Origin of the sequence: Marinobacter piscis, from assembly GCF_007671655.1 — a bacterium.
Classification (GTDB): Bacteria; Pseudomonadota; Gammaproteobacteria; order Pseudomonadales; family Oleiphilaceae; genus Marinobacter; species Marinobacter piscensis.
Genome location: NZ_VCGX01000001.1, coordinates 229,126 through 286,796, shown reverse-complemented (window position 1 = coordinate 286,796; position 57,671 = coordinate 229,126). Strand labels below are relative to the sequence as shown.

The 57,671-nt window shown below is 55.1% G+C and carries 48 protein-coding genes, 1 other RNA gene and 1 pseudogene (1 of these 50 running past the window's edge); 16 read left to right on the top strand and 34 right to left on the bottom strand.

From position 1 onward, the window contains the following. From tatC to FFI95_RS01230, 6 genes are all read right to left on the bottom strand, one after another. Positions 1-465: the 5' portion of a twin-arginine translocase subunit TatC gene (tatC, locus tag FFI95_RS01255; RefSeq protein WP_144820532.1), read on the bottom strand. Its footprint begins 336 nt before the window's first position; the window shows 465 of its 801 coding nt (coding positions 1-465); it begins with the start codon at positions 463-465; its stop codon lies beyond the left edge, outside the window. Next, a complete protein-coding gene (gene tatB / locus FFI95_RS01250; RefSeq protein WP_144820531.1) occupies positions 462-878 on the bottom strand; it encodes a Sec-independent protein translocase protein TatB in 417 nt (138 codons plus the stop codon). Before tatB ends, tatC begins: the two co-directional genes overlap by 4 nt. 11 nt (positions 879-889) lie before the next feature. Next, complete coding sequence (gene tatA / locus FFI95_RS01245; protein ID WP_144820530.1) at positions 890-1,126, bottom strand: Sec-independent protein translocase subunit TatA; 237 nt, start codon at positions 1,124-1,126, stop codon at positions 890-892. Positions 1,127-1,223: 97 nt separating this feature from the next. Continuing rightward, positions 1,224-1,553, bottom strand: coding sequence for a phosphoribosyl-ATP diphosphatase (locus FFI95_RS01240; protein ID WP_144820529.1), 330 nt, complete (start codon positions 1,551-1,553; stop codon positions 1,224-1,226). 12 nt (positions 1,554-1,565) lie between these two features. Then, a complete protein-coding gene (hisI, locus tag FFI95_RS01235) occupies positions 1,566-1,982 on the bottom strand; it encodes a phosphoribosyl-AMP cyclohydrolase (RefSeq protein WP_144820528.1) in 417 nt (138 codons plus the stop codon). 19 nt (positions 1,983-2,001) lie between these two features. After that, positions 2,002-2,433 carry an acyl-CoA thioesterase gene (locus tag FFI95_RS01230; protein WP_144820527.1) on the bottom strand — a complete coding sequence of 144 codons (432 nt, stop codon included), beginning with the start codon at positions 2,431-2,433 and terminating at the stop codon, positions 2,002-2,004. 140 nt (positions 2,434-2,573) lie between these two features. On the opposite strand from FFI95_RS01230, the gene FFI95_RS01225 reads away from it, so the two are divergent. After that, a complete protein-coding gene (locus FFI95_RS01225; RefSeq protein WP_144820526.1) occupies positions 2,574-3,131 on the top strand; it encodes a GNAT family N-acetyltransferase in 558 nt (185 codons plus the stop codon). A gap of 37 nt (positions 3,132-3,168) precedes the next feature. Here FFI95_RS01225 and FFI95_RS01220 read toward each other — a convergent pair whose 3' ends face one another. From FFI95_RS01220 to ubiE, 4 genes are all read right to left on the bottom strand, one after another. Continuing rightward, positions 3,169-3,483, bottom strand: coding sequence for a high-potential iron-sulfur protein (locus FFI95_RS01220; RefSeq protein WP_144820525.1), 315 nt, complete (start codon positions 3,481-3,483; stop codon positions 3,169-3,171). 104 nt (positions 3,484-3,587) lie between these two features. After that, complete coding sequence (gene ubiB / locus FFI95_RS01215) at positions 3,588-5,231, bottom strand: ubiquinone biosynthesis regulatory protein kinase UbiB (RefSeq protein ID WP_144820524.1); 1,644 nt, start codon at positions 5,229-5,231, stop codon at positions 3,588-3,590. Then, positions 5,228-5,869: a ubiquinone biosynthesis accessory factor UbiJ gene (locus FFI95_RS01210; RefSeq protein ID WP_144820523.1), complete on the bottom strand. Its 642-nt coding sequence runs from the start codon at positions 5,867-5,869 to the stop codon at positions 5,228-5,230. The genes ubiB and FFI95_RS01210 overlap by 4 nt, the downstream gene beginning before the upstream one ends. Then, positions 5,869-6,651: a bifunctional demethylmenaquinone methyltransferase/2-methoxy-6-polyprenyl-1,4-benzoquinol methylase UbiE gene (ubiE, locus tag FFI95_RS01205; RefSeq protein ID WP_144820522.1), complete on the bottom strand. Its 783-nt coding sequence runs from the start codon at positions 6,649-6,651 to the stop codon at positions 5,869-5,871. Before ubiE ends, FFI95_RS01210 begins: the two co-directional genes overlap by 1 nt. Before the next feature lie 127 nt (positions 6,652-6,778). Between ubiE and FFI95_RS01200 the strand changes: the two genes are divergently transcribed. Continuing rightward, positions 6,779-7,057: a polyhydroxyalkanoic acid system family protein gene (locus tag FFI95_RS01200; protein ID WP_144820521.1), complete on the top strand. Its 279-nt coding sequence runs from the start codon at positions 6,779-6,781 to the stop codon at positions 7,055-7,057. Between the two features lie 12 nt (positions 7,058-7,069). Here the strand turns inward: FFI95_RS01200 and FFI95_RS01195 are convergent, their stop codons facing one another. Together FFI95_RS01195 and FFI95_RS01190 are read right to left on the bottom strand one after the other, a co-directional pair. Then, entirely contained in the window at positions 7,070-7,819 is a 750-nt protein-coding gene (locus tag FFI95_RS01195; protein ID WP_144820520.1) for a DUF8198 family protein, read from the bottom strand. Between the two features lie 76 nt (positions 7,820-7,895). Beyond that, positions 7,896-8,819: an alpha/beta hydrolase gene (locus FFI95_RS01190; protein ID WP_144820519.1), complete on the bottom strand. Its 924-nt coding sequence runs from the start codon at positions 8,817-8,819 to the stop codon at positions 7,896-7,898. Positions 8,820-9,027: 208 nt separating this feature from the next. On the opposite strand from FFI95_RS01190, the gene FFI95_RS01185 reads away from it, so the two are divergent. From FFI95_RS01185 to FFI95_RS01170, 4 genes are all read left to right on the top strand, one after another. Then, complete coding sequence (locus tag FFI95_RS01185) at positions 9,028-10,443, top strand: WS/DGAT domain-containing protein (RefSeq protein ID WP_144820518.1); 1,416 nt, start codon at positions 9,028-9,030, stop codon at positions 10,441-10,443. Between the two features lie 69 nt (positions 10,444-10,512). Continuing rightward, a complete protein-coding gene (gene exaC / locus FFI95_RS01180) occupies positions 10,513-12,033 on the top strand; it encodes an acetaldehyde dehydrogenase ExaC (protein ID WP_144820517.1) in 1,521 nt (506 codons plus the stop codon). 91 nt (positions 12,034-12,124) lie between these two features. Next, positions 12,125-13,528: a class II fumarate hydratase gene (locus tag FFI95_RS01175; RefSeq protein ID WP_144820516.1), complete on the top strand. Its 1,404-nt coding sequence runs from the start codon at positions 12,125-12,127 to the stop codon at positions 13,526-13,528. Between the two features lie 26 nt (positions 13,529-13,554). Beyond that, positions 13,555-14,037 carry a CDP-archaeol synthase gene (locus FFI95_RS01170; RefSeq protein WP_144820515.1) on the top strand — a complete coding sequence of 161 codons (483 nt, stop codon included), beginning with the start codon at positions 13,555-13,557 and terminating at the stop codon, positions 14,035-14,037. On the opposite strand, the gene FFI95_RS01165 is transcribed toward FFI95_RS01170, so the two are convergent. Next, complete coding sequence (locus tag FFI95_RS01165) at positions 14,031-15,008, bottom strand: metallophosphoesterase (RefSeq protein WP_144820514.1); 978 nt, start codon at positions 15,006-15,008, stop codon at positions 14,031-14,033. The two genes, FFI95_RS01170 and FFI95_RS01165, sit on opposite strands and share 7 nt — an antisense overlap. A 149-nt stretch (positions 15,009-15,157) precedes the next feature. Between FFI95_RS01165 and msrA the strand changes: the two genes are divergently transcribed. Beyond that, the gene (gene msrA, locus FFI95_RS01160; RefSeq protein ID WP_144820513.1) at positions 15,158-15,808 is read left to right on the top strand and encodes a peptide-methionine (S)-S-oxide reductase MsrA; all 651 of its coding nucleotides are present in this window, start codon (positions 15,158-15,160) and stop codon (positions 15,806-15,808) included. Positions 15,809-15,819: 11 nt separating this feature from the next. Further along, entirely contained in the window at positions 15,820-16,245 is a 426-nt protein-coding gene (gene msrB / locus FFI95_RS01155; RefSeq protein WP_144820512.1) for a peptide-methionine (R)-S-oxide reductase MsrB, read from the top strand. A gap of 26 nt (positions 16,246-16,271) precedes the next feature. Here the strand turns inward: msrB and FFI95_RS01150 are convergent, their stop codons facing one another. Next, complete coding sequence (locus FFI95_RS01150; protein ID WP_186311948.1) at positions 16,272-17,255, bottom strand: calcium/sodium antiporter; 984 nt, start codon at positions 17,253-17,255, stop codon at positions 16,272-16,274. 473 nt (positions 17,256-17,728) lie between these two features. On the opposite strand from FFI95_RS01150, the gene mqo reads away from it, so the two are divergent. The 3 genes from mqo to FFI95_RS01135 all read left to right on the top strand — a co-directional run bounded on the left by mqo (position 17,729) and on the right by FFI95_RS01135 (position 22,626). Continuing rightward, positions 17,729-19,210: a malate dehydrogenase (quinone) gene (gene mqo / locus FFI95_RS01145; RefSeq protein WP_144820511.1), complete on the top strand. Its 1,482-nt coding sequence runs from the start codon at positions 17,729-17,731 to the stop codon at positions 19,208-19,210. A gap of 102 nt (positions 19,211-19,312) precedes the next feature. After that, positions 19,313-20,545, top strand: a complete 1,233-nt coding sequence (locus FFI95_RS01140; RefSeq protein WP_144820510.1) for an ATP-grasp domain-containing protein — start codon at positions 19,313-19,315, stop codon at positions 20,543-20,545. Positions 20,546-20,598: 53 nt separating this feature from the next. Continuing rightward, on the top strand, positions 20,599-22,626 hold the full coding sequence (locus FFI95_RS01135; protein ID WP_144820509.1) for a hypothetical protein: 2,028 nt from the start codon (positions 20,599-20,601) through the stop codon (positions 22,624-22,626). Between the two features lie 14 nt (positions 22,627-22,640). Here FFI95_RS01135 and FFI95_RS01130 read toward each other — a convergent pair whose 3' ends face one another. The 6 genes from FFI95_RS01130 to FFI95_RS01105 form a co-directional block, all read right to left on the bottom strand. Continuing rightward, positions 22,641-23,528 (bottom strand): chemotaxis protein, encoded by an 888-nt coding sequence (locus FFI95_RS01130; RefSeq protein ID WP_144820508.1) that lies wholly within the window; start codon positions 23,526-23,528, stop codon positions 22,641-22,643. Between the two features lie 166 nt (positions 23,529-23,694). Then, positions 23,695-24,462 (bottom strand): DUF3726 domain-containing protein, encoded by a 768-nt coding sequence (locus FFI95_RS01125; protein WP_144820507.1) that lies wholly within the window; start codon positions 24,460-24,462, stop codon positions 23,695-23,697. Continuing rightward, positions 24,459-26,201 (bottom strand): hypothetical protein, encoded by a 1,743-nt coding sequence (locus tag FFI95_RS01120; protein WP_144820506.1) that lies wholly within the window; start codon positions 26,199-26,201, stop codon positions 24,459-24,461. Before FFI95_RS01120 ends, FFI95_RS01125 begins: the two co-directional genes overlap by 4 nt. A gap of 37 nt (positions 26,202-26,238) precedes the next feature. Further along, positions 26,239-27,798, bottom strand: a complete 1,560-nt coding sequence (locus FFI95_RS01115) for a BCCT family transporter (RefSeq protein WP_144820505.1) — start codon at positions 27,796-27,798, stop codon at positions 26,239-26,241. 68 nt (positions 27,799-27,866) lie between these two features. Further along, a complete protein-coding gene (locus FFI95_RS01110) occupies positions 27,867-28,844 on the bottom strand; it encodes a dipeptidase (protein ID WP_144820504.1) in 978 nt (325 codons plus the stop codon). A gap of 16 nt (positions 28,845-28,860) precedes the next feature. Then, positions 28,861-30,300, bottom strand: coding sequence for an aldehyde dehydrogenase family protein (locus FFI95_RS01105; RefSeq protein WP_144820503.1), 1,440 nt, complete (start codon positions 30,298-30,300; stop codon positions 28,861-28,863). Positions 30,301-30,405: 105 nt separating this feature from the next. Between FFI95_RS01105 and FFI95_RS01100 the strand changes: the two genes are divergently transcribed. Continuing rightward, the gene (locus FFI95_RS01100; protein WP_144820502.1) at positions 30,406-31,290 is read left to right on the top strand and encodes a LysR family transcriptional regulator; all 885 of its coding nucleotides are present in this window, start codon (positions 30,406-30,408) and stop codon (positions 31,288-31,290) included. A 64-nt stretch (positions 31,291-31,354) separates the two neighbouring features. On the opposite strand, the gene FFI95_RS01095 is transcribed toward FFI95_RS01100, so the two are convergent. The 12 genes and pseudogenes from FFI95_RS01095 to smpB all read right to left on the bottom strand — a co-directional run bounded on the left by FFI95_RS01095 (position 31,355) and on the right by smpB (position 52,368). Continuing rightward, positions 31,355-32,941, bottom strand: a complete 1,587-nt coding sequence (locus tag FFI95_RS01095) for a BCCT family transporter (protein WP_144820501.1) — start codon at positions 32,939-32,941, stop codon at positions 31,355-31,357. A 648-nt stretch (positions 32,942-33,589) separates the two neighbouring features. Continuing rightward, a complete protein-coding gene (locus FFI95_RS01090; RefSeq protein ID WP_144820500.1) occupies positions 33,590-36,745 on the bottom strand; it encodes a type I restriction endonuclease subunit R in 3,156 nt (1,051 codons plus the stop codon). Between the two features lie 22 nt (positions 36,746-36,767). Further along, complete coding sequence (locus FFI95_RS01085) at positions 36,768-38,633, bottom strand: putative DNA binding domain-containing protein (protein WP_246069319.1); 1,866 nt, start codon at positions 38,631-38,633, stop codon at positions 36,768-36,770. Further along, complete coding sequence (locus FFI95_RS15425; RefSeq protein ID WP_246069317.1) at positions 38,630-38,866, bottom strand: AlbA family DNA-binding domain-containing protein; 237 nt, start codon at positions 38,864-38,866, stop codon at positions 38,630-38,632. Before FFI95_RS15425 ends, FFI95_RS01085 begins: the two co-directional genes overlap by 4 nt. Positions 38,867-39,796: 930 nt before the next feature. After that, complete coding sequence (locus FFI95_RS15345) at positions 39,797-42,562, bottom strand: N-6 DNA methylase (RefSeq protein WP_186311947.1); 2,766 nt, start codon at positions 42,560-42,562, stop codon at positions 39,797-39,799. Between the two features lie 598 nt (positions 42,563-43,160). Continuing rightward, positions 43,161-46,316, bottom strand: coding sequence for a type I restriction endonuclease subunit R (locus FFI95_RS01075; protein ID WP_144820499.1), 3,156 nt, complete (start codon positions 46,314-46,316; stop codon positions 43,161-43,163). A gap of 11 nt (positions 46,317-46,327) precedes the next feature. Further along, positions 46,328-47,335 carry a virulence RhuM family protein/type II toxin-antitoxin system death-on-curing family toxin gene (locus FFI95_RS01070; RefSeq protein ID WP_144820498.1) on the bottom strand — a complete coding sequence of 336 codons (1,008 nt, stop codon included), beginning with the start codon at positions 47,333-47,335 and terminating at the stop codon, positions 46,328-46,330. Positions 47,336-47,549: 214 nt separating this feature from the next. Continuing rightward, entirely contained in the window at positions 47,550-48,257 is a 708-nt protein-coding gene (locus tag FFI95_RS01065) for a hypothetical protein (protein ID WP_246069315.1), read from the bottom strand. Then, positions 48,258-49,694, bottom strand: coding sequence for a restriction endonuclease subunit S (locus FFI95_RS15415; RefSeq protein WP_144820497.1), 1,437 nt, complete (start codon positions 49,692-49,694; stop codon positions 48,258-48,260). It abuts the gene before it with no gap. Continuing rightward, positions 49,684-51,399 (bottom strand): annotated as a pseudogene (locus FFI95_RS01055) (class I SAM-dependent DNA methyltransferase). The gene FFI95_RS15415 and the pseudogene FFI95_RS01055 overlap by 11 nt, the downstream one beginning before the upstream one ends. A gap of 64 nt (positions 51,400-51,463) precedes the next feature. After that, positions 51,464-51,828, bottom strand: a transfer-messenger RNA (tmRNA) gene (gene ssrA / locus FFI95_RS01050). Between the two features lie 60 nt (positions 51,829-51,888). After that, a complete protein-coding gene (gene smpB, locus FFI95_RS01045) occupies positions 51,889-52,368 on the bottom strand; it encodes an SsrA-binding protein SmpB (protein ID WP_144820496.1) in 480 nt (159 codons plus the stop codon). A 160-nt stretch (positions 52,369-52,528) separates the two neighbouring features. Here smpB and FFI95_RS01040 point away from each other — a divergent pair, with 160 nt between their 5' ends. The 3 genes from FFI95_RS01040 to FFI95_RS01030 are packed head-to-tail and all read left to right on the top strand — an operon-like array spanning position 52,529 to position 54,800. Continuing rightward, positions 52,529-54,028 carry a sodium-dependent transporter gene (locus tag FFI95_RS01040; protein ID WP_144820495.1) on the top strand — a complete coding sequence of 500 codons (1,500 nt, stop codon included), beginning with the start codon at positions 52,529-52,531 and terminating at the stop codon, positions 54,026-54,028. A gap of 47 nt (positions 54,029-54,075) precedes the next feature. Then, positions 54,076-54,519 carry a type II toxin-antitoxin system RatA family toxin gene (locus tag FFI95_RS01035; protein WP_144820494.1) on the top strand — a complete coding sequence of 148 codons (444 nt, stop codon included), beginning with the start codon at positions 54,076-54,078 and terminating at the stop codon, positions 54,517-54,519. Next, positions 54,519-54,800 (top strand): RnfH family protein, encoded by a 282-nt coding sequence (locus FFI95_RS01030; RefSeq protein ID WP_178974349.1) that lies wholly within the window; start codon positions 54,519-54,521, stop codon positions 54,798-54,800. The genes FFI95_RS01035 and FFI95_RS01030 overlap by 1 nt, the downstream gene beginning before the upstream one ends. A gap of 5 nt (positions 54,801-54,805) precedes the next feature. Here FFI95_RS01030 and FFI95_RS01025 read toward each other — a convergent pair whose 3' ends face one another. Further along, entirely contained in the window at positions 54,806-55,132 is a 327-nt protein-coding gene (locus tag FFI95_RS01025) for an outer membrane protein assembly factor BamE (protein ID WP_144820493.1), read from the bottom strand. 123 nt (positions 55,133-55,255) lie between these two features. Between FFI95_RS01025 and fur the strand changes: the two genes are divergently transcribed. Then, complete coding sequence (gene fur, locus FFI95_RS01020) at positions 55,256-55,666, top strand: ferric iron uptake transcriptional regulator (RefSeq protein ID WP_144820492.1); 411 nt, start codon at positions 55,256-55,258, stop codon at positions 55,664-55,666. A gap of 98 nt (positions 55,667-55,764) precedes the next feature. Here fur and recN read toward each other — a convergent pair whose 3' ends face one another. Next, on the bottom strand, positions 55,765-57,444 hold the full coding sequence (gene recN, locus FFI95_RS01015) for a DNA repair protein RecN (RefSeq protein WP_144820491.1): 1,680 nt from the start codon (positions 57,442-57,444) through the stop codon (positions 55,765-55,767). Positions 57,445-57,671: the final 227 nt, after the last annotated feature.

The following is a 57,671-nucleotide window of genomic DNA, read 5'->3' as shown; positions in this document are numbered from 1 at the left end:
GATTGCTGTAAAAAAGCCGAACACAAGTGGGAAAACCACAAAGTAGGCGAAAGCAGCACCCAGGTAAAACAGCACCACAGAGGTAAACAGCAGCGGAAAGGCCAGACGTTTCTCGTGGGTGTACAGCCCGGGTGCAACGAAGCTCCAGAGCTGATAGAGAATGATCGGAATGGCCGCGAACACCGATAAAAACAGAGCCAGTTTCAGCGGCGCGAAAAACGGTGAGGTTATATCGGTTGCGATCATGGTCTGGCCGACCGGCAGCAGGGTCCGGATAGGTTCTGCCAGCCAGAGATACAGCTCATTCGCAAAAGGGTAGATGACCGCAAAGCAGATCGCGACCGCTAACACCATTTTTAGCAGGCGGTTGCGAAGCTCCAACAGGTGTTCAACCAGGGGCATTTCTGGCTGTTCTGGATTTGCGTCATGATGATCCGGATTCTCACCCTCTGTTCGTGTGCTCATGAAGTTTTATCCGACGGATTTTGCGCCGTGTCTGGCTCATCAGGTTTGTTCCCGGCAGAGGGGGCAGCTGTATCGCTCGGGGTGTTCTGATCTTTCACCGCTTTCTGGCTACTGCCAGAGGAGGCGTCATCGGACCAGACCATATGCTCGTATTTCTTGGCCTCATCCAACGCTCCGCGTACGGTTTTCTTGACATCGTCCAGCCCCACATCACCGGCCTCACTCAGCTCTTTTCGAAGTTCTTCGGCTTTGAGTTGACGGTCCAGCTCCGAGGTGAACTGGGAGACCATGCGGCGGGCACCGCCAACCCAGCGCCCGGCAGCTCGCGCAGCTGTGGGAAGCCGTTCGGGGCCAAGCACCAGCAGAGCAATCACGCCGCAAATCAAAAGCTCAATAAAGCCGATATCAAACATTCTGCCGGGTCTCAGCTTTTAGTTTTTTCTCTGGGCTTCTCTTCGGCCGTTTTCTGAACCGGCTCTTCCTGCGTGTCTTCGAGGGATTCAGGGTCGTCGTCCGTCGGGTTTTCCTCGTCACTCATGGATTTTTTGAATCCGCGGATGGCGCCACCCAGGTCAGTCCCGATGTTGCGCAGTTTTTTCGTTCCGAACAGAAGAATGACAATGCCCAGTACAATAAGAAGTTGCCAAATGCTGATGCCCATTGGGGGACCCTCGTTTTGATGTTTTCGTAGTTTGACAGTATACGTTAACAGGGCCGGTTTTCGGAAACCCCCCGTTGTAGGTATTACTACCCTTGGCCTATTCGCTTCTGGAAGCCTTCTCATCAAGTCCGGAGAGGTCAAACCGGCTATCCAGCTCGTTCAGTACATCAGCAGAACTCAAGCCAAGCCTGGAAAGCATGACCATGCTGTGAAACCAGAGGTCGGCTGTTTCGCTGATCAATGCCTGGGTGTCCCCTGAATGCTCTGCATCCTTGGCAGCCAGCAGTGTCTCGGTGCACTCTTCGCCTACTTTTTCCAGGATTTTGTTCAGGCCCTTGGCGTGGAGACTGGCGACGTAGGATGTCTCCGGATCGGCGGCTTTTCTGGCTTCCAGAACACGGGTGAGGTTTTCCAGAATATCACTCAATGCACTCACTCCTCAGTTGCTGCCATAAATGGCTTCAGGGTCTTTGATGACTGGCTCGACACTGACCCACTGCTGATCCTGCAGTGACCGGTAAAAGCAGCTGTGGCGACCGGTATGACAGGCAATGCCGCCTTTCTGCTCAACTTTGAGAAGAATTACGTCTTCATCACAGTCAAGACGGATATCCTTGATGATCTGCTGATGCCCGGACGTTTCTCCCTTGCGCCAGAGCTTGCCCCGCGACCGCGACCAGTAAACCGCCTGGCCTTCTTCTGCCGTGAGGCGAAGTGATTCACGGTTCATCCAGGCCATCATCAGGATCTCCCCGGAGGCCGCGTCCTGGGCAATGGCTGGGACCAGGCCGTCAGCTGTCCACTGAATGGACTCAATCCAGTCAGGAGCATCCGGGTTAACAGGTGCGTTCTTCATTGCAGTGAATCCTGAAGCGTTAAGGTTGCAAAGGCGCCAGATTAGCGCGAACTGATTCAGACAGCGGCGATGGCCTTTGGGTGTTTTCGTCTATGCTGACAATGGCGGTTTCCGCGGTTGCGCAGCATACGCCATTCTGAAAAAGACTCTGATACAACTGTATGGAACTGTTGCCAACACGGGTGACCATGGTGCCGATGTCCACTGTTCCTGGCCAGTGAATCTCTGCTTTCAGCTGCAGGTTGAGGCTGGCAATCACAAACGACGTGCCGGGGGAGGTCAGTGGTGCTTCGGGATTGTAGATCAGCTCGACCCGGCCGGTTTCAATAAACGTTGCAAATACAGCGTTGTTAACATGGCCCTGGCGGTCAGTATCGGCGTAGCGTAATTTGTCGTGCGAGCGGGCGGGAAACTGTTCCAGTGTCCAGTCCCGGGTTGCATCCGTTGTCATAGGCGACTACCTCTTGAAGATGAGCTGGCTTCTCGCGTTCATGGTGGATAATACCTGATTTTCAGGTTTTTTTGTGCTTAGAGGAGGTAAGGTCTGTGAGAAAAGAGGCCTATGATGTTTGTCCGCTGCGGCGAGAGGATATGTCGGCAGCTGCCGTTATCTGTGCCAGGGCCATGAATGACAACCCCATACATATCAAGGTGTTCGGGGCGTCATCCGCGTTACGGGAACGGCGCCTCAGGCGGTTTTTTTCCGGGCTACTGGCCTATGTACAGCGCAAGGGCAAATTGTTGGGTGTTTTCTCTGACGGGCGTCTGGCGGGAGTGTTGGGCATGCTGCCTCCCGGGGACTGCAAGCCAACATTGCGGGATTTTCTGCAACTGATGCCGGCGTTGCTCACCTCAAATACTCCGGCAGGCACTGTACGCCTGGCTATCTGGCTCAGCATCTGGGCCAGGCTGGATCCATCGATACCACATTGGCACCTGGGGCCGCTGGCTGTGGACACTTCGCTGCAACAGCAGGGAATCGGAACACGGCTGATGGACTACGCAGTCAGCAGCACACCGGGGGAGAGTCTTTATCTGGAAACGGATGAGCTGGCCAACGTAAGGTTCTATGAAGGGTTCGGGTTTTCCGTTCTGGCAAGGCAGCCGGTGCTGTCAACACCAAGCTGGGTAATGATCCGGCAGGCCTGAGCCTGACCATAAGCGGTCAGGGCCAGGCCGGCGTGGGTCAGGCTTGCTTAACCCAGGACTGACACCAGCCGTTGGGCTCTACACTGTTCTGCGGGAACAGCTGACAGCCGTTATTGGCTTCCTGGAATAACTGGCAGTTGGCGCATGTCTCGCCTTCCGAGTACTGTGGATGATCGCTGGCTTCCTCGGCGTTTTTAACGTAGTTCAGAGCTTTGGCCTGAGGGTTGGAAAGCTCGAGGGGGGGGAGATCCTGAGCCAGGACTCGCTGGGAGAGAACACCAGCACCGAGGGGGAGAGCGGCAAGTCCGAGTAGACTGGTACGCATGAAGTCACGGCGATTCTGATTAGCCATGATGCCTCCATTTATCGAAAGTGAGTTGAGTTCAACACGTGTTAAACCACCCCGGAGTGTAAGTCAGAGGTGTTTACTAATGCTAGTTTGAAATATGAAAAGGATCAACGGCTGCCACGAATAATCAGGGCACCGGCGGCGGCCAGTGCGGCCCAGCTCCAGAGCGGCGCGCTTTCTGCCAGAGCCCGGGCTTCGGGCTGAGTGCCGGTGATGGCAACAGCAACCAGGGCGACAGCCATAATGCCCCGGCGCCAGCGTCGGTCTGCCTTGCGCTGTTGTTCCTGCAGCAGGGCCAGGGTGTCCTGGTTCTGCTTCTCTGTGGGGCCGGCACTGCGCAACTGCAGCAAGGCATCGTGAACCAGCTGGGGCATCTCTGGCGACTGCTCCAGCCATGAAGGCAGGTGCGTCTGCAAGGATTTAATCAGGCCGGATGGCCCGATTCGCTTGCGCATCCAGCTTTCCAGAAACGGCTGGGCTGTGGTCCACAGGTCGAGTTCGGGGTAGAGCTGACGGCCCAGGCCTTCCACGTTCAGCAGCGTCTTTTGCAGCAGGACCAGTTGTGGCTGCACCTCCATATCAAAGCGGCGGGCGGTCTGGAACAGTCGCAGCAGGAAGTGGCCGAAGGAGATATCCTTCAGCGGCTTTTCAAATATCGGCTCACACACAGTGCGGATGGCCGCTTCAAACTCGTTCACCCGGGTCTCAGGAGGCACCCAGCCAGACTGGATGTGCAGCTGCGCCACCTGCCGGTAATCGCGACGGAAAAATGCCAGCAGGTTGCGCGCCAGGTAGCTTTGGTCGTCTGGCGCCAGGGTGCCGACAATGCCGAAGTCTATGGCGATGTATCTGGGGTCGGCCGGGTTGCTGGCGTCTACAAAAATGTTGCCCGGGTGCATGTCTGCATGGAAAAAACTGTCGCGGAACACCTGTGTGAAAAAGATTTCCACGCCTTTTTCGGCCAGAACCTTGAGGTTAACGCCCGCAGCCTTCAGGGCCGGCACATCGGCAATGGGAATACCATGAATCCGTTCCATCACCATCACTGACTTACGGGTGTAATCCCAGTCGATGAAGGGGATATAGATCAGCTTCGAGTTTTCAAAGTTTCTGCGCAGCTGGCTGGCATTAGCCGCTTCCCGCTGCAGATCCAGCTCATCGTGAATGGTGGCGTCGTAGTCTGCGACTACATCGACGGGGTGCAGGCGTTTGCCTTCGGTCCAGTACTTCTCCAGCAACCGGGCCATCAGATACATCAGGGACAGGTCCTGGCGGATCACTTTTTCGATCCCCGGTCGCAGAACCTTGACGACAACCTCCTGACCATTCAATAGCGTTGCCGTATGGACCTGAGCCACGGAAGCGGAAGCCATAGGGGTGACACTGAACTCCCGGAACAGTTCGGAAACAGGGGCGCCAAGGGAGGTTTCGATAATATTGCGGGCAACGTCGCCTGGGAAGGGGGGCACCCGGTCCTGCAGGTCTTTCAGTGATGCTGCCATGTCATCCGGCAGCAGGTCGCGCCGAGTGGACAGAATCTGTCCGAATTTGACAAACACCGGGCCCAGCTCTTCCAGAGCCAGCCGTAGGCGGTCTCCCCGGTCGAGTTTGGGCTTGGGAAACAGGTGCCAGGGAGCCAACAGGAAAAACAGTTTCAGAGGGCCGGGGAGCTCTGCAATGGGTAAAAAAGTGTCCAGTCGGTAGCGGCAGAACACCCAGGAAATGCGAAACAGACGTTGCAGGCGGGTCACAGGGTCTCCGGTTTGTCAGTATTGCCGTGGTTCTCCAGATGGTCTATCCGGGCGCCAAGCCGCTCCACCTGTAAGTCGAGAGCGTCGATATCTTCAAATGTAGCTTCCAGCTCGCGACGACCAGGCAGGGCGCGGCTTTCTTCGTGTACATATTCTTCGATGTTGGCATTCAGGGCAGTGAACGCCTGGCGGCTCCAGCTCACCCAGTTGCGAATACGCTTACCGATGAAATGAGCCGGCACATCGCCAATGTGTGTTGCCATAGCGGCTTCCCAGTCCGGATTGAGCTGGTCCAGCGCCCGCTGAAACTGGTGTGCCAGGCCTGTGTCACCGGCCACGGTCAGGCGGTTATCGGCGAATACACGGTTATCGCCTGTGGCCAGGGCAGCAAATGCCAGGGGTTTGCCGCTGATGGTCAGGGCCGGGTCTTCGGCCGGCTGGCTGTGTACCTGCACCCGACGACCGGCTTTATGCAATGAGAAAGCCAGGGGGAACGGGTCGGTAATATGAAACTGTACCGGCCCCTCAAGCGCATCCAGCAGTGCCTGCTGGCCGGAAGGGTCCAGCGCAAGCGCGTGGTTCAGTGCCCGCTCTATGATGGCAGTGGCGGCTGCGAGCAGTGTCGGGCCGGGAAACATCAGGGTTTGATTCCAACGTGCAGGGCCACAATGCCGCCGGTCATATTGTAGTATTTGCAGTTCATCAGGCCGGCGTCTTCCATCATGCTTTTCAGGGTGTCCTGATCCGGGTGCATGCGAATGGACTCAGCCAGGTACTTGTAGCTCTCGCTGTCGCCGGCTATCAGCTGGCCCATCAGGGGTAGAGCCGTAAATGAGTAGGTGTCGTAGACTTTGCTGAGCAGCGGGTTGGCAGGCCTGGAGAACTCCAGCACCATCAGTTTACCGCCAGGTTTCAGTACCCGGGCCATATCACGCAGGGCCTGGTCTTTATCGGTTACATTGCGCAGACCAAAGGCAATGGATACCGCATTGAAGTTGTTATCCGGAAAGGGAAGGTGCTCAGCGTCTGCCTGTACATACTCAATGTTGCCGGCGTAACCACGATCGGTCAGGCGGCTGCGTCCGACCTGCAACATAGAGGCGTTGATATCGGCAAGAACCACTTTGCCTTCTGAGCCCACCAGGTCAGAGAACTTCATGGTGAGGTCGCCTGTGCCGCCGGCAATATCCAGAACCTGGTGGCCCGGGCGAACGCCGGAAAGCTCAATGGTAAAGCGCTTCCACAATCGGTGAATGCCCATGGACATCAGGTCATTCATGACATCGTATTTGCCCGCAACGCTATGGAATACGTCAGCCACCTGGCTGGCTTTCTGGCTTTTGGGCACATTGCTGAAACCGAAATGGGTAACGTCGTCCTGGCCATTGCCGGAGGTATCCGGCATTTGTTGCTCGCTCATGAGGGCATGTCCTGTCAGAATCTGAATCTCGTATTCTAACGCCTGGCGGGGTTGCTACAAGGGTGGCTAGAGGTTAAATACCGCCTTACACTGTAAAATCGCCAAATTTTCAAGAGAAAAATGATTCATGTCTGTAATTGATATACATCGGGCTCATTCGTTTGATAAGCAACATGCCCGCGACGCAGCCGACGCCTTTGCCAGGGACCTGGCCACCCAGTTTGATCTCAGTTACCAGTGGGAAGGGGACCACCTTACGTTCAGGCGGTCAGGAGCAAAGGGGCACCTGAACATTACCCCGAATGAGCTGCATGTACATCTGGAACTGGGAATGCTGTTGCGCCCGTTCAAGTCCAGGATTGAGCAGGAGGTTCACGCTCAGCTCGATCAGATTCTCAAGAGTTGAGCCTGCGGGTTCTTAAAGGTCGCGCGGGAGTGAAAAAGGGTTTGGGTAACCGTTAAGGATGTTATCCATTACCCGCTCCTCCCGGGCGGTCAGCCGGGCAACCAGCAGGCCGGCGTTATCCATTTTCCGGAATGCGGAATACCCCCGGTGAAGAAAGCTGTGCAGGTCGCTGAGGCGAGCTCTTTCCGCAGGCACCCGGCTTATTGAAAGCAGCCATCCCAGGCTGCGTTTGCGTACATAGTGGTCAAGCTGTTGACCCACAGTGGCGACCAGTGTCATTTGCTGCCGGCGCTGCTCCAGTTTCCGGCTGGCACGATAAGCCTCGCAGTAGTGTTCCGTGGTAATGCCGGCGGCCGGATTTCCGAGTTCTTCGAGTCGCTCAGCCAGCTCAAGATCGAGTTGTTGGGTCATCAGATTCAGTTCCACCAGTCCGGCGAGCATGTGCAGTTGCGGATCCGGCAGCCACTTGACCATTTTAGGGAATACACGGTCTATATTGTCGTCGCGTCGGGTCATGTTGGCGGGGGCATACAGATCCGTGAGCAGAAACTCCAGGCCGGAGTGGTAGCCCGGGTGCTGATACAAATCCTGATGGGTCGATTTCAGTCGTGCAGCCTGCCAGTCAGCAATGGCTCGCGTGTCTTCGCGCAACCTGTGCTCAGCCTTGAAGTAACGGAAATCGTGATAGTTCAGCAATAACTGCTGTAGGCGACGGGCGCTTTCTGAGCGCACATGGGTGCCTGACAAGCGCTCACGATACATGCAGTAAACTCCGGTCATCCTGTATTGAGGCGTTCAGTTTACCGAAGACGAAGCCTGCTCGCAGTAAGCGGCCGGGTCAGTTGCTGAATGAAGATACCGGCAGAGACTCAAACCCGGGCACCCATTCTTTGCTGTCGAGTGTTACAAAGTGACTGGGTGCCCGGGTTTCGATGATGCGCATGTTGGTGCTCATGCGGGCGCTGGCAAGCATGGACTTGCGATCCAGAATCCGGTCCATCCCCGGGATCAGAAACGTGCCTTGAGGCACATTGTGGTATGCGGTGGTATCGGTTCGCGCCATCCAGTCGAAGAGGTTCTCAATATTGCGCACAATGGTCATGTGGTCCCGGGTGGCGTAAAACAGCTTGCCCAGAAGTTGTTTTTTACGCGGGTTCATCTTGCCGAAAAAGGCCTGCCCATACGCTGATGAGGGTGCGCTGTTGATCAGGCGGACCAGCCAGGGCCACATGCCATGGCTGACCGGTTCCAGGAGCGTTGTGACCAGCGGATGAATTCTGCCCTGGGGCAGCGCCGGAGCCTCAAGAACAACGTCTGTACCATAATACAGCTCGGGCCGTTGCCGGGCTGCCTCAATAATCACAGCTCCGCCCCGGGAGTGGCCATGAATCCGCACATTACGGGTGCTTGGCAGGCTAGCCAGGGCCTGATTCAGGATGCAGGCATCATACTCGATGGTGCCAGCGAGATGCTTGATCGGCACCTCCCATGCTGGTTTTTCCGGTGTTACGCCATTGACCGGGATGTGGTAATTGCTGCAGGTCAGCAGAATCAGTTCTGTTGTCGGTGCATCATAGGTCTGGGTGAAGTAGCAATGGTTTTCCAGAAAGCCGTGTACGCCAATGACGGTTTGTTCTGTTTCGCCGCTGTGGTTGCGAACGGAAACCGCCCCTTCGCCAACCCGATAGACGCGCCCCGAGAACATCTCTGAGTAGGCGCTGTCAATCGGTGTGATTAACTTGCGAATATGGCTTGCTTTCATAATGTATCTCCTCCCGGTACGGCAACCGAAGGGTTTCGGAGTCTGGAGTTACTATTGCATCAAGACATACGGAGAGTATAGAAGCGCAGGTTAACGGGTGTGTAGTTTTTTGTAACCCTGTGCTCTGGCCCTGTGTGGAGCCGTCAGTGCATGTCTGGCACAATGCTGCACTGTGTTTTCATTTTGCCACTGCCAGGGATAGTCGGGTTTGAGTTACGAGCACGCGCACCTTATGTTGCCAGCAGATTCGGCCTGGCTGGCCCTGGAGAGCCCGCAAAACCCAATGACTATAACCGTCATGATGCGGGCCGACGGGTTGACAGCCCCCAGATTCAGGGAGTTTTTACAAATATACTGGATGGCCTGGGAGCGCTTTCGTTACCGGCCTGTAAAGCGGGTTTCAGGCTGGTGGTGGGAAGAGGCCCCTGATTTCTGTCCGGGGCATCACCTTGATGTTGTGTTAACTCGTTTTACCGAGTCTTCGCTGCAGGAGTGGGTCTCTGACCGGCTTAATCAGCCTCTGCCCTTATACCGCCCGATGTGGAAGTTCTGGCTGGCACCGAATGCAGAAGGCGGTGCCGTCGTATTGCTACGCATACATCATTGTTATGCCGATGGCGTTTCCCTCATGAACATTTTTGACCGCTTGTGCCCGGCTTCACCACAGCAGCCCCCGGGGGTTTACGGTGCACCGCAAACTGCAGAGGTGGCCCCCTGGGCAGCGGCAGCAAAAAACTGGCTTTCGCAACTGGTCGACGGTGGCCAGCCCAAAGGGGCTGAGACAGCTCCCGGAAAAGTAAGTCCTACCAATGAGTATGGGCAGGCTGGCGAGCTTCTGGATTATCTGGCGCGTGGCGGGTTGAAGCTGACCAGCGAACTCAGTGGTTTTCTGGCCGAGTCGGAAGACACACCGTCTGATCTCAGGCGCCCGTTACTGGGCCGACGCCATTGTCGATGGTCTGCGCCTGTGGCGCTCGACCGGTTCCGTTCAGCTGCTAAAGCAACAAATGTCACCATCAATGATGTCCTGCTCGCCTGTGTCGCGGCGGCAGCCCGCCCCCGTCTGGGAATTTCTGGCACGACCCTCGATGAGGCTGTATTCCATGCCGCCGTTCCCGTTGATATCCGTAGCCGTCTGCCGGATCACCTGTTACCGGAACCGGACACGCCCGGGAATTATTTCGGCACTGTGTTTGTGCCCTTGCCGGTGGATGGAGAAAGTACGCTGGAGCGACTTTATCGCATCAAGCAGGAAACCCGCCGGCTGAAACAAAGCTGGCAGCCAGGCATCGCCTGGGGGTTGTCAGTGTGCGCGCCCCTGATCCCGGAACCCCTGCGCCAGCCACTGGCCGAAGTGTTTTACCGGAAGGCCAGTGCTGTGGTTTCTAACGTACCCGGAACACGGGATGCACGCTATATTGCAGGCTGCCGTATCAGGGAACAAATGTTCTGGGTGCCTCAGGCCGGTGATATCGGGCTGGGCGTGAGCATTGTCAGCTATGCCGGGCAGGTTCAGTTCGGAATAGTGGCAGATGAGGCCGTGCTGGACGATCCGCAGAACTTCCTGCGGGATTGCCTGCAGGAGTTATCAGAGCTTCCCGGTGTTTCACCAATTGGTGTTTGAGGTCTACAGTGACTAGGTATACGCGGACGTTCGCGTTGTCATATACAAACACAATCAGAGGTGACAGCCATGATCTACACACAGCCCGGAAAAGACGGCGCCGTTGTTTCGTTCAAATCCCGTTATGAAAATTACATTGGGGGTGAGTGGGTTGCACCGGTCAAAGGGGAATATTTTGAAAATATAACCCCGGTTACCGGTGCGGTGATTTGCGACATTCCCCGCTCCTCCGCTGAGGACATTGATCTGGCGCTCGATGCTGCACACAAGGCTGCGCCCGCCTGGGGCAGAACATCGCCCGCAGAGCGTGCCGGTATTTTGCTGAAAATCGCCGATCGCATTGAGGCCAATCTGGAAAAGCTGGCGGTCGCAGAGACCTGGGACAATGGCAAGGCAGTGCGTGAAACCCTGAATGCGGATATTCCTCTGGCGGCAGATCACTTCCGTTATTTTGCAGGTTGCATTCGGGTCCAGGAAGGGCATTTGGGAGAAATTGACCACAATACAGTGGCTTATCACTTTAACGAACCTCTGGGAGTTGTCGGGCAGATCATTCCCTGGAACTTCCCGATTCTGATGGCTGCATGGAAGCTGGGGCCCTGTCTGGCTGCGGGGAACTGCACTGTGTTCAAACCCGCAGAACAGACCCCCGCCAGCATTCTGGTTCTTATGGAGCTCATCGCAGATCTTCTGCCCCCGGGCGTTATTAATATTGTTAACGGCTATGGCATTGAGGCAGGGGAAGCTCTGGCGACCAGTAAGCGTATCGCCAAAATTGCCTTTACCGGCTCCACACCCGTGGGCTCACACATTCTCAAGTGCGCAGCCGAAAACATCATTCCCTCAACGGTTGAGCTGGGCGGAAAATCCCCCAATCTGTATTTCTCCGACGTTATGAAAGCCGAACCAGAGTTTGTCGACAAGTGTGTTGAAGGCCTGGTGCTGGGATTCTTTAATCAGGGGGAAGTATGTACCTGTCCCTCCCGCGCTCTGGTTCAGGAGGATATGTTTGATGAGTTTATGGAAAAGGTCATTGAACGTACTCAGGCCATAAAGCGTGGTAACCCTCTGGATACCGACGTTCAGGTGGGTGCTCAGGCGAGCAAGGAGCAATACGACAAAATTATGTCGTACCTGGAGATCGGCAAACAGGAAGGGGCGGTTGTTATGACTGGCGGCGACAAGGAAGACATGGGCGCCGAGTTCAACGACGGTTTTTACATTCAGCCCACCTTGTTCAAAGGTGACAATAAGATGCGGGTTTTCCAGGAAGAGATTTTTGGCCCGGTTGTCGGGGTTACAACGTTCAAGACAGAAGAGGAAGCCCTGGCGATTGCCAATGACACCGAGTTTGGCCTGGGTGCGGGCGTCTGGACTCGCGACACAAATCTGGCCTATCGGATGGGGCGGGGAATTCAGGCAGGGCGAGTGTGGATGAACTGCTATCACGCTTACCCGGCTCATGCGGCCTTTGGCGGTTACAAGAAATCCGGCGTAGGCCGTGAAACCCACAAGATGGCGCTGGAACATTACCAGCAAACCAAATGCTTGCTGACCAGCTATGATACCAACCCACTGGGTTTCTTCTGACCCGACGCAGCAGGTGGCTTCCTTCAGGTTGCCACCTGCTGAACTTGAAAACATAGCTTAGCCAGCCGGTAACAGAAATACAGGAGGTACCATGAATCAAAATGAGTCCAGTGAAGCAGACAAGGCAACACGAGTAGAGAGCGACAGTCTGGGCGAGGTCCATGTCCCTGCGGCAGCGCTCTGGGGCGCTCAGACCCAGAGAGCCGTGGATAACTTTCCGGTCAGTGGCCAGCCAATGCCACCGGCGTTTATTATCGCTGTAGCACGTGTTAAACAGGCGGCCGCAGAGGCCAACGCCAGTCTCGGGCTATTGGATAGCAACCACTGTGATGCGATTACTGATGCCTGCCGTGCACTTATCCAGGGCGAGTATACGGATCAGTTTCCGGTTGACCGTTACCAGACAGGGTCGGGTACCAGCACCAACATGAACGTGAACGAAGTCATTGCCGCGATTGCGGTTGGTAACGGGGTAAAGGTGCACCCTAACGATCACGTGAATATGAGCCAAAGCTCCAACGATGTGATTCCGACCGCCATTCACATCAGCTGTGTGACCGGAGTGATGGAACAGTTGCTTCCTGCACTCAGCCATTTACGTGGCGTCATTTACGAGCGTGAAGCCCTGCTTTCTGAACAGGTAAAAACCGGGCGTACGCACCTGATGGACGCCATGCCCATTACGCTGGGCCAGGAGCTGCGCACCTGGCGGGAGCAGATACTGGCTGTAGAAAAGCGTCTGGAGACGGTGGTTGAGGAGCTGCTTGCTGTGCCCCAGGGCGGGACTGCTGTAGGGACAGGCGTAAACGCGCTGCCGGAATTTTCGCGTCAGTTTGTGAAGTTCCTGAAAGCCGGCAGTGGCTACCCATTCCGCACGATGGATCATAAGTTTGTGGGTCTGAGCGCAGTGGATGGGCCGGTCGCACTGTCATCGCAACTGCGGGGACTGGGCATTGTGCTTACCAAGATAGCCAATGACCTGCGCTGGATGAACAGTGGCCCGATTCATGGGCTGACAGAGATCAGTCTGCCGGCCTTGCAGCCGGGCAGCAGCATTATGCCGGGCAAGGTTAACCCGGTCATTCCGGAGTCTGTAGCAATGGTCGGAGCCCAGGTGATCGGGCTGGACAGCGCCAATGCCGTGGCTGGGCAGTCCGGCAACTTCCAGCTGAATGTGATGTTGCCGCTTGTCGGCGGTAACCTGCTGGACATGATCGGCCTTCTGGCAAATGCCACCAGTATGCTTGCGGACAAATCAATTGCGGGTTTCACCGTTAATACCGAGGCTCTGGATGCCGGAGTTGGGCGTAACCCGGTGCTGGTAACAGCACTGAACCCGGAAATTGGTTACAGTCTGGCTGCGGAGATTGCCCGGGAGGCCTACAACACCGGCCGTCCGGTGATTGATGTGGCAGAAGAGCGAAGTGGCCTGAGCCGGGAACGACTGGAGCAGTTGATGGATCCGCTCAAACTGGCCCAGGGTGGAAACACATAAGCTGAACAGGCAAGGAGCGACGGCGTTTGCTGATAACCCTGAATTTGTTTGTGATGCTGGTGCTGGCAAATGGTGCGCCAGTGGTCGCAGCCAAGGTTTTCCGGCAGCGCTGGTCTGCCCCGGTGGATGGGGGGCGGCGTTGGTTTGATGGCCGTCCGTTGCTTGGGAAAAGCAAAACCTGGCGGGGAATCCTGTCGGGCGCCCTGTGCTGTGCGCTTTATGCCCTTGCGGCAGGCCCGGGGTTTGTTTTCGGCCTGCTTTTTGGCGTGCTCGCGCTTGCCGGTGACTTGCTCAGCAGCTTTATCAAGCGCCGGCTGGGCTTAAAGCCCAGCGCCCGTATGCCCTGGCTGGACCAGGTGCCGGAAGCGGCTCTCCCGATGTTGCTGGCTATCGGCTGGGGGCTCACTGAGGTCTGGACGGGGTTGCTTGTTGTGGTGCTCTTTGCACTTGCCAATATGTGGATATCACCTATTCTCTACCGTTTGGGCATCCGGCACCAGCCTCACTGAGAGGGACCGCGGGTGAGCGTGTGAAGGGTCACTTCCGGCGGGCAGTTCAGGCGGACGTTCACCACAGAGGTGCCCGCTCCGGGTGAGGTATACCCCTGCATGCCGTTTACACGCCAATACCCACGGCCCAGATGACGCGGACAGTCGGCATCCAGAGTCAGAGGAATGCCGCCAGGCAGGCAGATCTGGCCGCCATGGGTGTGGCCACACAGGAACATGTCATAACCGGCGTGGGCGGCTTCGCGCCAGATTTCGGGGGAGTGGCTGAGCAGGAGACTGGTGCCGCCGGGGGGGATGTCATCGCCCGCCCGTTGCAGGTTATGTACCTTGTAAAAGTGCGGGTCATCGACCCCGGCGAGGTACAGTTGCTCACCGTTGCGCTCAAGCGGAACCATTTCATTCATCAGCAGTGAGTACCCCATATCTTCCAGAGCGGGAACCATACGCACACTGTCATGGTTGCCCAGCACAGCGTAAGCCGGACCCCGGATGACCTCGCGCAGGCGCGCCATACCGTCAAGTGTGGCGTCAATCGGGCCCCGGGTATCTTTTCGGTAGTCACCTGTGAGCACGCAAAGGTCATAATCCAGTGACGAAACCTGGTGTATAACAGCCTGCAGGTTGGCTTCATCCATATCCACATGAAGGTCTGTCAGGTGCAGTATGCGAAAGCCTTCGAACTCTCCGGGCAGGCCGGGCAAATGAAAGCGGTTACGGGCGGTATCGAGACGTCGGCTGTTAGCCTGTCCACGTCCGAGGAGACCGGAAATCCGCAGGCAAAAGCGGATAAAGCCTGGGGCGGATGTCAGGTTTTCCAGATGAAAGGAGGAGCGCTTCCGGCCCAGCACCCTGGCTTCCGCTTCGCGCTCAATACCCAGACGCTGGCGGGCGTGAACCGGGCCCAGCCTGAGGCTAAGGCGGTATTCCAGAAGCTCGTCCTGATCTTCCGTTTCGGGGGCCGATAAGGTCATCCGGGCTCCTTTGAGTTAAGGCCGGGTTGTGCAGCCTGTCTACTGGCGCCAGTTCACATTATGATAGGCAATAGAACGGATGCAAGCCGACGACATAACATTCACAATCGGTACAGAGTAATCAGTCACAGCTTCAAGCAGAGGTCATTATGACATCATCGTGCAATATTCCCGGCCTGAGTGTGCCTCGCAGCCGCTTTCCGGAGCCGGAGCAGAACCTGCCTGCCGGCGACGGTGAACAAAGAGTGGTTCTTGCCGGCGGTTGCTTCTGGTGTGTGGAAGCGGTTTTTCTGGCATTGGATGGCGTCACCCGGGTGGAGTCCGGGTACGCTGGCGGCTCCCGGGAAACCGCGAATTACCATGCTGTCTGTACAGGCACGACAGGCCATGCAGAAGCAGTGAGTGTGCGCTATAACCCCGCTGAAATCAGCTATGGCGAGTTGCTGCGGGTGTTTTTCTCGGTGGCGCACGACCCCACCCAGCTCAATCGTCAGGGTAACGACCGGGGAACGCAGTACCGTTCTGCCGTGTTTTATGAATCTCCGGAGCAGAAACGCGTAGCCGAAGCCTATATAAACCAGCTTGATGAAGCAGGCGTGTACCCCGACCCAATCGTAACGACTCTGGAGCCTCTGGATGCTTTTTATCCCGCGGAGGACGAGCATCAGAACTTTGCGGCACGGAACCCGCACCAGCCGTACATCATGGCGGTTGCAGCCCCGAAAATGGAAAAGCTTATTGACGGTTTCAGTGACCGGCTCAAGCCGGAGTACACTGATTCCAGCGAAAAACAGGTCTGAGGAGAGACAGTATGAGCAGTTCAGCGACAGGTTATGACCTGACGCCCCTGACGGAGGCGCAGACAGAAGAAAAGGCGGCCAGTCTGACCGCTGAAGAGCGCAAGATTTTGCTGGATCACGGCACAGAGCCGCCGTTTTGCGGCAACCTGCTGGATAATAAACTTGAAGGAGTCTATCACTGCCGGCTGTGTGACCTTCCTTTATTCAGCTCAAATACGAAGTTTGATTCCGGCACCGGTTGGCCCAGCTTTTTTCAGCCGTTTGATAAAGAACACATCCGCTACATTGAGGACACAAGCCTGGGAATGACGCGCACAGAGGTGCGCTGTGTTCGGTGTGACAGCCATCTCGGGCACGTATTTCCGGACGGGCCTCCCCCAACCGGCCAGCGCTACTGCCTGAACTCTGTGGCATTGACGTTCCAGGAGAACAGTTAAGGCGTGTTTGAACGCGGTTGTTGTTGCTAGCCTGCGCTGGCAGCCACAACCGTGGAAAGCAGATAGCCGGTGTAGCCAACATACACCAGCACAAGCAAGGCACCGTCAAGCCGGCTGATGATTTTACGCCAGCCAGTTGCACCAAAGCCCATAATCAGCAAGCCAACGGTCAGAGCCAGCATCACTGTCCAGTCCCGGTACAGTGCCTCCGGCGCAACTGACAAAGGCTGGATTGCGGCGGCCAGTCCGACAACCGCAAGCGTGTTGAAGATCCCTGAGCCCAGGATATTGCCCAGAATCAGGTCATGTTCATTCTTGCGGATTGCGGCCAGGGCAGAGGCCAGCTCGGGTAGAGATGTGCCAATAGCGACAATGGTCAGGCCGATGACCAGATCGCTGACGCCCAGACTCTGAGCAATGGTGACAGCCCCCCAGACCAGAAGGCGGGAGCTGGCGACGAGCAGTATCAGGCCGATAATCAGCCAGACAATGGCAGCTTTCATGGTCATCAGGTCAGGGCCCAGCTCTGCATCGGTTTCACCGGACAGTGCATCGTCCTTGCCTCGCATTCCCTGAAAGATGGACCAGCCCATCACAAGAGCAAAGACACCCAGAAGAATCCAGCCATCCAGGCGTGAAAGCTCACCATCCAGCAATTGCACACCGGCGATCAGGGTAAGAACAACCAGCAGGGGCAACTCTTTCCGGAGGACCTGGGAATGAACAGTAATAGGGGCAATCAACGCTGTAAGCCCCACAATCAGCGCAATGTTTGTAATATTTGAGCCATAACCATTGCCCAGCGCAAGCCCCGGGTTACCATCTGCCGCCGCCATGGCCGACACGGCGAGTTCCGGTGCTGATGTGCCGAATCCGATAATAACCATGCCAATCAGCAAGGCTGGCATTCCCAGATGTCGGGCGGTTGCGGCTGCGCCCTCAACAAACCTGTCCGCACTCCAGACCAGCAATACCAGGCCGGCGATGATTGCGCCAATAGCCATTCCCATAGATTCGCCTCAGTTATATAACTTCTGAAAATGCAGGAGCCTGAAAGCCCCGGAGTAAACAGGGGTAAAGCACCAGAAAGGTGTGCAAGATACCGCATATTAACGGTTGAGGTCAGCCCTTTCTGAAGAAGAGTGCTGGCGGCGGGCGCATTGGCTACGACTAAAGTTACGGTGATATCCGGCAGTAAAGAGGGGAGAATCGCCAGCCGTTGATATCCGGATTATTACTTATAACCCCGCTCAAGCCACAGTTCGTATGCTAACCGAATAACCGCTAAACTGTAGCGCAGTCTGCGCATCGCTGCATATCCGCTAATTATGGCAGTGTCTATTCTTGCTAAAATCCGGATAATTGCGCGCACACAACGGACGCTCAAGGCAACGCATCTTACCTCGCGACTTGCCTGCATCCGACAGACCTCTCTGCTGATCGTGGAGGGGGGAAGCTCAATACCAGCTAGGATAAAATACCGATGGCCGTGAAACAGGCAGATGTAGTATTGGTCGGCGGTGGTGTGATGAGTGCCACCCTCGGCGTAATGCTAAGGCAGTTGGATCCGTCCATGAACATTGTCATGTTGGAACGTTTGGATCACGTTGCCCATGAAAGTACGGACGGATGGAACAACGCAGGAACCGGACACGCAGGATACTGCGAACTGAATTATACGCCCGAAACCGGGGATGGGGATGTGGCCATTGAACGGGCCCTTCAGATTAACGCCCAGTTTGAGGTTTCTCTGCAGCTTTGGTCGCATCTGGTAGAACAGGGCATGCTGCCTGATCCCACAAAATTCATAAACCGGACACCCCACCAGAGCTTTGTCTGGGGAGACAAGGATGTGGCCTATCTCAAGCGCCGCTATGAGCGCCTCAGCGCCCATCACCTGTTCCGTGAGATGGAGTACACAGAGTCCCCGAAAGACCTGGAAGAGTGGATGCCTCTGGTTGTCCAGGGTCGTGACCCTATGCAGCGGGTAGCCGCAACGCGGATTCGCCACGGCGCTGACGTAGACTTTGGTTCGCTGACGCGCAGCATGGTGGAGTATCTGCAAAGTCAGCCTAATTTTGAACTGATGCTGAGCAGTCCGGTGCATTATATAGACCAGCGTGATAACGGCCGCTGGAAGCTGAGAGTAAAAAACCAGCACACAGGCGAACAGACCAAGCTGGAAAGCGAATTCGTATTTCTGGGAGCGGGTGGCGGCGCCCTGCCGTTGCTGCAAAAGTCCGGAATTTCGGAGGCTCGGGGCTACGGTGGCTTTCCTGTCAGTGGTCAATGGCTGGTCTGCCGTGAGCCCAGTGCTGTGGAGCAACACCATGCCAAAGTCTATGGCAAGGCCCCTATAGGGGCGCCCCCCATGTCGGTGCCCCATCTGGACACCCGGATTATCAATGGTGAGCCGGCGCTGTTGTTTGGTCCATTTGCAGGTTTCACCACCCGCTTCCTGAAGCAGGGCTCTCTTTTTGATCTCTTTGGTTCCGTGCGCAGCACAAACCTGAAACCCATGTTGTCGGTGAGCAAAAGCAACATGGATCTCACCCGTTATCTGATTGGCGAGGTATTCCAGTCCCATAGCGACCGGATCAAGTCGCTGCGTAATTTTTTCCCGGAAGCCCGGGAAGACAGGTGGACGCTGCGCAGTGCCGGTCAGCGTGTGCAGATTATCAAACAGGCTGAAGGCGGCGGCGGAAAGCTGGAGTTTGGCACAGAGATAGTGGCCGCAAAAGACGGCACTCTGGCAGCGTTGCTTGGGGCTTCACCGGGAGCATCTACCGCCGCGAATGCCATGATCAGTGTTATTGAACGCTGCTTCCCGAAAAAGCTGCAGACTCCCGAGTGGCAGGAGCGGATGAAGATGCTGGTACCCTCATACGGTCAGTCCCTCGTTGACGATGAGGCCTTGTTAACGAAAGTGAGAGAAAGAACGCTCTCTACCCTGAAACTGGGCTGATTCATTCAGGGTGCATTTGCACTTATAGTTAAAAATTGTTTGCGCTTCTCATGTATCGGCGTAGGGTGAAGGGTACATTGCCCTGAAGGAAGGAGCCTGCCCATGAGTAAGCATAAATATAATCCGGAGAAGGGCTATATTGCTCTTCTCGGCTGGAGCCTTAATGCCGTAGAAGCCGCCGACAAATTCGACCGCCGCTACGTAGTGGTCGCCCCTGACTGGGCGGAGCCTTATTGCGAGGAGCACGGGATTCCTTACGTGCCCTGGAATTTCGAGCGTCTCAACGACCGCTCTTTCGAAATTGCCAGAACACTCAAGGATATGGGTGTAAACGTTTCCATCCCCTTGTTTGAAGAAACCGTGGAGTGGGCGGGCGCAATCAATTCGGTACTCATGGATAAACCGCGCTTGCTGGGCCAGGCCATGTTGCTGCGTGATAAGGCACTGATGAAGCGGCGGGCCCAGCTTGGTGGTATACGTGTGGGTATCTTTGAAGAAGCCCACGACAAGGGCGACGTTGTCCGCTTTCTGAAACGGGTCAACCAGACTCTGCTAAAGCTTGATGGCGACCCCAATGACCCGATTCACCTCAAAGCCTTTGACAAAGCAGGCTGCCTCGGTCACCGGGTGATCCGCACCCCGGATGAAGTAGACACCATTCCCGAGGAAGAATTTCCGGTACTGATGGAATCTCACCTGGACGGCTGGGAATTTGCAGTAGAAGCCTGGGTTCACAATGGCAAGATAGCTTTCCTGAATATTTCCGAGTACGTCACCCTGGGCTATTCCGTCTTTGTGCCAGCCACGCCCGACCTTGAAAAATACCGCGATCAGATCCGGGGCGAGATTGAAAAACTCATCAAGACGTTCGACATCGAGTTTGGCTTCCTCCATCCCGAATACTTTGTAACCAGCGACAGCACCATGTACTTTGGTGAAGTGGCCTACCGGCCGCCCGGGTTCAAGGTTTTCGAGCTGCTTGAAAGAGCCTACGGCTTCAACGCATACCAGGGACTTATCCTTGCATTTGATCCCAAAACCACCGCCGAAGAAATTCAGGCATTTTTCCCCAAGGAAGTTGAGGATGCAAAAGGCTACGCCGGTTGTTTTGGCGTGTACCCGCGCCGTCGGGTGGTCAGCAAGCTGGAGATCCCCGAAGAAACCGAGAACCACGACTATTTTGAGTCCCACGAGCTGACGCCGCCGCTGGAAGAAACGGTTACCAAACGCACAGCATTCGGGACCCACTGGGGCCTGGTGTATTTCTTCGGTGAAGACCCATACATAATGCGGGATCTGCTGAAGCATCAGGAAGATCTGGATTTCTATGTATAATCGGGCGATGCATTCCATTAAACGGGTTTTATGCAGGCCCTGAGGGACACCGCTTGAGTGATCACCAATCGGACAACACAGCGCAAGCTGTTAATCTCGACAAGCTGGCGCAAAGGCTGGACGACGCAGTTCTGGCGCTGGAAGAAAGCCGGCCCTTTGCCAGGGTAGGCAAACTACCGCGGGTGTTTGACCTTGCCCGTAGGATTCTGATGCAGCCGGAAGGCTGTGCCGTTATCGAGGAACAAGCCGAGCGCCTGGAAAAAGCGGGTGTGTTTGAGGGCACCGACTGGGCAGAGCCCGCCATACTGCTGCCGTCACTGACGACCCAGTCGTTGCAAAGCCCCAATGCTGACACAGTGATTGTGGAAGCGCTTAGTGAGTTGCGACTGCTGGCTGTTGCGCGGGGAGCGTATATACATCCGTCGGTGTCTGCCGAGCAGGCGCACCATTACCTCACTCAGGTCCTGGCAATTAACCTGGGACTGTTGTTTGGTATGGCAGGTGAAGCTGAACGGGAGCAGGGCCGGCTGGCTCTGGTCAGCCAGCATATTGTCCAGCACGTAGCCCGTCACATTGGCTATGAATATGTTATAGACAGCCTGGTTGAGGAAATCTGGCGAATTTTGCAGCAACGGCCCATCCAGGTGGGTGATGTTCGCAAGATGATCACCCAGATTGCCATTTGCCGTGCCGAGCCGGGGGCCGATCTTGGCAGCGCCGGGCGCGGGGCTGATCGGCTGATCTCGAGCTTGTACGGCCCGACACGGGGGAGCAGCGAGGATCCGGGTACTGTGATTTATCAACAGCGCCTGGACTCCATGGACGGGCAGGCCTTGCAGAGTGAAGCTACCGGCTTTGCCCGCTCCATGCACGACACCGGTCTGGTTTCACCCTATCATGCGACGTTTGTGCGCCATATACTGCAAGAGCAGGATAATCTGCTCAGTGAAGCACTGGGCTTGTCCAGCACCGGGCGGGACTGTCTGTTGTGCTATCGGGAGCTGGTGCACGCGCTCGTCACAGAAGGCATTTTCCCGGAGACCGCACAGGGCCTGTATGGTATGGCGCTGATGCTGGAGCGGGGTATTCTCTACCAGCCGCCAGTGGCGCCTGCGCTGTGGCGACAGGTCCGGCTAAACCTGTGCCATCAAGCCCGGGAGCGCCTTCAGCTGGCCAATGGCTACGAGCCCCAGGCAGGCGCATGGCTGATTCAGGGTGTGCTGTCCATGCTGGGGCAGCCTCTGGGTGTTGGTCAGGGTAACAACCCCACTTGCCAGTCGGCACGGGCTCTGTCCATGTGGGCCTACAATGACCCGGATTACCTGTTACAGATGGTGGCCTGGGCGGCCCGGGATAATGAAATTATCATGCACTTTGAGGGAGAGCCGGTATCGTCGGCCCACAGCCTTGGCGGCGTGGCTTCGGAAGTGACCTTTGATCTGGATCCGGTTTCACTGGTGGTGGTGCCCCACCTGGACCGGATATACGCTGAAATGGGGCGTATGTGTATCGGTCGGGAGGGCGATCCCCACAGGTGGGTAAACCCGGAGTTTCATGGCTGGTCCGCAGGGCGGGGATTTGCCATCAATGTGGATGTGGCCACCGGCAATCTGCACGATCTGGAAGGCTTTATACGGCACTTCTACGCCAGTTATCATCCCTATTACAATGGCAATCAGCCTTTGATACACCCCCAGCCCGCAGGCATTGCTGTAACCGACCGGGCTGCACGCTTTATTGGCTGGCACGCAATTACCATCTTGCGGGTGGCACTGGACCCGGAAGGGGAAATGCGCGCGTATTTCTACAACCCGAATAACGACAGTGGCCAGAGCTGGGGTGATGATGTGCAGGTAAGCACGGAGGGCTGCGGCGAAAGGTTTGGTGAAGCCTCTCTGCCGTTTGAGCAGTTCGCATCCCGGTTGTATATATTTCACTTTGACCCGCTGGAGCGGGGTGAACTGGCCGACGTAGGAACAGACGAGCTGCAGCGGGTGACGGCGCGTGTTTACCGGAGCTGGGGGCAGAATCGCGTTCCGGCGGGAGAGCTACAAGCCAGGCCGCCAGAATCCGAGGGATAACAGGCATGAGCCTGCTATCCTGACTGGTGAGCCCCTCTGAGCATGGCCTGTAACAGCTCATCCGCATCAAACTTTGTAAGCGCCTCATCAGCCCCTACCTGATTGGCATAACTCAGACTCATCTCACTATTCAGGGATGTGTGCAGAATAATGTAAGGCTGCTTTAGCGCGCTGTTATCCCTTACGTTAAACGCCAACTCATAGCCATCCAGCCCTGGCATTTCAATATCACTCACCAGAATATCGATTGGCGCCTGGTTGTCGTTATTGTCCACCAGAGATTGCAGTGCGTCATCGCCATTACTGGTAACCTGATAAGAAATATCTTTTGTATCCAGCGCATCACACAGTTGCTTTCTGGCAACACGAGAATCGTCCACCAGTAGAATATTGAGGGCTTTTAATGTCTCGCTTTGCACATCTGTGAGTGCGACATCTGGCGTTTCAAGAGACTCCGGGTACACATTAGCCAACAGCAACTCCAGATCCAGCAGCTGAATGATATCGCCATCTATATCCAGCAAGCCGGTAATGAATGCCCGGTCACCCAGCGCAGCAGGAGGTGCTTTTACCTTCTTCCAGTCGGCTTCGATGATTTGTTGTACGCCGCGCACGACAAATCCAATCTCCTGACGTTGAACATCCGTTATTATAATAGAGGCTGTGTTCAGTTCTTCGGGTGTAAGCTGTGGGTATCCGACAGCGGCAGCCATATCAATGACCGGTACCGAGGAACCACGAAAGCTGATGGCACCGGCAATAGCAGGGTGGCTGTGTGGGAGTCTTGCCAGAGGCCTGAAAGGCAGGATTTCCCGAATCTTCAGTGTACCAATCCCGAATAGCCGGGTGCCCGACAATTGAAATAGCAGCAGCTTTTGAAGTTGCTTGGTTGTGCTGGTCATAGCCTGATCCTTACAGAGAGTCCCGACGAGGCAAAATACCATCAAGAGTGTTTCATGTGCGACAGCTGCAGAAGATAGCAGGCTTGCGTCTTACGATCATCTGTTAAATCAGGATGCAGTAAGGATCAAGCACAGCCGCTGAGGGAACAACGGTATAGGCACGTCCTTAGTCATTATCGGTTGTGCCGGCGCCTGCGCCCTGGCGTGAGTCGTCGGATGTTTCCACCAGCATTTTTGTTGCCAGCAGCTTCAAGCGCTCCCAAAGTTCTGTGTCTACGTCTATGCCATCCACCAATGAGCGCTCCTGCCAGTCGAGCATGGCAGCGCGGTTTTGCAGAATCAGATCGTTTGCCGGTGCCTCGGGTTTGAGGTCCGGCAACAGGTCGACATGGTTCACCATTACCAGTGTTATACCGTTGTTTGGCTCTGTGTCATCCGGTGTTGACGGCAGGCCGTACATACATATTTCCGGCTCTGCCTCACCCGATCTAAAGCTCACCAGAATTTCCGTCAACGGCTCGTGGGAGTTGCGCCAGAATGCGGTCACACTCATGTTGCGTCGGGCAATGCGTGACAGGTATCCCACAATCAGCATGCGGTTATGACAGTGGCGGATTTTCGTCACCGACAGACCTCTGGCACGACACTTTGCGTAACCCAGCTCAATAGCCAGACTGGCGTGGCCGAGTACGGTTTTGTGCTGGGCATCGACCACACATAAATCCGCGTCCTGGTAGATCAGCCTGGGGGGCTGGGACTTGTCTTCGTTCAGCAGAAAATCCAGGCCTTTCCTGAGTGCCGCGATACCATCCAGCCCGTGGGCTTCCATCCAGGCCACCATCTCGGCGGCGTCATTGGCATCACCTTCATCAAAGCCAATAGCTATGAAGGCTTTCCGGGACAGCCCCTGCAATTCGTTGAATGAGACTTTCATTGTGCATCACCATAAACCTTGCGGTTGTCATCAAGCTCGGGCTCCAGCGGGAACCCCCAGTCATCCAGTTGCTCCAGCGAGCGCTTCGGATGAACCAGTTCCCGGGGCAGAGGGGCGCCCTGGAACAGGGTGATCCGCACCCAGCGGTCGGATTTTGGATCAAAGCGGCTGGCACCGAAAAACGAGAGCTTGGTCCTTAGCAGGTGCATGGGCTTCATGTCTTTATGCCAGAGGTTTGCACGGATCTCACCGTAGGGCGTCTCGCCCATTGTCTGAATCCGGCGCACACATTCTTTTTGTCCCGGGTGGTGCAGCAGGAACTCCACGACCATGGCGTTCGGGTTGTGCTCAAGGAATTGCGTGAGTCTGGTATAACACAGGCTGATTCGGGGGCCGATGGCCAGAGAAAGCTCCTTCTCTGCGCCGGACTCAGAACCACGCACACCCAGCCTGGGTTCCTCTTTTTCGACAGAGCGGTACCAGAACCAGTAATTATCCGCGGCGCTATCTTCCCGGTAGCTCAGCGCCCAGTCGAACTTCTCCTCAATCAGGTTTTTCAGCTGCCGGGCTTTCATATCCGGTTGCAGGTCCATGGTTTCCCGGCAACCGAATTCATCATCCAAGCTGTCCACCAAGTCCGGGTATAACTCGATCAACAAGGTGTTCACCAGCTCCTGGGCCTCCAGAGAACAGTGGGATCTGGCCCATTGGATAAGCTCTTCGTAAAGCTCCGGGTGTGCCGGTGTCCTGTCCAGCCAGTCGATACTTTCTGCGATGGAACGGGCAGTTTCCTGATTACGCAGTGACTGTTCCCCGTCTTCTGTTTGTGACTGTTGCAGGTGTTTCAATGCCCTGGCCATCAGTGCGCGTAGCCGGGTACGTGTCTGTTCAGTCGCGGGCTCCTTGCGAACATAAGCCAGTGCCCGCTCCCGGCTGTACACCCATTGCTGGATCAGCTGCGGGTGGTTGATCAGGAAGGGTGCCATACCCAGCCCTGTGGAATTGCCGATACCCAGATAGCGTTCCAGTTCGGAGTGCAGTGGTACCGCATGTTGGGGCGACTGTACTCTGGCCAGGTGATTGAGCTGCTCAATGGAGAACTGGCGCAATACATAGACGGCCAGCATCTGCGCGGCGAACGGACGATTGAAATCCGGGTTTCGTTCAAGCCGTGCAAAGTCGGCAATACCAAACTTGCCATTGCCATAGACGGCGGTGGTTCGGTAAAGATAGCCTACGGCGGTCAGCCAGGCCGGATCCGGCTGCCGGCCAGCGGCCAGAGCATCGACAAACTGGCTGAAGTTGCGCAGGCTTCTGTTGGCCCGGGACAGCACCAGAACCCTGGGGTGCTGGCGTCCGGCCTCCTGCAAAGGCACATTGGCCTCCATCTGCTCAAGCAACGTATCTTCCACCTCACCTTCAAGCATAGCAAAGGTGACATCCCAGGCTTCGGCAATTACCCGGTCTGTACGCTGCTCCGGTGTCAGGTTTCTGGAGAAAACGACACAGTGGTAACAGTTTGCCGGGGTGGTAATGCGATAAATCGCAAGGCCGTGGCCTTCACTGTCCAGGTCAAACACTGTGTTCACAATCTGCCAGCGCTCGCTGATCATTTTTCGCATCAGCGAGCGGACAAAACTGAGCCTGCTGGCAAACATGCTACCCAGCCGTTCCAGCTTCATTACCTCGCTGGCTGGGCGGAGGCTGTCCGGTGTGGACGTAACTGTCGCTGAAATCATAATATCACCCTTGCCTGTACGGGCGGTTGTTCCGAGCTTACTCAGGAATTATGTGTTGTTCCCGCGCCATGGCATAAGCCGCTTTCGGGCCTTGCCAGAGAGAAGGAAGAATAATCAGGGACACAGGAATTGCCGTAATCACAATGAACTGCTGCAGAGCGCCGATTTGCCCGGCTCCCATGTACAGCAGGATCCCGGCGGTGACAGCCATAGCCAGACCCCAGAATGCCCGTACAAACGTATTGGGCTGGTCGTGGCCGGAGCTTACGACGGCAATGGAGTAGCTCATGGAATCCCCGGTGGTGGCCACAAACACGGTGGTGAGTACCAGGATAGCCAGGGCCATGAAATCGCCGCCGGGCAGTGCCTGAGCCACGGTGAGGGTTGCCACATCAAAGCGGAAGTTATTCAGGGCTTCGGTGAGATCAATGACCCCGTTGAGCTGATAGAAGATGCCTGAGCCACCGAGCAGAGTGAACCACATGGTGGTTGCGATCGGAGCCATAATAGCCACCGCCAGAATCATCTCACGGATGGACCTGCCCCGGGAAATACGGGCCACAAAGATCGCCATCAGCGGCGCATAGCCGATAAACCAGGAGAAGAAGAACACGGTCCACCACTGCATCCACCAGTCCGGAGCTGTGTCAGACGTCATGGAGACCATGGTCATAAAGGACGACACATACTCACCCATGCTCTGGAAATAGGTGTTGGTGAGGTACAGGGTCGGGCCGAACACAAAAATAATGGCAGCAATGGCCAGAGCCAGGAACACGTTCATCCGGCTGAGGAACTGGATGCCCCGGTGCACGCCCGTCATCGCGGAAGTGATGTAGATCAGAGCAAGAACGAGAAGAATCGCCATCTGCGAGGTGATGCCGTCGGTCAGGCCGAAGAGCTCACTGAGGCCGAAGCTCATCTGGGTGGCGAGGAAGCCGATAGGGCCAACGGTACCGGCGACAATGGCGATCACACAGCAGGCATCGACCACACTGCCCAGCCAGCCGCTCATGATGCGCTCCCCGAAGACCGGGTAAAGAATGGTTCTGGGCTGCAGGGGCTTGCCCTTCACATAGTGGGCGTGGGCGAGAACGATGGACACCAGCGTACCCAGTACGGCCCAGGCGAGGAATCCCCAGTGCATGAACGATTGCGCCATGGCATTGGAGACAGCGGCCGCTGTGCCTGGTTCAGTGTCAAAGGCCGGCGGAGTGACCACAAAGTGATAGATGGGCTCGCCTGCGGCAAAGAAGACACCGCCACCGGCCAGCAGGGTACACATAATAATGGAGAGCCAGCGGAAGGTGCTCATTTCTGGCTGGGCCAGGTTGCCGATTTTGGCTTTGGCGGCCGGCGTACAGGCCAGGCCGATGGCAATAAAGAAGGTTGCCAGCAGCAACATCTGGAAATAGGTGCCGAATATTTTGGCCGTCCAGGCGAAGCCACCGCTGATAAGATCAGCAACGCCCTGGAGGTCAAATAAAGAAAACCCCACGAACAGAACGATAAATCCAACGCTGAGCGTAAGCACCACCGGATCACCCAGCTGGGCAATAGAGTAGTCTCCGCCTGACTTAAGGTTGTTATTTTTCATCACACTTACCTTTTTTTGTTTTTAGGTAGCTTTGATGGCAGCCTCGGTCTTATGTAGGGCCCTGCCTGTTAAGTGCAGGGCTCCGTGCCGATTTTCAGTTGTTGTAACCAGTTGCGACCCATGATTTTTTCAATTTCTTCCTGAGAAAATCCTTTCTGTCGCAGGCCTTCGGAAATGGTCGGGAAGTCCCGGTTATCCTTGAACCACGACAGTGGCCTGGGCCATCCGGCATTGTTTTTATTGCCTTCACCAAAGTCCATCTGTTTCGACCAACGGCCGTTGCGCATCCAGTCCAGGACCGACTGAGGCTGTCCCTGGCACAGGTCGGTTCCAATGCCAATATGGTCGATACCCATCAGATCCGCTGTGTCTGCAACCATGTTGCAAAAGCTTTCCAGGGTGCAGTCCGGACCATCCTTCAGATGGAAAGGGTAGACCGAGAAACCCAGCAACCCGCCACTTTCGGCAATGGCTTTCAACACCGTGTCTGATTTATTGCGTTTGGCCGGGTGAAACGATGCCGGGTTGGCATGGGAAATAATCACCGGCCTGCTGGAGACTTCGATTGCCTCCAGGGTGGATCGTTCCGAGCTGTGGGACATATCGATAATCATGCCCACCCGGTTCATCTCCTCAATCGCCTGGCGTCCAAACCGCGTGATACCGGGGTCTTCCGATTCGTAACAACCCGTCGCCAGCAGGCTCTGGTTATTATAGGTCAACTGCATAATCAGCAGACCAAGCCGGCGCATGACAGCGATCATGTCGATGTCATCCTCAATGGGAGAGCAGTTCTGAGCGCCAAAAAACACCCCCACACGGCCGGATTCGCGCGCCCGCTCGATGTCGGCGGCTTCATATACCGGCATGATCAGGTCGCTGTGCTCCTCAAACCGCCGGTTCCAGTCACCGAAGCGGGACAGGGTTTCCCGGGTATTTTCGTGATACACCAGAGTCGCATGCACCGCTGAGACACCCCCGGCGTGCATTTGCTCAAAAATCTCCCGGGACCAGTTGGAGTACTGCAGTCCATCAATTGTGAGCATGGCGTTCCTCCTTCTCTCAGGCCCGCACGTAGCAGGTTTTAACAACCGTGTAGAACTCACGGGCATACTGACCCTGTTCCCGGGGGCCGAAGCTGGAGTTTTTGCGGCCGCCAAAAGGCACGTGATAATCAGTGCCAGCTGTGGGCAGGTTCACCATGACACACCCGGTCTGCGCACGCGCCTTGAAGTCGGATGCATACTTGAGAGAGTTGGTAATAATGCCCGCGGTAAGTCCATACTGGGTGTCGTTCAGAGTTGCCAGTGCGGTTTCATAGTCCGGCACCCGGATCACACAGGCAATGGGACCGAATACTTCCTCACGGTTGATCGCCATGGTATTGGATGTGTCGGTGAACAGTGCCGGGGCCATATAGTAGCCTTCAGTATCCACCTCCACTCGCGAGCCGCCAAAGGCAAGCGTGGCGCCCTCTTTCTGGCCGCGCTCAATCCATGCCAGGTTGGACTCCAGCTGGCGTTCGTCGGCGATGGGGCCAATCTGTACGCCTTCTTCCAGCGCATGCCCGACCTTTGCCTGCTCAAGTCGCGCCTTCAGCTTTGCAACAAACTCATCATGCACCGCATCCGTTACAATCAGCCGGGAAGAAGCCGTGCACTTTTGACCACTGCCGGAGTAGGCACCGTTGAATGCAGCTTCTACTGCAAGGTCCAGGTCGGCATCATCCAGTACCACCAATGCGTTTTTGGAGCCCATTTCCAGCTGGCACTTCACCAGGTTGCCTACGGTAGCAGCAGCCACCCGGCGGCCCACTTCCAGAGAGCCGGTAAAGCTGACGGCCTGTATATCCGGGCTGTTGATCAGGGTTTCGCCGACATCGCTGCCGGAGCCCATTACAAGGTTGAAGGTGCCCGCAGGCAGGTCCTGCTTGCTGATGATTTTTGCCAACTCCCAGGCACTGGCCGGCACCAGGTTGGCAGGTTTGAAGACGACCGCGTTGCCAAACGCCAGCGCAGGTGCAATTTTCCAGACGGCGGTCGCCATCGGGAAGTTCCACGGGCTGATAATACCGACAACGCCAAGAGGTTCGCGCCGGGTATCAACTTCTACTCCCGGACGCACAGACTCGGTACGCTCGTCAATCTGGCGCAGTACCTCGGCCGCGTAGTAGTGGAAAAACTGACCCGAACGGTAAACTTCACCCTGACCCTCAGCAAGCGGCTTACCCTCTTCCCGGGACAGCAGTTCGCCTAACTCGTTCTTGCGGGCAATTAATTCGTCGCCAATCGCCATGAGCACCCCGTAGCGCTGTTCCAGGCCGCTGGTGCTCCAGTCAGTAAAGCCCGCCTGGGCCGCACGAATCGCTTCCTTTGTCTGCTCGGAACTGGCCTGATCAAACTCGCCGATCACGTCGCTGAGATCGGAAGGGTTGATGTTCTTGATACGGGTGGCTCCGGCGACCCACTGACCATGAATATAGAGCGGATGTGAGTTAGACATAAATGCCTCCTTAGTTGTTGTGTATTCATGGTAGCCAAGATGCAATAATAAGGATAATCAATAATAGAGATCATATGGTAAGAAATTTTTATCAGGTGGAAAGCCATGTTGCCAGAGTTGAAAATACAGCCGCTACGCTATGTGATAACCGTGGTTGAAGAGGGGAGTTTCCACGGGGCGGCGAGAAGACTGCACCGCAGCCAGCCGGCCCTGTCCATGGCCGTTCGGGAACTGGAACAGCGCCTTGGGCAGAATATTTTTGAGCGGGGCGTGAAAAACCGGCTCACACCTTTCGGGGAATACTGTTTACCAAGGTTCCGTGATCTGATTGGCCAGCATGACCGCCTGGCCAAAGACGTTGTGAACCATGCCAATGGTCGACAAGGGCATATCCACCTTGCAACCGTGCCTTCTGTGGCCAGCCGCATCATGCCAGCGTTTTTGGCACGGTTTCTGGAACAGTTTCCGGGCCTTAATATCAGTCTGCATGATGAGAATGCCTTTTACGTATGCCAGATGGTGGCACACGGCGAGGTGGAGCTGGGCATTACCAGCCTCTGGCAGAATGACGGAGAGTTAGAGTACACCCACCTGTTTGAGGACAACATAGGGGTTGTGTGTCGTCAGGACCACAAGCTGTCGGCCTTCAAGTCATTAAACTGGCAAAGCTTGCAGGGTGAAAAACTGATTGGAAATGGGACTTCCCGGTTACTGATGAGCACGGAAGCAGCGGAAATGGTGGAAAACAGTGAGTTTTATATTTCTAACATGATTTCACTGACGGCCATGCTGGAGGCAGGAGCCGGAATTACCACTCTGCCAAGACTGGCATTTCCCGAGCACAATGAAAACCTGTGCTTTATCCCGCTAGAGGATCCAGGCGTAGTGCGTCGTATCGGGCTGGTAAGGGCAGAGAATCGGGCGCTTAGCCCGGCAGCTCAGGCGATGCAGGCGTTTGTGCTGCAGGAGCTGCAGGATAAGGAAAGATAACTGCGGGGGTCAGCTCCTCCTGGTCAGAAGCAGGGTGCTTTTAACCAGGAGGGCTGAAGCGGGGTTATCCAGCTTCCGGTAACTCAGCTTTCTGATCGCTGATCAGCCCCTGTTCCCGTGCCATGGCATAGGCCGCTTTCGGGCCTTGCCACAGAGAAGGAAGAATAATCAGGGACACAGGAATTGCCGTAATCACAATGAACTGCTGAAGTGCGCCGATCTGTCCGGCTCCCATGTACAGCAGGATGCCGGCGGTGACTGCCATGGCCAGACCCCAGAATGCCCGCACAAAGGTGTTGGGCTGATCGTGGCCGGAGCTTACCACTGCAATGGAGTAGCTCATGGAATCCCCGGTGGTGGCCACAAACACAGTGGTGAGTACCAGGATAGCCAGGGCCATGAAATCGCCGCCGGGCAGTGCCTGAGCCACGGTGAGGGTTGCCACATCAAAGCGGAAGTTATTCAGGGCTTCGGTGAGGTCAATGACCCCGTTGAGCTGATAGAAGATGCCTGAGCCGCCGAGCAGAGTGAACCACATGGTGGTTGCGATCGGAGCCATAATAGCCACCGCCAGAATCATCTCGCGGATGGTCCTGCCCCGGGAAATACGGGCCACAAAGATCGCCATCAGCGGCGCATAGCCGATAAACCAGGAGAAGAAGAACACGGTCCACCACTGCATCCACCAGTCCGGAGCTGTGTCAGACGTCATGGAGACCATGGTCATAAAGGACGACACATACTCACCCATGCTCTGGAAATAGGTGTTGGTGAGGTACAGGGTCGGGCCGAACACAAAGATAATGGCAGCAATGGCCAGAGCCAGGAACACGTTCATCCGGCTGAGGAACTGGATGCCCCGGTGCACGCCCGTCATCGCGGAAGTGATGTAGATCAGAGCAAGAACGAGAAGAATCGCCATCTGCGAGGTGATGCCGTCGGTCAGGCCGAAGAGCTCACTGAGACCGAAGCTCATCTGGGTGGCGAGGAAGCCGATAGGGCCAACGGTGCCGGCGACAATGGCGATCACACAGCAGGCATCGACCACACTGCCCAGCCAGCCGCTCATGATGCGCTCCCCGAAGACCGGGTAAAGAATGGTTCTGGGCTGCAGGGGCTTGCCCTTCACATAGTGGGCGTGGGCGAGAACGATGGACACCAGCGTACCCAGTACGGCCCAGGCGAGGAATCCCCAGTGCATGAACGATTGCGCCATGGCATTGGAGACAGCGGCCGCTGTGCCTGGTTCAGTGTCAAAGGCCGGCGGAGTGACCACAAAGTGATAGATGGGCTCGCCTGCGGCAAAGAAGACACCGCCACCGGCCAGCAGGGTACACATAATAATGGAGAGCCAGCGGAAGGTGCTCATTTCTGGCTGGGCCAGGTTGCCGATTTTCGCTTTGGCGGCCGGCGTACAGGCCAGGCCGATGGCAATAAAGAAGGTTGCCAGCAGCAACATCTGGAAATAGGTGCCGAATATTTTGGCCGTCCAGGCAAAGCCACCGCTGATAACATCAGCAACGCCCTGGAGATCAAACAGCGAAAACCCAATGAACAACAGAACAAAGCCCACACTGAGCGTAAGTACTATCGGATCGCCAAGCTGGGCGATTGAATAATCCCCCCCTTGCTTGAGATTATCGTTCTTCATAAAAGAAGCCTTTGTCTTTAATTGCTTTTGCTTGCCGGTATATCAGGCAAAGCCATTCAGGATGATTTTTGCTGCCATTCAGAGCCGGTCTGTACCGGCAGCCACTGATTTTGGATCAGTACTATCACTGATGCGGGGCGCGACAATGCCATAAAGTTAGGATGAATACCAATTAAGTTGACAAAACTCACGCATTGAGAGCTTGTTTGTTAAAGGTCGGTTGTTGCTTTTGAACTGGACTGAGATTTGCTGCCGGTGGTTTCACAGCCGGATAATGTAACCAAAAAGCCACTGGCGACCAGGCTTATCGTCAGGGCTTTAAATGACCACTGAGCAGTTCGCATTGATGTCGTCATGTCTGATCCTCATGCGTGGTTGAGGGCAACGGTTCGCAAACGTTTAAGACCCTTCTACACCAATGCGAACTACATCCCGGTTCGGGAAAATGTGTTCCTTATTGCTGAAACATAGTTTTTGCAACTAAATCCGTCAAGGTGTGGTTTGGTTTTATGGGGGGAATTAATATGCGGGGCATAAAAAAGCCCCGGCTGGCGGGGCTTTTTGGTTCCTTATGTACGGTGCTCTCCGCCGGCAGATCTCGATCTTGTCCAGCTGGCCATCGAAAGCCTCGGTGTAGTAATTCATTACTCACCTCGTCCAATGATTCGATAAAGCTTCAGCCTGCTCCATAACCAGCTCAATAGCAGCAGGTGCCTTATCAGGTGGATACTTGTAACGCTGCAGTGTTCGCCGCACCAGAATTCGCAACTTGGCTCGCACGCTCTCCCGCACCTGCCAGTCCACGGTGGTGGATTTGCGCAGCTTGTCGGTAATCTCTACAGCGATCTTCTTCAGAATCTCGTCACCCAGCTCACGCACGGCACTTTCGTTGCTGGCGAGGGCATCGTAGAAGGCCACTTCATCAGGATTCAGGCCGAGTGCTGCGTCACGTTCCATTTCAGCCTGGAACTGCTTGGCCATGGCGATCAGCTCTTCTATGACTTGAGCTGTTTCAATCCCACGGTTGTTGTACTTGCGCAGCGTCTCCTGGAGGCGGTCAGCGTATTTCTTTTCCTGCACCACGTTGTTGCGTGTCTTGGCCTTGATGTCGTCCTTCAGCAGCTTTTCCAGCAGTTCCACGGCAAAGTTCTTGTAGGGCATTTGCCGTACATCTTCCAGGAACTCCTCGGAGAGCAGGCCTATGTTGGGTTTGTCCAGGCCACAAAGCGCAAATACATCCGTAACACCACCACCAATCAAGGCGTTGTCTAGTATCTGCTTCAGGGCGGTGTTCTTTTCTTCCTCGGTCAGCTTTTTGTCCACGCTGGTGAACTTGGTGATGGCAGTTTTCACCTGCGACAGAAACGCCACTTCCTTTTGCAGCGCTTGAGCTTCGTCCAGAGTAGCGCACAGGGAGAATGCTTTGTTCATGGCCAGCACGGTATCCAGGAAGCGCTTCTTGCCGTCTTCCAAACTGAGCACGTAGTTGGCGGTGGGAACCAGGAACTTGTGAGGCTCTGTTTCAAATCCGCTATAGCTGAAGCCCTCGCCTTTGGGCCCGGGCGCAAACATTCCGTGGATGATGTCCAGCTTCTCCGCCAGGATAGCGTAGGCTTCCTCCGCGCTGTGGGTAGGGGAGCCCTTGCCCTTCGCGTCGGTGTACGTTTTCAAAGCCTGTTTCAGCTCGTTGGCGATACCGATGTAGTCAACCACCAGCCCGCCGGGCTTGTCTTTGAATACACGGTTAACTCGGGCAATGGCCTGCATCAGGTTGTGGCCCTTCATGGGTTTGTCCACATACATGGTGTGGCAACAGGGCGCATCGAAGCCGGTGAGCCACATATCCCGCACGATCACCAGCTTGAGCGGGTCGTTGATGTCTTTGAAGCGCTTCTCGAATCGCTTCTTGATCTGCTTGTTGTGAATGTGCGGTTGCAACAGAGCCCGGTCAGAGGCAGATCCCGTCATCACAATCTTGATCGCGCCTTTCTCGGGATCGTCGTCGTGCCATTCCGGCCGTAATTCCACGATCTCGTTATACAGGTGAACCGCAATCTCCCGACTCATGGCCACAATCATCGCTTTGCCGTCGATGGTGCTGGAGCGGGTTTCAAAGTGGTTTACCAGGTCTTCTGCCACCTGTTTCAGACGGGGGCCGGCACCGACCAGTTTCTCCAGCCGGCTCCATTCACCTTTGGTTTTCTCACGACTGCCAACGTCTTCGTCTTCCTCGACCACTTCCTCAACCTGGTCAGACAGTTCCTCGATCTGTTCGCGGTTAATGTCCAGCTTGGCCAGACGGGATTCGTAGAAAATAGGCACGGTCGCGCCATCGTCCACGGCATCCTGAATGTCGTAGATGGACACGTAATCGCCGAATACAGCGCGGGTGTCTTTGTCTTCGCTTTCGATGGGGGTGCCGGTAAAACCGATGAATGAGGCGTTGGGCACGGCATCGCGCATGTGGCGGGCGTAGCCAAACTTGTATTTGCCATCCGTCTTGAGAGTGGCTTTCAGGCCATACTGGCTACGGTGTGCCTCATCCGAAATCACCACGATGTTATGGCGGTCGTTAAGCACGGGGTGGCCGGTTTCATCGTTCAGCAGGGCGAACTTCTGCACCGTGGTGAAGATGATGCCGCCGGATTCCCGCTCAGACAGCAGGCGGCGTAGGGTATCCCGGTCGTCGGCCTGTACCGGTTCCTGTTTCAGTAGCTCCTTGGCAGCGCTGAAAGTGGCGAATAGCTGACCGTCCAAATCGTTCCGGTCGGTGACAACTATCAGTGTGGGGTTGTTCATCTCCGGCTGTTGCAGCAGCTTACCGGCGTAACAGCACATGGAAATACTCTTGCCGGAGCCCTGGGTGTGCCAAACTACACCGGCCTTCTTGCTGCCCGGCAGAACCTCGTCACCGTAGGTGGCGCGCTTCTCGCCAATGCCATGCTGGCTCATATCCTGCGCGGCAATCACCGTGGCCTTCACCGCTTCACGCACCGCATGGAACTGGTGATAGCCAGCAATCTTTTTGATCAACTTGTCGGAATCCGTCTCGAAGATCACGAAGTAGCGGATGTAATCCAGAAACAGTTGCCGGTCGAAGAAACCGCGCACCATGGTTTCTAACTGCCATTCCATAAGCGGCTTGTCGTCTTCGTGCTTGATGGTGCGCCAGGGCATATAACGCTCCTGGCTGGCGGTAAGAGAGCCTACACGAGCCAAGTAGCCATCACTGATGATCGCGGCTTCATTGTAAGCGAACAGATCGGCGCATTCGTCTTTATAGGTCTGAATCTGATTGTAGGCATCCCAGATGTTCACGTTCTCGGCGCCTGGGCTTTTCAGCTCCAGCACCGCTAGAGGCAAACCGTTGATAAAGCAGATTACATCCGGACGGCGAAGCTGCTTGGAACCTTCAATCGTGAACTGGTTGATAGCTCGGAAGCGGTTGGCGGCCAAATTGCTGAAATCCATCAGAAACGCCTGGTCGTGAACCACCTTGTCGTCGCGTTTGTACTTTACAGGCACACCATCGAGCAGCATGTGATGGAACTCTTGGTTGTTGACAACCACATCCAGGCTTTGTGGCTTACGTACCGCCTCAACCACTTCCACCACCGCGCCCTGGGGAAGGTGAGGATTAATGCGGCGAATGGCCGCTTCAAGATCCGCCAGCAATAATACCTGCCGGTAGTCGGCTCGTTCTGGGGCTTCGCCGTCTGGGGCTATATCTGGCCCGTGGCAAACTTCCCAGTCGCCTTCGGCGAACCATTCCAGGCATTGTTGTTCCAGCTGATCTTCAGTCATACCGTACTACCTTCTCGGTTTCTTACCTTTGGACTTCCTGCAAGGAGCTTGTCGTAATGTAGGCCTGCCGCTTGTCATTCGGCGTTTGTGGAAACGCCAGCGTCAGTGACTTGTCATCTATCATCGTACTCAAATACTGGTGTCGCAGCGTATCTGCAGTCCGTTTTAGAAGTTCAGCAAGGCAGGACCGGGTCACGTACTGCCCATCGCAGAGCTGCAAAATGATTGTGCGCATGGTTTCTGGATCTAGGCGCTTACTGGTGGCGGACGGCTCTGCGACCGATTTGAGCCTTGCGTAGAAGTCTGGTGAAAGGTTCTCCAGATCATGAATGGCCGGCGCTTGCAGTGCGGGTGAAATCAATCGCCCGAATTCATCACGGTGATCTGTAGCCAATTCGCTATCGCCGGAGTAGGCAACGCTGTTATCCACCGCAAAGCTCTTATCGCCGGAGTAAGGCTGCTTATCACCGGAGTAGATTTGCTTGTCGCCGGAGTAAGCTGCCTTATCGCCGGAGTAGCTGATGTCGCTTGCTGATATATCCACGATTTCATTTTGGTCCGCACCAATGGGCACTCCGAATACTTGTTCCGGGGTGGGTATGCCCGCGCCCGGGAGATGGTAAACCGCACCTCGACCCCGGCCATTGGTTTCGAACATTGACTGCTTGACCAGCGATTGCAGTGCCAAGGTGATGTCGTGAGAGTGATCGGTGGTGATTTCCGAAATACGACTGTGGGATACCACTTGCTCGGTGGCCGCCGTGGCAAGAATCAGACGTTCCAGTCTTGGGAGGGTTCTGTAAGACTCGCCAAACCGGTCTGCGAGCTGCTGCTGAATTTCCTCCGGCATCAGCTCCAGCATTCTCAGTTCTAGTAGCGTTTGTGGTGGTTCGTCGATCTCGTAAAGAGCAGGACGGCGCCAATGGCGCCAATTCCAGCCACTGAAAATTTTGGGTATACCGGAGCCTGCGCGCTCACCCAGCCCGATCATAAGGAACATCTGGTGCATAATCCGGTTACGGCAGTCTGATTCGCCACCCTTGACTGCTCTGTCCAACGGAATTCGCATGTCGCCTGGGTTCCGGAAACCCAGCATGTCTGGGCGCTTTACCACCAGTACCGATACCCGGCCTGAGAAGTCTGCGTGTACCAGCGTATTAACCAGTGCTTCCCGAATGGCCTCGTGAATAGGGGTATCATCTCGTCTTTGGCCAGACTTCAAACGGAAAGGGACTTTCAGGGTGTCTGGGTTGGTTAGTTTGCGGTAAACGATGCGGTAGAAATCAAAAAGGTTACCGGACCAGGTGCCATCCGGCACAAGGCGATCAACCCAGCGCAACTCTGTTTTTGCTTCCGGGCGCTCCTGGTAATCCACAAAGTAGTGCGGTGCGGCTTCCTGGATAGCATCCCAGGTACCAAACATCAGCAAGCCAGCAAGTGTCAGACCTTCTTCTCCAGTCTGACGATCTTTACGCCATCCGTGCAGCTTCTTTAACAACCCGAAATCATCTTGATCCAGAAACGGATGTCCTGGTTTGGCGTCTTTCAGCATCTGTCGGTAAACGCTAAGGCTCTGCTTATCGATATCGCTCCAGCCAAAACCTGTGAGGAGCTTGCTGTCGCGGTCGTCTTCGACTTGCTCAGCCAGCATTCGTTTTACGGTTTCATCGTCGCAGGCCCGGTCGCCTTCATGCAGCCGGCGGAAGGTATTCCGATTGAATGGTGTGCTCCCCAGATAAACAGGTTTTTGCTTTCGTGAAGCCTGCGGTACGGAAATCTTAATAATTGATTGCCCAGCTACATCCAATACCTCAACGTCCGAATCCTGAAGCAGGTTCGCGCTGACTTTGCTGGGGTTGTTCAGGGTATTGAATAGATCCGTTATCACCTTTTCAGTTTGCTGCACGCCTTCAATATTGAAGTGCCCCTGGGTTTTTCTCTGAGCCCCAATAACACCAGACCACCATTGGTATTGGCAAAAGCACTGTAGGTCGCCCAAAAATCTTTGGGTAAGTTGCCTTTTCCATCGCGACCACCTGCAAGTTTGCATTCAAGCTCGGCAGACTCTGTAAGGTCAGATAGCCAGTCGGTTATGGTGTCCGGAGTGAGGGTTTTTTTCATATAAATGGCTTGTTTGTTTCGGCAAAATGCATTTTTTGCATAATGCTCATTTTTGGAACTTTAAAGGCTGCACGCAGCCAATGTGGTTCAACATTATCAGAGGCTTGTTAGCTATTCAGCATCTGGGGCCGGTTCTTTGTTCAGATCGGTGCTTTTAAGCGCGTGCCTGACCTTTTCCAGCGGCTCGTTACTGAACTATCCGGAAATGCCGGAAGGTTCGAAAAAGTTTCATCCAGGCAGTATTTGCAAAACCTGCAACAACGGAACTGCTAAGGATTCTTTAGCAGTTCTGTCTGTTAAATCTTTAGCGCCTCTTTTGCCGGCACGGCCTAGTTCAGTCGTATTCACAAGTACGGGCATCTAAACGAACTGCCAAGGATTCCTCGGTAGTTGAGTTTTGCCACACGCCGTCCCGGCCGCGGTCATGGATTCGAGTGCGGTGATGCGGTTGGAGGCAGGGTTGATTTTAAACATTGGCCAGTTCCTCAGTTCCTGTTAGCTGGGGCTCTGCGCCTGATACGGAGAGTTCGCCGGAGAGGAGTTTGGGTAGTAAAGAATCTCTTAGCGAGACAAGTGACGCGGACTCTCGATTGTGCGAAGTGGCAAGCATGTAAAACGACCTCACATGCCCAGAGAATTGCTGCATCAGATCAACAGGAGGGACTGCCGTTGCGAACTGCATAATTGCCTTCTTGTCACCACGAGGCATTTTTGCGCCTTTTGACGTGAGCATCATGTACTCAAAAAAACTATCTTGGTACAAAAGGTTGAATAGATACTCGTTTGTGCCGTTGTGTCTGGGCGTAAATCCAAGTACATCGGGTGAGCGACCGCCACTGAAATTGGCTAACCATATCTTTTTGAAGTAAGGGCGGATGTTCGAGATCAGTATTTCGCCAGGCTCAAAACTCGGCACTGAGGCGGAGGAGGTCAAGGATGAGGCGAGGCAGACTCCCTTTCTATTTTCGAGCATATTCTCTGTCGAGATGTACTTTCCAGAGATAGCTCATCTTTTGAAACACGGCTGTTGGTGAAGACCGCAATGTCGTTTAGAGTGCCATAGACCCACCCCTCCGGAATCTCCCCCAGCTCACTATCCTGCATAGCCGACGGAAATAGTTCGGCGGTGGCGCGAAGCTCGGCGTATCGCTCGGGCTGTTCGGCCTGGAGGCGGGTTAGCGCCGCTTGAGCGCCTGCGGCGGATGCGTCAGCACCGAATAAAGAGGTGCCGGAAATGGCCCGCATGGCGGCGAGCAGGGCGTCTTCCTCGCTGCCGCCGGCCTCTAGTGCGGCGATCTTGGCTTTGACCGGCTCGAAATCGACAAACCAGCTTTTGAAGACGGTCTGGGCCATTTGTTCGAGGGTTCGGTTAATTTGGCGATTGATTTGAATTTTTTCATTCAAGCTAGTATCGATCGCTTCAATGGAGCGCCTGACGTTCTTGGGAGGCAAAACTATTGGCAGCTCCCTAACATCTCTTAGATTAAGGGTTTTTTGAACTGTTGTGTTCGCGCGAACATCAAGAAAATGTTTTGCGGCTTGAGATTGAAGGCAGATATTGATCCAGTTGCTCCCAACCTCGGTGTGGGGTCGGATCACTGCAATAGCTCTTGGAACATTCCAGCCGGCTAGATCGTTCGGCGCAACCACACTCTGACCGGTGGAGCCGACCAGTGTCAGGAGAACTTCGCCTCCTTTTAGCGTTGTCCTCTCGTATTTATTGGCTATCTCGGGCGCGACTTTTAAAACGTCGTTTAGATCAAGTTGGCCATTACGGAAGTTGTTAACCCGCAGGATGGGAATGCCGTCTTCGACATGCTGGCCTGGCTGAACAATACCGTAAGAGATAAGCTTATCTTCGGTGCAATCAATAAGCTGCTTTACAGTCCAGCCTGTGGGAGTTGGTGCGTAATCGTCGATAAATTGCTCAGAGGCCATAGCCCAACCCCCCCCAAGATTCCGCTTAATCTCAGCCTCCAGCCGATCACTCTCCGCAAACTGCTCCCGCAACTGCCCGGTCAACCGCGCCATCTTTTCGGCAAACGGTTCGCCATCGTCTTCCTGCTCTTGTGCGCCGACATAACGCCCCGGCATCAGCACAAAGTCGTGCTTCTTGATCTCATCCAGACTGGCAGATTTGCAGAAACCGGCGATGTCTTCGTAGGCTGCTCCCGGCGTCCTGCCTTCCGCGGCACTAGCACATCCCTGTGCGTCGCCTTCGCCTTTTTGCCAGGCATGGAAGGTGTCAGCGATTTTGGCGATGTCGTCGTTGGTGAAGTCCCGCAGTACCCGGTCGCGCATGTACCCCAGGCCGCGGGCATCTATGAACAGGAACTCTTCCCGGCGGTCGCGCTTTTTCTCGTTACGCACCATGCCGTTGGCTTTGTCTTTGGTCAGGAACCAGATGCAAGCGGGGATCTGGGTGTTGGTGAACAGTTGGCCGGGCAGGGCGACCATGCATTCCACCAAATCTTCTTCCACCAGCCGTTTGCGGATTTCGCCTTCGTTGTTGGTGTTGGAGCTCATGGAGCCGTTGGCCAGCAGCAGGGCCATGCTGCCGGTGGGTGCCAGATGGTGGAGCATGTGTTGCATCCAACCGAAGTTGGCGTTGCCCTTGGGCGGGGTTCCGTATTTCCAGCGCACATCTTCGGCGAGAGATTCGCTCCACCAATCCTTGATATTGAACGGCGGGTTGGCCATCACAAAGTCGGCGCGCAAATCCGGGTGCTGGTCGTCCAAAAACGTATCGGCGTTTTTCTTGCCGAAGTTGAAGTCGATGCCCCGAATGGCCATGTTCATGGCGGCCAGTCGCCAGGTGGTGGGGTTGGACTCCTGGCCGTACACGGAGATGTGCTTCTTCTGTTCGCTGGCGTCGTAGTGTTGCTCGCTAGCGTGCTCTTCGATGAACTTGTCGCTGGAGACAAAGAAGCCGCCTGAGCCCATGGCGGGGTCGTACACCCGGCCGGAGTAGGGCTGTAGCATTTCCACAATCAGGGTAACGATGCTTTTGGGGGTGTAATACTGGCCACCCTGCTTGCCTTCGGCGAGGGCGAACTGGCCCAGGAAGTATTCGTACACATGGCCGAGAATGTCTTTGCTTTGCAGGTTCAGCTTCTCGCCATCCAGCACAGGCTTGGTGAAGGAGGTGTCGGAGAAGGTGTTGATCAAGCCCAGCAGCTTGTCGTTGTTCAGCTGGTACTGGCTGATGCGGTTGAGAATGCCTTTAAGCTTTTTGTTGTGCGTCTCAATGGCTTCTAAGGCGTTATCAATCAGCCAGGATACAGAGCGCAGCTTAACGTCATTGCCCGCGTCGTCCTGCCAGAGTACGGTGCCCACGGGCAGCACGGCTTTTTCTTTCAGGGTGTTCCAGCGGGCGGCTTTGGGTACCCAGAACACGTTGGCTTCGCGGTAGTAATCCAATACTTCCAACTCATCGCTCAGCGCAGTTTGATATTCCTCTTCGCTGTCGAAATCGTCCCGGGGGAGATAGTAGATGTTGTCATCGCTGTCAGTATTGAATAACTCCAGCAACTCTTCCTGGCGTTCCTCGAAGGCATCGGACACGTATTTGAGAAAGATCAGGCCGAGCACAACGTGCTTGTAGTTGGCAGCGTCCAGGTTGGCGCGCAGCTTGTCGGCGGATTTCCAGAGTTTGTCGTCGAGGGCTTTGAGGAACTGTTGTTCGGGGGTGTTCATTGGCCGGTTATACCTTTTATAGCCATAAAAAAAAGCCCCTGAATTTCAGGGGCTTTTTGTTTGATTGGTGGAGACGGCGTCCACTTAACACAAAGTTTAAGTCCTTGATATATTTAGTTTTTGATTTTGGTGGTGTGAAGTTTTACCCACATTCTTACCCACAAAGAGTAGGCGCTACCCTAATTTTCGAAAGGTGTCGGAAGCCCAGCTTTGCGGGGTGCTCATCCGGTAATGCTACATCGTAGAAAATTTGCAGACCATGAAATTTACCCGGCCATGGTTACTTGAAGTACCGCCCAAGGCAAATGGTCATCGGGTGTTTGAGTATGTCATGCTCGTTTGCCGGTACTTGATTTATTGATCCTTTTTAAATAGGTACATTGGGTTCCACTGAGCAATGAGGATGTATTGCAATGCGGAAACAACGGATATCGATGCAGCGCCAACGATTAGCCCTACGAGAAAGCCGAGAGCTCCTTCGTTAACAGCGAGGACGCCCGATATCCCGATTGTGTAGATAAATGCGCATAGCATTAAAACTTGCAATATCCTGTTTTTCATTTTCTCTTCCCCATTTGTGGTTTCAGGTAATAATTTGTTACTTCGTCCAATGATTCGATAACGCTTCCGCCTGCTCCATCACCAGCTCAATCGCGGCAGGCGCCTTATCCGGCGGATACTTGTAGCGCTGCAATGTCCGCCGAACCAGAATCCGCAGCTTGGCCCGCACACTCTCGCGCACCTGCCAGTCCACAGTGGTGGATTTTCGCAGCTTGTCGGTGATTTCCACGGCGATTTTCTTCAGGATGTCGTCGCCCAACTCCCGCACAGCGCTTTCGTTATAAGCCAAGGCATCGTAGAAGGCCACTTCGTCTGGGTTCAGGCCAAGGGCGGCGTCGCGTTCCATTTCTTCCTGGAACTGCTTTGCCATGGCGATCAACTCCTCAATCACCTGGGCGGTTTCGATGCCCCGGTTGTTGTACTTGCGCAACGTCTCCTGCAGGCGATCAGCGTATTTTTTCTCCTGCACCACGTTGTTGCGGGTCTTGGCTTTGATGTCGTCCTTGAGCAGCTTCTCCAGCAGCTCCACCGCGAAGTTCTTGTAGGGCATCTGCCGGACGTCTTCCAGGAACTCGTTGGAGAGCAGGCCGATATTGGGTTTGTCCAGACCGCACATTTCAAACACGTCGGACACACCGCCGGCCACCAAGGCGTTATCCAGAATCTGCTTGAGCGCCGTGTTCTTTTCTTCCTGGGTCAGCTTCTTGTCCACGCTGGTGAACTTGGTGATGGCGGTTTTCACCTGTGACAGGAACGCTACCTCCTTCTGCAGTGCCTGGGCTTCGTCCAGGGTGGCGCAAAGGGAGAAGGCCTTGTTCATGGCTAATACCGTATCAAGGAAGCGCTTCTTGCCGTCTTCCAGGCTGAGCACGTAGTTGGCGGTGGGCACCAGAAACTTGTGTGGCTCGGTCTCGAATCCGCTGTAGTTGTAGCCCTGGTCTTTGGGGCCGGGCGCAAACATGCCGTGGATGATGTCCAGCTTCTCCAGCAGGATGGCGTAGGCTTCTTCGGCGCTGTGGGTGGGCGTGCCCTTGCCCTTGGCGTCGGTGTACGTTTTCAGGGCCTGCTTGAGTTCGTTGGCGATGCCGATGTAGTCCACTACTAGCCCGCCGGGCTTGTCCTTGAACACCCGGTTTACCCGGGCAATGGCCTGCATCAGGTTGTGGCCCTTCATGGGCTTGTCCACGTACATGGTGTGGCAGCAGGGCGCATCGAAGCCGGTCAGCCACATATCCCGAACGATCACCAGCTTGAGCGGGTCGTTGGTGTCCTTGAAGCGCTTCTCGAACCGTTTCTTGGTCTGCTTGTTGTGGATGTGCGGCTGCAGAAGGGCTCTGTCAGAGGCGGATCCGGTCATAACAATCTTGATGGCGCCCTTCTCCGGATCTTCGTCGTGCCACTCCGGGCGCAGGGCGACAATCTCGTTGTACAGGTGAACCGCAATCTCCCGGCTCATGGCCACAATCATGGCCTTGCCGTCGATGGTGCTGGAACGGGTTTCAAAGTGGTTTACCAAATCTTCCGCCACCCGCTTCAGGCGCGGGCCAGCGCCGACCAGTTTCTCCAGCCGACTCCATTCGCTTTTCGTTTTCTCGCGGCTGCCAACGTCTTCGTCGTCCTCAACTACTTCCTCCACCTGCTCAGACAGTGCCTCGATCTGTTCGCGGTTGATGTCCAGCTTGGCCAGGCGGGATTCGTAGAAGATGGGCACGGTCGCGCCATCGTCTACGGCATCTTGGATGTCGTAGATGGACACGTAATCACCGAACACGGCGCGGGTGTCCTTGTCTTCGCTTTCGATGGGGGTGCCGGTGAAACCAATGAACGAGGCATTGGGCAGGGCATCTCGCATGTGACGGGCGTAGCCGAATTTGTAGGTGCCGTCTTTCTTTAGGGTGGCTTTCAGCCCGTACTGGCTGCGGTGGGCTTCGTCTGAGATCACCACGATGTTGTGGCGGTCATTCAGAATCGGGTGGCCAGATTCGTCGTTTAGCAGGGCGAACTTCTGTACCGTGGTGAAGATAATGCCGCCGGATTCCCGCTCCGACAGCAGCCGGCGCAGCGTATCCCTGTCATCGGCCTGCACCGGTTCCTGCTTCAGCAATTCCCGAGCGGCGCTGAAGGTGGCAAACAGCTGGCCGTCCAGGTCGTTGCGGTCGGTGACCACAATCAGAGTGGGGTTGTTCATCTCCGGCTGTTGCAGCAGCTTGCCGGCGTAACAGCACATGGAAATACTCTTGCCGGAGCCCTGGGTGTGCCAAACTACACCGGCCTTCTTGCTGCCCGGCAGAACCTCGTCACCGTAGGTGGCGCGCTTCTCGCCAATGCCATGCTGGCTCATATCCTGCGCGGCAATCACCGTGGCCTTCACCGCTTCACGCACCGCATGGAACTGGTGATAGCCAGCAATCTTTTTGATCAACTTGTCGGAATCCGTCTCGAAGATCACGAAGTAGCGGATGTAATCCAGAAACAGTTCCCGGTCGAAGAAACCGCGCACCATGGTTTCTAACTGCCATTCCATAAGCGGCTTGTCGTCTTCGTGCTTGATGGTGCGCCAGGGCATATAACGCTCCTGGCTGGCGGTAAGAGAGCCTACACGAGCCAAGTAGCCATCACTGATGATCGCGGCTTCATTGTAAGCGAACAGATCGGCGCATTCGTCTTTATAGGTCTGAATCTGATTGTAGGCATCCCAGATGTTCACGTTCTCGGCGCCTGGGCTTTTCAGCTCCAGCACCGCTAGAGGCAAACCGTTGATAAAGCAGATTACATCCGGACGGCGAAGCTGCTTGGAACCTTCAATCGTGAACTGGTTGATAGCTCGGAAGCGGTTGGCGGCCAAATTGCTGAAATCCATCAGAAACACCTGGTCGTGAACCACCTTGTCGTCGCGTTTGTACTTTACAGGCACACCATCGAGCAGCATGTGATGGAACTCTTGGTTGTTGACAACCACATCCAGGCTTTGTGGCTTACGTACCGCCTCAACCACTTCCACCACCGCGCCCTGGGGAAGGTGAGGATTAATGCGGCGAATGGCCGCTTCAAGATCCGCCAGCAATAATACCTGCCGGTAGTCGGCTCGTTCTGGGGCTTCGCCGTCTGGGGCTATATCTGGCCCGTGGCAAACTTCCCAGTCGCCTTCGGCGAACCATTCCAGGCATTGTTGTTCCAGCTGATCTTCAGTCATACCTTAAGTCCTTATTCCCCGATGGGCTCCTTCAGCAGCAAGAAATGCTCAATCAGCCGGATCATCAGTGTTTTCTGATCCGGCAGGCTTTCCGCCACCAGCAGGGCCAAGGCCACCAGGGTGTTATCATTAATCAGTTGTTCTACCGGCCGCGCCAGCAAAACGGCGTTGCGGCGCAGATACCACAAAAACAAAAACGAGCCGCAGCGCTTGTTGCCGTCGGCCAGCGGGTGATTCTTGATAACAAAGTAGAGTAGGTGAGCCGCGCGCGTAGCCACGTTCGGATAAAACAGTTCATCGCCAAAACCTTGCTCAATCGTCGCCAAAGCAGACGCCAGACCATCACCCCGTAGCTGACCAAACAGCTCGGTGGCTTCGCCTTTGGCTATAAGGGTTTGCTTGAGCTCGCCAATGGCCGTGAGCGCTTCATCCAACTCCAGCGGCTGCATATCCGGCTGCTTGATGCCTACCTCGGCCAGCTGTTGTTCATCGTAGCCTTGCAGCAGACTCCAGGAGCGGGCGTAATCGCTGATCACCCGGGCAACGGCTTCGCCTTCGTTAGATACCAAACCTTGATTGGTCAGAGTGCGGCTCAGTAGGTTTACGGCTTGCTCAAACTCGATGCCACGTTCGGTCAGGCGGCGCTGGTTGAGGGTATAGCCCTGAACTAGGTGGTCTTTGAGAACCTGGGTGGCCCATTTGCGAAATTGTACGCCACGATGGGATTTCACCCGGTAGCCGACAGAGATGATCATGTCCAGATTGTAGTGATCAATCTCCCGCTGAACCTGTCGCTTGCCCTCTTGGCGAACTATCCGGAATTTCCGGATAGTTGGCTCCTTCTCCAATTCACCCTCATGGAACACATTGCCCACGTGCTCGTTGACGGTTCGCACGTCTTTGCCAAACAGCTCCGCCATTTGGATTTGGCTGAGCCAGACCGTTTCCTGTTCCAGCGCCACTTCCAGCTGCGCTTGACCATCGGTTGAGGTGAAGATTCGTACTTGTTGTTCAGTCATGACAATTCCTTGTCGTTGTTTGCTTTCAAACCGCTCAGCATAGCTATTACTTCAGGCCTCATACTCAAGATTTGGTTTTGTCCCGAGACGCGTGGCTTTCGGCGCTTGCGTATAATTCTCCGGCCATTTTCTTGGGTAGTTGCACCGGGTGGACCCGAAGTTGTTGAAGTGTTTTGCTTCCTTTGAGCTAATGCCGTCTTCCGAGGGCTTGCTTTTATTCATCTTCGAAGTTTCCCTTCTTCTTTTGAATAACCGAGCTTTCGAGTTTATTGGCCTCAATAAGGCAGGCTACTCGTCTGACTTCGGGCTTTAATGCTCCAATCTGTTTGCCAACCGAGTTAACTGAATCAACAAGTTTGAGTAGGTGCGGCTTATTGATGAATCCTGGCAGGTCAGCGTAGGGTTTTACATCGAGCAAAAATTGATCGCAATATTCTTTTGCACCATCCAATTGCTTCCACTCAAGTTGTATATTGAAAGGCTCTATCGGCTGTTTGTCTTTATCCGGCTGAGGATTCTTCGGCGCAAAGAGTTGGTAACCGATAGCGAAGAAAATCGATATTTTCCCATCTTGAGGAATTGTTGCTATCGGGCCTCGGCGCTGCGAACAGTCCAGTATTAAGTCGTACTTCGCAAAATTTTCGGGGTCTCCCTTGAATCGAAAGTAGACATCTTTTGCAGGGCCTTTTCCGACGTTCGAAATGGCAATGTTTAGGCCGCCAGTGCCATCCGGATGCGGCTCGAAATAAGCGATGAGCTGAGGATTCGAACCAGCTTTTCGGAGTAACCGGTTTTCTCGCCACAGGAAGAGAGTCAGGGCAGCAATCGCGAGGGTTGAGAATCCACTGAGAACTGCTGCCAGGTCTTTCCAGTTCTCCATGTTACTGACCTTCTGAAGAAAGCTAGCTAGCCATTCAGTCATCTATATTTCCAATGCCGGAGTTTTCAGTTCGCCTGAGAGGAGCTTGGGAAGTAGTGTATCGCGTAGATCAGACAAGGTGGTGCTCTCCAGCCGAAGCTCAATCTGTTTGTCCAGAAGATTGCCCAAGAACTTGCCAGCATTCTCAATTAATTGTCGATTTGGAACTGCGCATAGGGCGCGCTTTAGGTGCTCTCGCTTTATATGGCCCATTGTTACTGCTTTGTCTGCAGCGATGCGCTGGAATTCTTCCAGATGATGTCGGGTGAAGTGGAAATACAACCATTTCGGATAGTTCTCAGAGGTCACCTTGAACAAGTGCTGGTTTAGTGCGGCCCTGCCTCCACACCATGTATCAACCATCAGTGAGCCAGACCAAGAAAACACAATATCACCATTGTCGATGATGCAATCGGGCTTGATATTTGGGGATGCTTTTTCTTCGTGATCTGCGTAGCCCTTCTTGAGTTGGGCGATTTTTACCACCGGCAGGTAATCGTCTTCGTTATTAGGTCGGAATTTTTGGAGGGCTAGTCCGTTCTGATACTTTGCTATCTGATCAAGAGCCGAGCATTCCCACCCCTCAGGAATCTCCCCCAACTCACTTTCCTGCATAGCCGATGGAAATAGCTCGGCGGTGGCGCGAAGCTCGGTGTATTGTTCGGGCTGTTCGGCCTGGAGGCGGGTTAGCTCCGCTTCGCCTTTACCGGAAATGGCTTGCATGGCGGCGAGCAGGGCTTCTTCCTCGCTGCCGCCGGCTTCCAGTGCGGCGATCTTGGCTTTGACCGGCTCGAAATCGACAAACCAGCTTTTGAAGATGGCCTGGGCCACCTGTTCGAGGGTTTGGTTGGTTTGGTGGTTGAGTTGGATTTTGTCATTCAAAGATTCCGCTTGGGCAGCTACCAATTTCTGGAAAGCAATTGGTGGAACAACTATCGGTAACTTCAGCTGGCCGGTTATTCCTAAATACGCTCGAGTGGAGCCAGAACCTGCCCAGAGGGCGAGTATAGATTGAAAAAAATGCGAGTCGAAATATGCTTTTAGATAGTTTGGGACGAGCTTTTGGGAGTCCAGAACCCGGTAATACGTGACTTGAGGTGTCAGCATTAGAAATGGGTATTCTGATGCCTGAACAATGGCCGTTCGGCCAATAGTCGCTTTATGTGATAGCAAAACGTCTCCGGCTTGCGCAAACCCTTTGCGTAGGCTGTTTGCCTGTACTTCGGATATGAATTTGCAATTGCTCAGATCTACTTGGCCACCCTGAAGGTCTGATGCCATTACAAAAGGAATCCCGTGCTCCACGTAATCAGAAGCTTTGGGGTGAATGCCGCCATGATTTCCGTCCAGAGGCTTCGCTAAGGCACCTGAACTCACTAGCTGGTCTACAGTCATTATTTGCCAGCCATCTGGAAGCGATACAGACTCATCAAAGCTCATATCCTAGCCCCTCAAGATTCCGCCTAATCTCAGCTTCCAGCCGGTCACTCTCCGCAAACTGCTCCCGCAGCTGCCCGGTCAATCGCGCCATCTTCTCGGCAAATGGCTCGCCGTCGTCTTCCTGCTCCTGAGCGCCCACATAGCGCCCTGGCGTCAGCACAAAGTCGTGCTTCTTGATCTCGTCCAGGCTGGCGGATTTGCAGAAGCCGGGGGCATCTTCGTAGCCTTCGCCTTTTTGCCAGGCATGGAAAGTGTCGGCGACCTTGGCTATGTCCTCAGCGGTGAAATCACGCAGCACTCGGTCACGCATAAAGCCCAGGTTGCGGGCATCGATGAACAGGAGCTCTTCGCGGCGATCGCGCTTTTTCTCGTTGCGCACCATGCCGTTGGCTTTGTCTTTGGTCAGGAACCAGATACAAGCGGGGATCTGGGTGTTGGTGAACAGTTGGCCGGGCAGGGCGACCATGCATTCCACCAGATCTTCTTCCACAAGACGTTTGCGGATTTCGTCTTCGTTGTTGGTGTTGGAGCTCATGGAGCCGTTGGCCAGCAGTAGGGCCATGCTGCCGGTGGGTGCTAGGTGATGAAGCATGTGTTGCATCCAGCCAAAGTTGGCGTTGCCCTTGGGCGGGGTGCCGTACTTCCAGCGCACGTCGTCGGCCAGGGATTCGCTCCACCAATCCTTGATATTGAACGGCGGGTTGGCCATCACAAAGTCGGCGCGCAAATCCGGGTGCTGGTCGTCCAAAAACGTATCGGCGTTTTTCTTGCCGAAGTTGAAGTCGATGCCCCGAATGGCCATGTTCATGGCGGCCAGTCGCCAGGTGGTGGGGTTGGACTCCTGGCCGTACACGGAGATGTGCTTCTTCTGTTCGGCAGCGTCGTAGTGTTGCTCGCTAGCGTGCTCTTCGATGAACTTGTCGCTGGAGACAAAGAAGCCGCCTGAGCCCATGGCGGGGTCGTACACCCGGCCGGAGTAGGGCTGTAGCATTTCCACAATCAGGGTAACGATGCTTTTGGGGGTGTAATACTGGCCACCCTGCTTGCCTTCGGCGAGGGCGAACTGGCCCAGGAAGTATTCGTACACATGGCCGAGAATGTCTTTGCTTTGCAGGTTCAGCTTCTCGCCATCCAGCACAGGCTTGGTGAAGGAGGTGTCGGAGAAGGTGTTGATCAAGCCCAGCAGCTTGTCGTTGTCCAGCTGGTACTGGCTGATGCGGTTGAGAATGCCTTTAAGCTTTTTGTTGTGCGTCTCAATGGCTTCTAAGGCGTTATCAATCAGCTAGGATACAGAGCGCAGCTTAACGTCATTGCCCGCGTCGTCCTGCCAGAGTACGGTGCCCACGGGCAGCACGGCTTTTTCTTTCAGGGTGTTCCAGCGGGCGGCTTTGGGTACCCAGAACACGTTGGCTTCGCGGTAGTAATCCAGCACTTCCAGCTCTTCGGTCAGCGCAGTTTGATATTCCTCTTCGCTGTCGAAATCGTCCCGGGGGAGGTAGTAGATGTTGTCGTCACTGTCGGTTTTGAACAGCTCCAGCAGTTCTTCCTGGCGCTCCTCGAAGGCATCGGACACGTATTTGAGAAAGATCAGGCCGAGCACAACGTGCTTGTAGTTGGCAGCGTCCAGGTTGGCGCGCAGCTTGTCGGCGGATTTCCAGAGTTTGTCGTCGAGGGCTTTGAGGAACTGTTGTTCGGGGGTGTTCATTGGCTGGTGATACCTTTTATAGCCATAAAAAAAGCCCCTGAATTTCAGGGGCTTTTTGTTTGATTGGTGGAGACGGCGGGAATTGAACCCGCGTCCGCCAGTACTATGCCTTGAGATCTACATGTTTATGTCCTTCTATTGTTTTAACCTCAAGCGACCCGAAGGCCAGGGTGCAAGAGGCGAGTTCTTTAAATCTTAGCCGTTAGCCAGTGAACTCTGGATAACGGAGCATCCCGTATGCGATGACGTCCTGAGATGTTGCTTCCGGGCTACGGGAGACCCGGTCAGGACGACTAGCAAGCTTACGCTGCTAGTGCGTAGTTTTCGTCGTTTGCGACTATTGCATTGCAGCTTTGGATTTACGAGATTCGCTGCCATCTCGACATGCACCCAAGGGTTCGCCACCGGCGTCGAAGCCATGTCGTCCCCTTACTTCTAGTATATGTGGGCATCTTGCCTGACTTCAAGGTCTGTCTGAAAAATAATCACTCAGGCGTTGGCATCCCGCATAATACGTTGCTTCTGGCGGTTCCAGTCTCTTTCCTTTTCTGTGGCGCGCTTATCAAACAGTTTCTTGCCTTTAACCAAAGCAATTTCACACTTCACTTTATTTCTTTTCCAGTAAAGTGCCAGGGGCACACAGGTTTTGCCGGCCTGACTGGTTTCCCCGATCAGCTTGGCCAATTCCTTGGCGTGTAACAGCAGTTTCCGGGTTCGCGTCGGGTCAGCAACGACATGGGTGGAGGCCTCGGTAAGAGGTTGAATGTGCCCACCCAGCAAAAACGCTTCGCCATCTTTCAGTAACACGTAAGCGTCGGTTATCTGCCCTTTGCCGGCTCGCAGGGATTTTACTTCCCACCCAAGCAGGGCGATACCCGCTTCAAAGCGTTCCTCAATGTGATACTCGTGTCTCGCCTTCTTGTTCAGGGCGATGGTACTGCTCTTTGTACCGGGCTTTTTCTTGCTCATGAATACTGTATCCGGATTCAGGCGAATAAACGGGCATTGTAGCGCAGGACCGGGTAGCCGGTCACTCAATGACCTCTCCAGGTCTTTGCAGGCATACCCCGTTCGTGACTAATGGAGTCATTCCGCTACAATACTCGCCCAGACTCATTCAGGGGCAAGTATGCCTGCTTCGTACCAGACACATATCGGGATGTTTACCCGAAAATCAACTTTTTTATGGGCAGCGGTCGGGGCAACCGTGGGGCTGTCTAATCTGTGGCAGTTCCCTTCATTGGCCAGAATGCACGGAGGTGGGCTGTTTGTACTTCTGTACCTGTGCTGTCTGTTTCTGATTACTCTGCCTTTAATGGTTACTGAGACTGTGATTGGTGCCTGGGCCCGCCAGGGTATTGTGCGCGCTCTGGATGGCCTGGTACGCCGTGCCGGGGCGGCAAAGGCATGGATGCTGGTCGGGCGGCTCAGCACTGTGGCGGTTTTTCTGGTGCTGTCGTTTACGGCCGTGTTTGGTGCGATTGCGCTGGCTTATGTGTTTTACGGTGCCTTGGGGCGATTTTCCGGAGCGGGTCAGGCGCAGGCTGTGGGAACCCTGGCGAGCCTGGTCTCAGACCCGGACAAGGTCTCTGTTTTCATGGGATGGCACGGTTTTTTTCTGATTCTGGTGTTGTGGGTGTCCGCCCAGGGCGTGGTCAGCGGCCTTGAGCGTGCCTTCAGGTTGATCGTGCCGGGTACGCTTGTGCTTTTTCTGGCACTGCTCGCGTTTGCTCTCTGGCACGGTCAGGTCGGTGTGGCCTTTGATCAGGTTCTCGGGGTGCATCCTGAGAACCTTACCTGGAACAGCCTGCGTGCCGCCTTGTTTCAGGCGTTTTTTACGCTGGGGCTTGGAATGGGGGTGTGGACCATTCTGGGCGCTTATGCCGCACCCGGAACACCCTTGAAACGTTCCGCTGTGGTGGTGGTCTTGCTGGATGCACTGGTGGCGGTTCTGGCCGGGCTGGTGCTTTTTGCTGTGGCAGCACAGAGCAGTCTGCCGGCCACAGAACGCGGCTTCAGTTTGCTGTTTGTTTCGCTTCCGGTGACGCTTGCCGGGCTGCCTGCGAGTCAGTTCGTTATCGCCAGTGTTTTCCTGCTGGTGGTCATGGTTGTGTGGTCAACGGCGCTGGCGTTGCTGGAGCCCCTTGTCAGCCGCGTCAGCGAGTGGACCGGCGCATCCCGGGGGCTTGCGGTCACCGTAGCTGGACTGGCGGTCTGGCTTGCCGGGCTGGCTACCTTGTTTTCATTTAATCTGTGGGCGCACTATCAGCCCGGTGGGGCAACGGTTTTCCGCTGGGTAGAATTGCTGGCCGGGGGCGTGATTATTCCGCTGGTGGCCATGCTTGTTGCGCTTTTTGTTGGCTGGTGCCTGACCCGTCACCTGTCGCGGCTTATGCTGGGCGAGTTCTCCAGCTCTCTGTTCGCAGTCTGGCGGTGGGTGATGCGTATTGCGTTACCCTTGGCGCTGGTTTATATCAGTGTTTATTATACGGCCGTTTCTCTGACAAGCTTGTGTGATGATGCGGGTGCATCCTGGTGTCGGGCCTCATCCGTAAGTGGTCAAGAAAAACCGCTATCACCTTCTGAAAGTGCCCCTGAAGACGATAATATCCTTTACCATGGTGTTTAGCGGCAGCCAGCCTTAACGTGTGTTTGTAAGCAGGAAATCCAGTTCCAATGTCCCATCAGATCGATAAAACAGCCTTGGTCATGCACTCCGCTGAGCGAATGTTTCACCTGGTTGATGATATAGCCCGTTATCCGGAATTTCTTCCCTGGTGTGCCGGTGCCCAGGTGCATCAGCGCGACCCGGGTCAGGTTATGGCCTCTCTGGAAATCGCCAAAGGGGGCGTGCGTCATACACTCACTACCCGCAACGAGTTACTGATGCCCCAGGCCATTGAGATGAATCTGGTGGAAGGGCCCTTCCGCAACCTGAAGGGGCGTTGGCACTTTAAAGCGCTGGGCGAGAGCGCGTGCAAAGTTGTGCTGACGCTGGAGTTCGAGTTTTCCGGGTCGCTCTCAAGAATGACGTTCGGGCCAATATTCAATCAGGCTGCGACCACAATGGTCGACGCATTTTGTCGTCGCGCGGATGTCATTTACAGCGGAGGTGTCTGATGCTGCAGGTTGAAGTCGCCTATGCCCGACCTGACAGACAAGAAATTGTGACGGTTGACGTGCCAGAAGGCACAACTGCCCTGGAGGCTGTCAAAATGTCCGGGATTGCGGATATTTTCCCCGAAATTGATGCAGAGGCCATCGATATGGGGGTGTTCGGGAAGGTAATCAAAAAGCCTGCAGATCACCCGGTGCGGGAAGGGGACCGGGTTGAGCTATACCGTCCACTTAAAATTGACCCGAAGCAGGCACGCCTGAACCGGGCCAAAAGAAAGTCTTAACCTGGTCAGTAAGCAGGTGTTTCTTCCAGAAGCTCTGCTTCATGGTGTGAGTACCGGTCACCGTTGTAGTGCACGATAATCCGCTGCTCTTCAATATCACCGCCACGGCGTTGGAACGTGTAGGTGTAATACTCCCGGGAGCGGTCAACCGGGTTCAGCATCAGGGGCGTGCCCAGCACGGCCTGGACCTGGCTGCGCGGCATGCCTTCGTTGAGCTTGCTCAGCTCTTCGTCGGTTACAATATTGCCTTGCTGGACGTTGATTTTATAAACGCCCGGGAATGAGCAACCAGAGAGAATCAAAGTGAGAATGAGAGCTGTGAGCTTTTGCATCGCCGGAGGAAATCCTCTATCTTGAAATCGCCTGCCAAGGACAGGTGTGGCACGGGGTAACCGTTAATTTAGCGGCTTCATCATACCGGAAGCCATGAGGCACACCAAAGAGTGAATAGTAACATGTCATCTGAAAACGCCGAATTACGAAAAGTCGGTCTCAAAGTCACTCTGCCAAGAGTGAAAATCTTCAATATCCTGGAAAACGCCAAGGACGATCATCTGAGTGCTGAAGACGTCTATAAGCGGCTTCTGGATCAGGGTGATGATGTGGGGCTGGCTACTGTCTATCGTGTGCTCACCCAGTTTGAAACAGCCGGACTGGTGTTGCGCCATAACTTCGAAGGCGGGCATGCGGTATTTGAGATGGCGGGTGAGGACCACCACGATCATATGGTCTGCACCCAGACGGGTCAGGTAATTGAATTTGTTGACGACATAATTGAAGAGCGTCAGCAAAAAATTGCGAAAGAGCACGGCTATGAAATAGTCGAACACAGCCTGATTCTTTACGTTAAGCCCCTCAAGGATTAAGCGCCCGGCGCTCCAGTGAGCATAAAAAAGGGGGCAGGCTATCAGCCTGCCCCAATACTCTCAGGGTTGAGAGGGGAATAGAAAACTTGTCGACTGTGTCAGTGGTGGGTTGCCTGTCCCTTGGAAAACATTTCGGTTGCATGAGCCAGGGTATGCTCGGTCATATCCACGCCCCCCAGCATTCTTGCCACTTCACTGATCCTGCCGCGGTCATCCAGAGATTCGATTTTTGAGAAGGTTGCATCCTTTTGGGTGAACTTGCTGACAAACAGATGCTGATGGCACTGGGCTGCAACCTGCGGTAAATGGGTTACGCAGATAACCTGTCCGTTGCTTCCTAAAGATCGCAATAGCTTGCCTACTACCTCGGCAGTGCCCCCGCCTATGCCAACGTCCACTTCATCAAAGATCAGGGTCGGGGTTGTGGATGTCTGCGCTACCACAACCTGAATCGCCAGGCTTATACGGGAAAGCTCACCGCCGGATGCTACTTTTGCAAGCGGCCGGGCCGGCTGCCCGGGGTTGGCGCTCACCAGAAACTCTATCTCTTCCTGGCCGTGTGGCGCCGGCTCGCTCTTATCGTTACGCTTCAGGTGCGTTACAAACTGCACAGACGGCATGCTTAACTGGGCCAGTTCACCTGCAATGCGCTGGTCCAGCTCAGTCGCAGCCCTGGCACGGGCTTCTGAAAGCTGGCTGGCCAGAGTGTTAAAGCTCTCATGCAGGCTCTGCAGCTCTGCCTCCAGTTGCTCAAGGCTGCCTTCACCGCCGTCCAGTTCTGCCAGCTCAGTGCTCAGGCGCTGGTGAAATTCCGGCAGTTCTTCCGGGCTGATGCGGTGTTTGCGCGCCATCTGATATATGCTGCTCAACCTTTCTTCAACGTCGTGCAAGCGGGCAGGGTCTGCCTCATAATCGTCTACAAAGTGGCGTAAATTGTCGCCGGCCTCACTGATCTGAATCTGGGCTTCGTTCAGCATCTGCACAGTGTCTGCCAGCGCCGGGATTTCAACCGGAAGTTGCTCCAGTTGCTGGAGTGCCTGGCGCACCAGTCCGGCGGCACTGGTTTCGTCTTCTGTGCACAGTAATGCTGCCTGATGACTGTTGTGCAGAACTGCATCCGCCTGGCTCAGGTGATCCTGCTCCTTTTCCAGCCGCTCCTGTTCCCCGGCTTCAAGCGCCAGCCGGTCCAGTTCTTCCACCTGATAGCGCAGCAGCTGCAGTCTGGCTTCAGACTCTTCGGCATTCTGTTGGCGCTCGGCCAGCCTGGTACGGACGTCGTTCCAGGCTTTCCACGCCTCACGGGTCTGACTGGCAAGATCTTCGGCGCCGGCAAACTCATCGACCAGCTTGCGGTGTGTTTCTTTACGCAGAAGAGACTGATGCTGGTGCTGGCTGTGAATGTCCATCAGTGCCCCGCCCAGCTCTTTCAGGTGTGCAAGCGGGCAGGGTTGACCATTAATGTAGGCTCGTGAGCGGCCATCCTTGCTGATTACCCGGCGCAGTATGCACTCGTTGTCATCATCCAGTTCACGGCTTTGCAGCCATTGCCGGGCATCGGGAATCCCGGCAATGTCAAAGGTGGCGGTAATATCTGCGCGCCTGGCGCCATGGCGCACAGCACCTGCGTCGGCTCGCCCGCCCATGGCAAGCCCCAGAGCATCCAGCACAATGGATTTGCCGGCACCGGTTTCGCCGGTGAGTGCGGTCATTCCGTTGCTGAACTGAAGCTCAACCCGCTCGGCAATGGCGTAATTGGAAACAGTGAGTTGTGTGAGCATGCAGATATCCCCCGCTCGTCGGAAATAGACACTGTTCGAACATACAGTGACTGTGAATATATACAGTGATTCTACTGTTTGCAAATCGGGTTGGCAGTTTTGTGCAGAAATATGGTCCTGGCTGGTTGAAACCTGAGTGCTGATCCCCATATTCGTTCGCAACAGCAATTTTCCGGCTCTGCGGGGCCGGAGCCTATGTCAATGGGTCGGTTTTAATTCGGCCACCG

Excerpts from the sequence above, each read along its gene's own strand:
- FFI95_RS01035 (WP_144820494.1), top strand. The coding sequence starts at position 54,076 with ATGTCCCATCAGATCGATAAAACAGCCTTGGTCATGCACTCCGCTGAG.
- msrA (WP_144820513.1), top strand. The coding sequence starts at position 15,158 with ATGACATCATCGTGCAATATTCCCGGCCTGAGTGTGCCTCGCAGCCGC.
- FFI95_RS01210 (WP_144820523.1), bottom strand. The coding sequence starts at position 5,869 with ATGTTTCCCGGCCCGACACTGCTCGCAGCCGCCACTGCCATCATAGAG.
- FFI95_RS01230 (WP_144820527.1), bottom strand. The coding sequence starts at position 2,433 with ATGACAACGGATGCAACCCGGGACTGGACACTGGAACAGTTTCCCGCC.
- fur (WP_144820492.1), top strand. The coding sequence starts at position 55,256 with ATGTCATCTGAAAACGCCGAATTACGAAAAGTCGGTCTCAAAGTCACT.
- FFI95_RS01140 (WP_144820510.1), top strand. The coding sequence starts at position 19,313 with ATGAGTAAGCATAAATATAATCCGGAGAAGGGCTATATTGCTCTTCTC.
- ubiE (WP_144820522.1), bottom strand. The coding sequence starts at position 6,651 with ATGAGCGAGCAACAAATGCCGGATACCTCCGGCAATGGCCAGGACGAC.
- FFI95_RS01105 (WP_144820503.1), bottom strand. The coding sequence starts at position 30,300 with ATGTCTAACTCACATCCGCTCTATATTCATGGTCAGTGGGTCGCCGGA.
- FFI95_RS01115 (WP_144820505.1), bottom strand. The coding sequence starts at position 27,798 with ATGAAAAATAACAACCTTAAGTCAGGCGGAGACTACTCTATTGCCCAG.
- recN (WP_144820491.1), bottom strand. The coding sequence starts at position 57,444 with ATGCTCACACAACTCACTGTTTCCAATTACGCCATTGCCGAGCGGGTT.
- hisI (WP_144820528.1), bottom strand. The coding sequence starts at position 1,982 with ATGAAGAACGCACCTGTTAACCCGGATGCTCCTGACTGGATTGAGTCC.
- FFI95_RS01090 (WP_144820500.1), bottom strand. The coding sequence starts at position 36,745 with ATGACTGAAGATCAGCTGGAACAACAATGCCTGGAATGGTTCGCCGAA.
- FFI95_RS01040 (WP_144820495.1), top strand. The coding sequence starts at position 52,529 with ATGCCTGCTTCGTACCAGACACATATCGGGATGTTTACCCGAAAATCA.
- FFI95_RS01065 (WP_246069315.1), bottom strand. The coding sequence starts at position 48,257 with ATGACTGAATGGCTAGCTAGCTTTCTTCAGAAGGTCAGTAACATGGAG.
- tatA (WP_144820530.1), bottom strand. The coding sequence starts at position 1,126 with ATGGGCATCAGCATTTGGCAACTTCTTATTGTACTGGGCATTGTCATT.
- tatB (WP_144820531.1), bottom strand. The coding sequence starts at position 878 with ATGTTTGATATCGGCTTTATTGAGCTTTTGATTTGCGGCGTGATTGCT.
- FFI95_RS01130 (WP_144820508.1), bottom strand. The coding sequence starts at position 23,528 with ATGACCAGCACAACCAAGCAACTTCAAAAGCTGCTGCTATTTCAATTG.
- FFI95_RS01175 (WP_144820516.1), top strand. The coding sequence starts at position 12,125 with ATGAATCAAAATGAGTCCAGTGAAGCAGACAAGGCAACACGAGTAGAG.
- FFI95_RS15345 (WP_186311947.1), bottom strand. The coding sequence starts at position 42,562 with ATGAACACCCCCGAACAACAGTTCCTCAAAGCCCTCGACGACAAACTC.
- FFI95_RS01120 (WP_144820506.1), bottom strand. The coding sequence starts at position 26,201 with ATGATTTCAGCGACAGTTACGTCCACACCGGACAGCCTCCGCCCAGCC.
- FFI95_RS01190 (WP_144820519.1), bottom strand. The coding sequence starts at position 8,819 with ATGAAAGCAAGCCATATTCGCAAGTTAATCACACCGATTGACAGCGCC.
- FFI95_RS01095 (WP_144820501.1), bottom strand. The coding sequence starts at position 32,941 with ATGAAGAACGATAATCTCAAGCAAGGGGGGGATTATTCAATCGCCCAG.
- FFI95_RS01070 (WP_144820498.1), bottom strand. The coding sequence starts at position 47,335 with ATGACTGAACAACAAGTACGAATCTTCACCTCAACCGATGGTCAAGCG.
- smpB (WP_144820496.1), bottom strand. The coding sequence starts at position 52,368 with ATGAGCAAGAAAAAGCCCGGTACAAAGAGCAGTACCATCGCCCTGAAC.
- mqo (WP_144820511.1), top strand. The coding sequence starts at position 17,729 with ATGGCCGTGAAACAGGCAGATGTAGTATTGGTCGGCGGTGGTGTGATG.
- FFI95_RS01200 (WP_144820521.1), top strand. The coding sequence starts at position 6,779 with ATGTCTGTAATTGATATACATCGGGCTCATTCGTTTGATAAGCAACAT.
- FFI95_RS01110 (WP_144820504.1), bottom strand. The coding sequence starts at position 28,844 with ATGCTCACAATTGATGGACTGCAGTACTCCAACTGGTCCCGGGAGATT.
- FFI95_RS01100 (WP_144820502.1), top strand. The coding sequence starts at position 30,406 with ATGTTGCCAGAGTTGAAAATACAGCCGCTACGCTATGTGATAACCGTG.
- FFI95_RS15415 (WP_144820497.1), bottom strand. The coding sequence starts at position 49,694 with ATGAGCTTTGATGAGTCTGTATCGCTTCCAGATGGCTGGCAAATAATG.
- FFI95_RS01225 (WP_144820526.1), top strand. The coding sequence starts at position 2,574 with ATGTCGGCAGCTGCCGTTATCTGTGCCAGGGCCATGAATGACAACCCC.
- exaC (WP_144820517.1), top strand. The coding sequence starts at position 10,513 with ATGATCTACACACAGCCCGGAAAAGACGGCGCCGTTGTTTCGTTCAAA.
- FFI95_RS01025 (WP_144820493.1), bottom strand. The coding sequence starts at position 55,132 with ATGCAAAAGCTCACAGCTCTCATTCTCACTTTGATTCTCTCTGGTTGC.
- FFI95_RS01030 (WP_178974349.1), top strand. The coding sequence starts at position 54,519 with ATGCTGCAGGTTGAAGTCGCCTATGCCCGACCTGACAGACAAGAAATT.
- FFI95_RS01150 (WP_186311948.1), bottom strand. The coding sequence starts at position 17,255 with ATGGGAATGGCTATTGGCGCAATCATCGCCGGCCTGGTATTGCTGGTC.
- FFI95_RS01165 (WP_144820514.1), bottom strand. The coding sequence starts at position 15,008 with ATGACCTTATCGGCCCCCGAAACGGAAGATCAGGACGAGCTTCTGGAA.
- msrB (WP_144820512.1), top strand. The coding sequence starts at position 15,820 with ATGAGCAGTTCAGCGACAGGTTATGACCTGACGCCCCTGACGGAGGCG.
- FFI95_RS01195 (WP_144820520.1), bottom strand. The coding sequence starts at position 7,819 with ATGTATCGTGAGCGCTTGTCAGGCACCCATGTGCGCTCAGAAAGCGCC.
- FFI95_RS15425 (WP_246069317.1), bottom strand. The coding sequence starts at position 38,866 with ATGAAAAAAACCCTCACTCCGGACACCATAACCGACTGGCTATCTGAC.
- FFI95_RS01075 (WP_144820499.1), bottom strand. The coding sequence starts at position 46,316 with ATGACTGAAGATCAGCTGGAACAACAATGCCTGGAATGGTTCGCCGAA.
- FFI95_RS01220 (WP_144820525.1), bottom strand. The coding sequence starts at position 3,483 with ATGGCTAATCAGAATCGCCGTGACTTCATGCGTACCAGTCTACTCGGA.
- FFI95_RS01125 (WP_144820507.1), bottom strand. The coding sequence starts at position 24,462 with ATGAAAGTCTCATTCAACGAATTGCAGGGGCTGTCCCGGAAAGCCTTC.